Below are 56,714 nucleotides of genomic sequence, written 5' to 3'. Positions count from 1 at the left end.
CACCAGGTTCGCGGTGCGGATCACGCCGGGCGAAGCCACCTACGAGCGCATCGCGGGCGAGGACGTCGAGCTGACCCACCACGGCGAGCGGTTCGTGCTCGGCGCCGATCCGGTGCGGCTGCCGGTACCGCCCGTCGATCCCGGCCCGCCGCCGCGCCAGCCCGAAGGCAGGGCACCGGCGCGGCGGACCGGTTGGACCGGTTAGTCCGGTTAGTCCACAGTGGACATCAGTCCGGCGGCTCGCCACCGTCCGGCGGGCTGAACTCGACATCGTCCTTGTTCGGCAGCTCGTCGACGTCGTCGGTGTGCGAGCGGGCGAGATCGGGATGGTCCGGCAGCGGGAAACCCGGTGACACCGGCGGCTCGGGATTGCGCTCGGAAGGAGTGCTCATGTTCCCGGGATACACCGTTCACCGCCGCCGTCAAACCTGTCACGCCGCGTCGGCGCCGCCCTGCCTGCCGCTCTTCCCTGCCTCGACCCTGCCTTCGGCCAGCGCGATCAGCAGCCCGTCGCGCGTCGACCACGGGCAGATGGACACCGACCCGCCGGTCACCGTGAGCAGCGCCTCCGCGACGACCGCGCCCGCGAGCGCCTGGCCGGCGCGGCACCGGGAGATCCCCGGCAGTTTCGCGCGGCGCGAGGGCGGCAGCACCGCGAGCCGGGGAATCCAGTCGCGCAGCTGGTCGAGGCGCAGCTCCCGCTCGACGTAGGGGCCCTCGCGCTGCGGGCGCGCACCGGTCAGCCTTGCCAGCTGCTGGAAGACCTTGGAACAGCCCGCGACGTGCGCGTGCTCCAGCTCGGGCGCGGCCGACAGCGTCTTCCGCACGCGTTTGAGCGCGTAGGCCCGCAGCGCCTCGACCCGCTTCGCGTCACCGGCGCCCTGGGAGAGCCAGCCCCTGGTCAGTTCGCGCGCGCCGAGCCGCAACGAACGCGCGAACTCGGCCTCCTGGCCGGTGCCCGCCGCGATTTCGAGCGTGCCGCCGCCGATGTCCATCGCGAGCAGCGGCCCCGCCGCCGCGCCGTACCAGCGGCGAGCCGCCGCATAGGCCAGCTCAGCCTCGCGCTCGCCGGGCAGGAACCGCAGCCGGACCCCCGACGCGCGCGCGACCTCGGCGACGATCTCGGCCGAGTTCGCCGCGTCCCTGATCGAGGACGTCGCCAGCGGGAACACCCCGCCGACCCCGTGCGCCCGCGCCACCGCCGCCGCGTCGGCGACCGCGGCGGCGACCGCCTGGACGCCCCGTCCGCTCAGCCTGCCGTCCTCGTCGAGCTCGCGGTCCAGCCTCAGCCGCGTCTTGTGCTCCAGGCTCGGTTCGAGTGGTGTGCCCCCGCGCTCCAGTACCACCAAATGGGCGCTGAACGACCCGACGTCCAGGACCCCCACGGTTTCCGCCACGTTTCCGCCTAACGCCATCCCCAGCCGACCTCCACACCTTTTGCTGCCGGGTTTACCCCGTTCCATCCGATCTCACACGCGCGCCACGCGGCGTGTCGACCCCCGACGGTGTATCTCGACGGCTTCCTGACGCGGGCATTAACCCGCCGAAACCGATTCAAGAACTGCAATCCTAACCCATTAGGGTGAGGAATACCGCACTCTATCTCAAGACGGTAACGCCAGATCCCCGAGCGAACGATCCCCAGGCAACGGCCGACGATGGGAACGGCCACTGCTGCGACAGGGTGACCGTGACCGACAGATCCGATCGTCGTACCGAAGCCGGGATTCTCGCCGCGGCCGTGGCGGCCGTGGTGGTCGCGCTGGCCGGCGCCCTGCTCGGCACCAGCCTGCTGACCTCGGCGGTGGCCGAGCGCACCGTGGCCGGGCTCCCGAGCGGGCCGGCGGAGAGCGCCGTCACCCCGGTGGTGACCGCGCCGCTCGCCGAGGGCGGCGCGCCGTTCCCGTCGTCCGCCCCGACCGCGCTGGACATCCCGGCGCTGGGCATCGGCTCGGCGACGGTGGTGGACCTCGGCCGCACCCCGACCGGCACGATGGAGGTCCCCGGCAGCGCGGGCGTTCTCGGCTGGTACGCCACCAACCCGGCACCGGGCGAGCCGGGGGCCGCGGTCATCGCGGGGCACACGCTGTTCGCGCACTCCTACGGCGTGTTCCACCGGTTGCGCGACCTGGTGCCCGGCGACGAGGTCCGCGTCTCGCGCGCCGACGGCAAGACCGCGGAGTTCACCGTCGAACGGGTCGAAACGCGGCAGGGCCCGCTCACCCCTGGCGACGTCGCGCCGGACCGCACCAGCCGCGCCGAACTGCGCCTGGTCACCTGCGGCGGCCTCTACGACGACGCACCGGACGACGCCGTCACCGTCGTCACCGCCGCACTGGCCCCGGACCGCCTCGCCAAGTAACCGGCGGGGCCCGCGATGCCCTGAAGGTGCCCTTGAGGGAGTCCGGCGCCGCGAAGGCGTCCTTCGGGGCATCAGCACCACCATGCCGCGCGCCGCGAGGGGCGAGATCGCGGCCTCAGAGTCCCCAAAGGCGACTTTCAGGGACCACGGCACCCGCGAAAGCCCTCCAGGCGTCAGGCGGTGAGTTCCTTCAGTTCGCGCACCACGGCCGGGCGCCGCGCCGGGTCCGGCTCGATCACGTTGACCTGCAACGTGGTCGCCCCCGCCTCGCGGAACGCGGCGAGCCGCTCCTTGACATGGCCGACCGGGCCGACCAGCGACATCGCCTCCAGCAGCTCCCGCGGCAGCGCGGCGGCGGCTTCGTCCTTCTTCCCGTCCAGGTACAGGTCCTGCACCTGCTTCGCCTCGGCCTCGTAGCCGTAGCGGCACACCAGGTCGTTGTAGAAGTTCTTGCCGCGCGCGCCCATGCCGCCGACGTAGAGCGCGACGTAGTGCCGGATGTTGTCGAGCAGGTGCGCCACGTCGTCGCCGATGGCCACCGGGAGGCCGACCACGACGTCCAGCTCGCCCAGCTCGGGGTCGCGCTTCGCCTTGCCCTCGGCGAGCGGGGCGCCCCACACGTCGTTCGCCTTCTCCGGGTGGAAGAAGATCGGCTCCCAGCCCTCGGCGATCTCGGCCGTCATCGCGACGTTCTTGGGGCCGAGCGAGGCGAGCATGATCGGGATGCGGGAGCGCACCGGGTGGTTGATCAGCTTGAGCGGCTTGCCGAGCCCGGTGCCCTGGTCGGCTGGCAGCGGGATCTGGTAGTGCCTGCCGTCGTGGACCACGCGCTCGCGGCGCCACACCTGGCGGCAGATGTCGACGACCTCGCGCGTGCGGGCGACCGGCGCGTCGTACCGCACGCCGTGGAAGCCCTCGATCACCTGCGGCCCGGAGGCGCCCATGCCGAGCGTGAACCGGCCGTCGGAGACGAAGTCGAGGCCCGCCGCCGTCATCGCGGTCAGGGTCGGGGTGCGCGTGTAGATCTGCACGATCCCCGAGGCGATCTCCACCCGTTCGGTCTTGGCCGCGAGGAAGCCGAGCTGGCTCACCGCGTCGAACGAGTAGGCCTCGGGGATGAAGACGATGTCCAGCCCCGCGTGTTCCAGCTCGACGACCTCGGCGACCGACTCGGCGAAACCGCCCGCATAGCTGATCTGCGTCCCGATGCGCATACTGCCCGCCTTCCGTGCTGAGCGCCCGCTTAGTTGCGGTCACCCTACTTCATCGGGGCGGGGGCACCACCCGGCCTGTGACGAGGCCTAAACCGATCGGCGCGCGATCCAGCGCCGGATCACCCCGTCCAGCACCCGCAGCGGCAGCACGCCGTGCCCGAGCACCTCGTCGTGGAACGCGCGGATGTCGAACCGCTCCCCCAGCGCGCGCTCCGCCTCGGCGCGCACGCGCTGGATCTCCAGCCTGCCCACCATGTAGGACAGCGCCTGGCCGGGGCAGCCCGCGTACCGGTCGATCTCGGCCTCGATCGCGACCGGCGGCATCGGTGTGTGCTCGCGCAGGAACCCGGCGGCGCGCTCGCGGCTCCAGCCCAGCGCGTGCATTCCGGTGTCGACGACGAGCCTGCCCGCCCGCAGCGAATCCTGCGCCAGCAGGCCGAAGCGGCTCACGTCGTCGGTGTACAGGCCCATCTCGTCCGCGAGCCGCTCGGCGTAGAGCGCCCACCCTTCGAGGTAGGCGTTCACTTCGGCGACCCGGCGCAGCAGCGGCAGCTCGCTCAGCGCCATCGACAGCGAGTTCTGCAGGTGGTGCCCCGGCACGCCCTCGTGGAACGCGACCGCGTCGGCCTCGTGCCGGAAGCGCTCCTCGGCGCGGAAGGTGTTGACGTAGTACGTGCCCGGCCGCGAGCCGTCCAGCGCGGGCTCGAAGTAGTAGGCGATGGATCCGCCGTCAGCTTCGTGTTCGGGCATCGCCGTGATCGCGCACGACGCGGACGGCAGCTTCCCGAACCAGCGCGGCGCCGCCGCTTCGGCACGGCCGATGCTCGTCCGCGCCGCTTCGAGCATTTCGCCCGCGCTACCCCAGCGCAGCGCGGGATCGGTGCGCAGGCGGGCGAACAGCGCACCGAGATCGGTGACGCCGAAGACCCGCGCGCCGAGTTCGCGGTACTCGTCGCCGAGCCGTTCGACGAGGGCGAGCCCGGTGTCGTGCAGGTCCCGCGCGGACCGCTCGGTGGTGGTGTGCGCGCGGATCAGCGCGGCGTACCTCGCGTCACCGCCGGGAAGCCAGCACAGCCCCGGTTTCTCCTCCGGCAGCCCGTTCGGCGCCACCTCGTCGCGCAGGAAGTTCCGGTAGGCGGAGTACGCCGGGCGGACGGCCTCGGTCAGCAGCCGCTCCTGCCGGTCGGCGAACCCGGCGGCCTTCGCGTCGAGGCGGAGCGGGTCGGTCAGCGGGTTGCCGAGGTACCGCTCGACGGCCGCGATCCCTTCCCGCACCAGGAATGCCGCAGGCACCAGCCCCTCGGCCGCGCCGGCGCGCTGGCGTCCGCGCACGGCGTCCAAATAGGACGGAAAGGCGGCGAGCCTGCCCAGGTGGGCTTCCGCCTTCTCCCCGGTGTCCGGCGTGACGTTCGGCATCAGCACCAGCGGGATCAGGGCGGGGGCGGCGAAGGAATCGTTCACCGCGAAGTCGCCGAGCCCGGCGTCGACGAGGTCGATCGCCGCCTTCGCCTGCTGCCGCACCACTTCAAGGGTCACGATGTCCACTTCGGACTCGGGAACGGGCGCGGCTTCGGCGCGCGCGGAGATCCCGGCGAACCGCTCGCGGTTCCGCGAGGCGGCGGCCCGGCTCGGATCGGGCAGGCCGGACGGCCCCGGCAGCCCGAGCAGCATGGGGCGCAACGGATCCGCTTCGAACAGCGCTTCAGCCAGCTCGTCGGCGAGCGCGGCAGGACTGCCGGTCACCAGGTCGCCCCGTTCCCGGCCGCCCAGTCCCGCACGACGTCCTCCAGCGCGGGCAGCGGCAGCGCGCCCCCGCCGAGCACGAGGTCGTGGAACGCCTTGATGTCGAACCGCTCGCCAAGCACCCTTTCGGCGTGCGCGCGGATGCGCTGGATCTCCAGGCGCCCCACCATGTACGCCAGTGCCTGGCCGGGGTAGGCGAGGTAGCGGTCCACTTCGGACTCGATCTCCACGCGCGACATCGGCGTGTGCTCGGTGAGGTAGTCGACGGCCTGCTGCCTGCTCCACCCCTTCGCGTGCAGGCCGGTGTCGACCACCAGCCGCCCGGCCCGCATCGAGTCGAGGGTGAGCATGCCGAGCAGCGCGACGTCGTCGGAGTACAGGCCCATCTCGAACGCGAGCCGCTCGCTGTAGAGCCCCCAGCCTTCGATGTAGGCGTTGAAGTCGCCGAGCCTGCGCAGCAGCGGCAGCTCGTCGAGCCCGAGCGCGGTGCTGATCTGGAAGTGGTGGCCGGGAATGGCTTCGTGGAACGCGGTCGCCTCCGCCGCGTGCCGGAACCGCTCGGTCACCTCGTGTGTGTTGGCGTAGTAGGTGCCCGGGCGCGCGCCGTCGGCGGAGGGCTGGATGTAGTAGGCGGCGGGCGCGCCAGGTGCCTCGGCCTCGGGCACCGCCGAGACGACCCACCCCGCGGACGGGATGCGCCCGAACCACTCCGGCGCGGCGGCCTCGGCCCTGCCGATCGCGCCGCGCGCGGTCTCCAGCAGGTCGTCGGCGTCGCGCCAGCGCAGCTCCGGGTCGGTGCGCAGGTGCGCGAACACCTCGCGCACGTCGGTCGTGCCGAACACCCTGCCGCCGATCTCGGCGTACTCCTGCGCCAGCTCGCCGATGATCCGCAGGCCGGTCTCGTGCAGTTCGTCGGGGGTGCGGCCGGTGGTGGTGTGCACGCGAGCGAGCGCGGAGTAGATGCCGTCGCCGCCGGGCAGCCAGCACAGCCCGGCGCGGTCGGCCTTCCTGCCGTGCGGCTCGACGTCGGCGATCAGCCCGTCGCGGTAGGCGGCGAACCCGGGGCGCACCACGTCCCGCAGCAACTCGGCCCGCCGCTCGGTGAGGTTCTCGTCCGGCAGCGCGTGGCGGGCGAGCGGGTCGTTCGCGGGATCGGCGTCCAGGTAGCGGCCGAGGTGGTCGATCGCCGCGCGCACGAGGTGGGCGACCGGCAGCAGACCGGCTTCGATCCCGGCGCGGTGCCGGTCGAGCGCCTGGCCGAGGTACCCGGGGATCGCGGCGAGCCGCCCGAGGTGCACCTCGGCCTGCTCCGCCGTCGCGACCGTCACCATCGGCAGCGTGGTCAGCATCGACACCGCGGGCGCGATGAAGATGTCGGTGACGGTGAACTCGACGAGCTTGCTCTCCGCGCGGTCGACCTGCCCCCTGAGCTGGCTGAGCAGCACCTCGCGGGTGACCCTGTCCTCCGCCGAGAGCGAGGCCGGGTCGATCGCGGTGGCCCGCTCGCCGAGCGCCTTCAGCTTCGCGACGACGGCCCGCTCCGCCTCCGCGGACAGGTCGCCGATCCCGGCGCGTTCGAGATCGAGGCCGAGCACGGCGGGCCAGAGCGGTTCGGCCTCGAACATCACCTCGAGGTACTCGTCGGCGAGCTGGGTCACGGTCATCGGCTGTCCCCCGTTGGTCTGCGTTTTCGAGCCGGTGGCGCACAACGGTTCCCAGCGGCTCCCGGTGTTCTCCCCGTCACCCTATGCCCGCGATTCCGGCCGCCTCCGGCGTGGCAGCCTGCACCCGAGCCGCGACCAGGCGGTAGCGTTCGAACCGTGGCCGTGACCGATCCCGTTGACTCCCGCCTGCTCGCCGCGCTGGCCGAGCTGGGCAAGGCGGCGGTGCACGAGCTGGCGGCGAAGGTGGGCATGGACCCGCGCGAGGTCGCCTACCGCCTGGTCTCCCTGTCCGGGAGCGGATTGCCGCTGCTCGTCGGCGTGGAGAGCGATCCGAACGGGCTGCGCGCCGCGCTCGCCGGCGCGCCCCAGCAGCCGCCGAGCCAGCAGGTCCCGCAACCGAACCCGCAGCAACGGCCACCGCAACCACCGCCGTCACCCGTGCACGGCGCGCCTTCGGGTGCCTACGCGGTGCACGGCACCCCGTCGGCCGCGTACCCGGTGCACGGCACCCCCTCCGCGCCCTACCCGGTGCAGGGCGTGCCCTCCGGTGCGTACCAGGTGCAGCGGCAGGGGCCGCCACCGATGGGACGGCCGCCGCAGGGCCCACCGCCACTGGGCCCGCCGCCGCGACCGCCGATGCGCCAGCCTCCGCCGCCGGTGGACCCGGTGATGAGCACCTGGGGCCCGCCGCAGAGCGCTTCGTGGGCGCGCGGCGACGAGCAGATGCCCGGCGCGCAGGCGCCGAAGGGACCGGTGCCCAACCGCACCGGCCGCACCGGTGACGTGCTGCCGAGCGAAGGTCTCGAAGGCGAGCAGCTCACCGTGCAGCTCCTGGAGGTGCAGGACCCGGCGGACTTCCTGTTCAGCGCGGCGGGGTACCGCCTGGAGGAGAACGAGCGGTCGGTCGTGGTGCACACCGAGGTGGTCAACCGCGGGCCCATCCCGTTCGCCTCGCTGCCGGACAACTTCCTGGAGCTGATCGCCGCCGACGGCAAGGCGATCGGCAAGGCACCGGTCTCGCTGACCTCGCGGCCGCCGCACAAGATCGGTGTGCAGCCGGGCGAGACCGCGGGCGGGCACACCGTCTACGTGCTGCCGGAGTCGACGCGCGTGGTGTCGGTGCGCTGGAGCCCGCGGCCCGAACCGGACGAACGCACCATCACCTGGGCGATCGAGGACTGATCCACCGGCCGGGTACCGAGCCGCGCCGCGATCGCGAGAGCCCCGCCGCCACCCTTGGTTCGCCGTGTTGGGTTGCCGTTCAGGGATGGCTTTGGACGGTAGGGAGGTGTGCAGCTCTTGTTGTCCGGGCTGCGGTGGGGTTGTGGTCCGGATAGCTGATTTTGCTGGCTTAGCAAGCTTTTGATATATGTCCATTGTGGACCGTGCAACTTAGTTCACCTGCTCAGGCGATCGAACCCCTGTGCGAAAGCAGCCTCGGCGCCGCGGTCAGGGCCGCCGCGCCGTTGACGCTCGGGCTCTACGGCACCTGGATGTTCTCCATCGTCCTGGTCTGGGATGTGTTCGTCGCCGTCGTCCTCGGCTCAAGGCGCGCTCTCGCCCGCATGGACCGCATCCTTGCGTGGCTCACGAGGCTCTCGGGTGGCTTCCTCGTTCTCTTCGGATAGCCGCGAAGAAGCGGCCGTCCACACCGAACGATGTGGACGCCAAACGACACCGAGCGGACCGCGTTGGCCCGGTATCGATGCCTGCCGGCGGCCGCGATGTGCTGGTACGGCGCCGGTCCCGTGCTCGTCCGCGCGCCGATCTACCGGATCGTCACCCACGACCTTGCCGCGCGCCGGGAGGAAACGCAGCTCGGCGCGAACCGGTCGGCGATCGGCGTCGTGCTGGCCTAGTTTTCGTCGCGGAGGATCTTCAGCGCGTTCGCGAGATCGTCCGGGTACTCGGACTCGAACTGGACCCAGCGGCCGTCCGCGGGGTGTGCGAAGCCGAGCGTCCGCGCGTGCAGCCATTGCCGTGACAGGCCCAGTTTCCTGGCCAGCACCGGGTCCGCGCCGTAGGTCAGGTCACCGGCGCACGGGTGCTTCAGCGCCGAGAAGTGCACGCGGATCTGGTGCGTGCGCCCGGTTTCGAGCTTGATTTCGGTGAGCGAGGCCGCGCGGAACGCTTCCACCACTTCGTAGTGCGTGACGCTGGGACGCCCGCCCGCGACGACGGCGAACTTGTAGTCGTGCCGGGGGTGCCGGTCGATCGGGGCGTCGATGGTGCCGCGCGTCGGGTCCGGGTGGCCCTGCACGACGGCGTGGTAGCCCTTGTCGACGGTGCGCTCCTTGAACGCGCGCTTGAGCACGGTGTACGCGTGCTCGCTCTTCGCCACCACCATCACGCCGGTGGTGCCCGCGTCGAGCCGGTGCACCACGCCCTGGCGTTCGGCCGCGCCCGAGGTCGAGATCCGCAGGCCCGCCGCGACGAGGCCGCCCACGACGGTCGGGCCGGTCCATCCTGGACTCGGGTGCACGGCGACCCCGACGGGTTTCGAGACCACCACGATGTCGTCGTCATCGTGCACGATCCGCATGCCCTCGACCGGTTCGGCGACGACTTCGACCCTGTTCTCCGGCTCGGGCATGGTCACTTCGAGCAGCCCACCCGCGGTGAGCCGGTCGGACTTGCCGACCGGGCGGCCGTCGAGCAGCACTTCCCCGGTCTCGGCCAGTTCGGCGACCACGGTCCTGGACAACCCCAGCATCTTGGCCAGCCCGGCGTCGACGCGCATGCCGTCGAGTCCGTCCGGTACCGGGAGCATCCGCGCGCTCACGCCTTCGCCGCCTTCCCGCTCCGCGACGACGAGCCGTCGTAATCCTTGCCCAGCACCGAAAGCACCACGATGAGCGCCGCGCCGACGCAGATGCACGAGTCGGCGACGTTGAAGACCGGCCACGCCTCGCCGTTGGGCGAGAAGAGCGAGATGAAGTCGATGACGTGGCCCCGCAACAGTCCCGGCGCGCGGAAGATCCGGTCGGTGAGATTGCCGAGCGCGCCTGCGAGGACCAGGCCGAGCCCGACCGCCCAGCCGGCGGACCGCAGCCGCCGCGAGAGCCAGATGATCGCGCCGGCGACCACCACGGCCCCGATCGCGAGGATCCAGGTCATCCCGGTGGCCAGCGAGAACGCGGCACCGGGGTTGCGCACGATCTGGAAGTACACCAGCCCGCCCAGCGCCCGTACCGGCTCCCTGCCCTCCCACTCCGACAGCGCGAGCACCTTGGTCAGCACGTCGGCGGCGAGCGCCACGACGGCGACCCCGGCCACCAGCGCGACGCGCCGCTTCGGCTGGACGGCGGGGGTGTCCGGCCCGGCGTCGGCCGTGTCCGGAGTGGAGGTCTGTTCGGTGCTCACCCGGTCCATTGTCCACGCACGTGCCCGCGCCGGTTCAGTCGCCACCAGTGACGGGCCCGCGCGGGCGGCCCCCGGCGACCAGCGCCACCATCGCGGCCGCCAGCAGCGCGGCGCCGGTCAGTCGCGCAGGAACGACGGCAGGGCGCGCGGATCCGGCGTCGGCGCCCAGCGGCCGTCGACGACCGCGTAGGACCAGCGCGCACCCCTCGCCACGATCTGGCGCAGTGCGAGCAGAAGCCGGTCGACGTGCTCCTCGGTGGTGCCGAGACCGATGCTCACCCGCACCGCCTGCTTGGCTTCGACGCCGGTGCGCCCGATGAGCCTGCGCGTGGCGATGTGAGCGCAGAAAGCGCCGTCCCGCACGCCGATGCCGTACTCCGCGGAGAGCACCGCGGCGAGCCGGCCGGGTTCGAACCCGTCGAGCACGAAGCTCACCGTGCCGACCCGGTCGCCCGCATCCTCGAACAACTTCAGCTCCGCCAAGCCGGGCACCGACTCGAACCCGCGCCGCAGCTTCTCCAGCAGCGCGTGCTCGTGCGCTTCGAGTGCGGCGCGGTTCGCGGCGAGCTGTTCGCACGCGACGCCGAGCGCGTACACGCCGACAGTGTTGGGCGAACCGGCCTCGTGCCGCTCCGGGCCGTGGTTCCACACCACGGAGACGTCGCCGGCGTCCGCGCTGGACACCACCTTGCTGGCACCGCCGCCCGCGAGGTACGGCTGCGCTGCCCGCAGCCAGTCCGCGCGCCCGACGAGCACACCCGCCCCGAACGGCGCGTAGAGCTTGTGCCCGGAGAAGGCCACGTAGTCCACATCGGACTCGCGGAGGGAAACCCCGCGGTGCGGGGAAAGCTGGGCCGCGTCGAGCGCGATCCGGGCACCGCGGCGACGTGCCACGGCGGCGATCTCGGCGACCGGCAGCACCTCGCCGGTCACGTTCGACGCACCGGTGAGCACGACCAGCCTCGGCCCCTCCGCGCACGCGGCTAGCGCACTGTCCACAGCGGACACCGCGGCGAGCCTGGTGCCGGGCAACGGGATCCGGTGCACGTTCGGGCCGCGCCACGGCAGGAGCGCCGCGTGGTGCTCGGTGTCGAACACGACCACCGAGGTGTTCTTCGGGACCGCGCGGGCGAGCAGGTTGAACGAATCGGTGGTGTTCCTGGTGAAGATCACCGTGTCACCGGCGCGCGCGTCGACGAACCGGCGGATGGTGTCCCGCGTGCGCTCGTACAGCTTCGTCGAAACCTGCGAAGCGAACCCGGCGCCGCGGTGCACGCTGGCATACCAGGGAAGGAACTCGTCGACGGCGTCGCGGACGGCGTCGAGACACGGCGCGCTCGCCGCGTGGTCGAGGTTCGCGTAGCCGATGTCGTCACCGCTGACCAGCGGGACCCGCAGCCGCGCACCGGCGACGGCGGGAAGTTCGGGCAGCGCGGCGGTTTCGGCGGAAACGGCGGTTCGGTCGAGTGCGAGAGTCATCGGGGGCCTCCTCGGGTCAGGGACCCGCTGGAGGGCCCGCGCTTGCCCGTCGCACTTCGCGACGAGCCAGGTCCTCACCCGGGGCACCCCACCGCGGTTGGAGGGTTGCCGGCCAGCAAGCCGGGGCTTCGCGCTGGCACTCGTGACCTGCCGGAGACGATAGCGGAACCGGCCGGGCCCGCGCGAGCGATCTTCGGAGGTTTGAGATCGCGCTCACACCGACCCGGCCGGGCCCGCCGCTGGATCAGCCGTCGTAGCGGAAGTAACCGGGCAGCTTCACGACCTCTTTGGTCTTCGCGTTGGTCGCGGTGCCCTTGTACTGCTCCGCCTCGGCGTTGAAGAGCCAGCCACCGAAGGTGTGGCCGTCCACCGCGACGCCGACATCGTTGGCCACCTCGGTGGAAAGGCGGTCGTAGGAGACGTTGTCCCAGTTACCGCCCGGGATCGAGTCCACCGCGTTCGACAGCACCGAAGCGGCGTTGAGCGTCCACAGCGTGAAGTGCACATGCGCGCCGGTGGTGTGGCCGCCGCACGGCAGCGCGTTGCCGATCGAGCCGAGCACGGCGCCCGGCTCCACCTCCTGGCCGTCGGCGACCTTGATGCCTTCCATGTGGTAGTAGCCGGTGCGCCAGCCGTTCTCGTGGTCGATCGTCACCCAGTCGCCGCCGGAGCAGTGCTGGAGGCGCACGGTGCCGCCGAGCGGGGCGCGGACGGTCGAGTCGTCGGGGTTGAAGTCGATCGCGTTCTTGACACCACTGCCGCCGTCGTCCGAGTGGATGCCGGCGGATCCGGTCTTCTGCCCGGCCGCGAAGGGCAGGCCGAACACCGGGAAGCCGTCGTCGGCGCTGGCCGTGCTGATCGCGGTCGGCGAGACGAGCAGGACACCGGCCAGCACGGCGGCACCGGCGTACCCAAGACGAGACGAGGTTTTCGTCACTCTCTGTTCTCCCTCAAGGCCCGGACTTCACCCCAGAGAGGTCCGTGAAGTCATCGGAGTCAGCAAAAGTCGGCGAACATTAACCCGAACAGGCCAACAAGGGAATACAGAAGGGTGAAATTGTCTACCGCTCCGGGGACTTCTGGCTTATTTGCCGGATTCCCCGCGCCAGCGGGCCAGCCTGCCCGCCCTGTCGACGGCCCTGATCCGCCGTTCCGCCGCTTCGCGCGCCTTTTCCGTCGTCACCACGAGCAACTGATCGCGCTCCTGCAACCGGCTCGTGCCCTGCGGCGTGAACCCGGCGCCGTCCCGGACCACCAGGCTCACCGTGGCCCCGGCCGGGAGCCTCAGCTCCGACAGGTACACGCCGTGCATCCGCGATCCCGGCTGGATCCGCACCTGCAACAGCTCGGCGCCCAGCTCGTCCAGCGGCGCGGCATCGACCTCCAGCTCGGTCGGGCCGCCCTTCTCGCTCAGGCCCAGCAGCCTCGCCAGCGGCGCGAGCGTGGTGCCCTGCAGCACGGTCAGCACGATGACGAGCACGAACACGGCGTCCACCAGCCGTTGCGCGCCGGGCACCCCCTCGGCCATCGGGATCAGCGCGAGCACGATCGGCACCGCGCCCCGCAGGCCCGCCCAGGACAGGAAGACCTGGTCGCGCCACGGGACCCGGAACGGCAGCGCCGAGCAGAGCACCGACAGCGGTCTCGCGAGCAGGAGCAGCACTCCCCCGGCGACGAGGCCGGGCACGAGCGCCGCCAGCAGCCGTTCCGGCGACGAGTACAGCCCCAGCAGCACGAACAGGCCGATCTGCGCGAGCCAGCCGAGCCCCTCGGCGAAGGAGAGCGTGTCCGAGCGGTGCGGCAGCCGCGAGTTGCCCAGCACCACCCCGGCGACGTAGGTCGCCAGCAGTCCCGACGCGTGCGCGAACTGTCCCGAGGAGTAGGCGAGGACGCACACCGCGACCGTGGCGAGCGGGTACAGGCCGGTGGCGGGCAGCGCGGCCTTGCGCAGCGCGAACGCGCCGAGCCAGCCGAATCCGAGCCCGATCGCGAGGCCGACGCCCAGCTCGTAGACCACCAGCAGCGGCAGCGTCCAGTCCACTGTGGTCCCCTCGGCGAGCACCACCACCGCGATGTAGACCGGGGCGTCGTTCATCCCGGACTCGAGTTCGAGCGCGCCGACGAGCCGTTTGCCGATGCCCGCGGTGCGCAGCACCGAGAACACCGCGGCCGCGTCCGTCGAAGCGAGCACGGAACCCCACAGCAGCGCCATCCGCCAGTCCAGCCCCAGCAGCCAGTGCAGTGCCGCGCCGGTGACCGCGACACTCACCACCACGGCCACTGTGGACAGTGCGATCCCGATGCCCAGCGCGGGTTTCACCGCCGTCCACCGGGTCGTCAGGCCGCCCTCGGTGAGGATCATCACGAGCGCGGCGAGCCCGAGCGACTGCGTCAGCGTCGGGTCGTCGAACCGGACGCCGAACCCGGCTTCCCCGATCAGGACGCCGATTCCCAGGTAGAGCAGCAGTGACGGCAGGCCGAGCCGGATCGACACCCTGACCGCGATCACCGAAGCGAGCAGCACCGCCGCGCCGGTGCCGAGAATGACCGGAAGCTGGTCCATCCCGCCTCCTTCCGCCGCACCCGTGGGTCTCCACAATAGATGTGCGGCGACATGCTCCTCACCGGCGCACCCGGAAAACGGCGAAAACTGTTGGGAGAGAACAAAAGTACGGATGCTTCCAGTTACCGTGCCGCAGCGGGCGCCCTGATGGGGCGGTGACGAGAGGTGACGTCGAGTCGATCCTGGCGCGGCCGGTGGCGGATGAGCGGGCCCAAGAAGGGGTGGATTCCTTGCGCGTAGCCCCCGAAGACCCCTTCAGGGAATCCGACACCGCATACTCGGCCCTCACCGCGCGCGGCATCGCGATGCCCACGCCCTGAAGAGAGCCTTCACTGCGTCAGATTCCCTCAATGCTCCCTTCGGGGCGCCTGCGGACTGCCCTCGCCTTCACGTCGCTTCACGGTCGAAGGGGCCACGGCGCCGATCGGCAGCACGGCCTTGCGCGCACCAGGTTTCACCGCTGTCCCCCGCCTTCGTCCCGCTCAGCTTGCCCATCGCGGGGCGGGGAGGGGTGTTACCGCCGGGAGCCGATCCCGGCTCCCGGCGGTGGGTCAGGCCTTCACGACCAGGACCGTGACCTTGACCCCGTCGCCAACGGTACCCGCCGAGCCTTCGGCCACCGTGCCGTAGGTCACATCGACGGCGAGCGTCTCGTCGGCGAGGAACTTCTCGTGCTTCTTCGCGGCCGCGACGACGTCGTCCGGTGCGTCGACGGTGAGGCGGATCCGGTCGGCGACCTCGAACCCCGCGTCGCGCCGGGCCTGCTGGACCACGCGGACCAGGTCGCGCACCAGGCCCTCGCCGGCGAGTTCGGCGGTGACGTCGGTGTCGAGCAGCACCAGTCCCGAGCTGTTCGGCAGCTCGGCCGCCGCGCCCGAGTCCTTGGCCACGAGCTTGCGCTCGTACTCGCCGTCGACGAGTTCGATCCCGGCCGCGACAACGGCACCACTGTCCGATGTGGACCAGTCGCCCGCCTTGACGGCCTTGATCACCTTCTGCACGTCCTTGCCGAGCCTCGGCCCCGCGGCGCGCGCGTTGACCGCGACCTCGAACCCGCCGTGCGCGGCCACGTCCGTGGTCAGCTCGACGGACTTGACGTTCACCTCGTCGCGGACGATGTCGGTGAACTCGCGCAACGTCTCGGCGTCCTCGGCCGCGACGAGCAGGCGTGCGAGCGGCAACCGCACGCGCAGCTTGTTCGCCTTGCGCAGCGACAGCGCCGACGACGCCACCTGCCGCACCCGGTCCATCGCGGTCACCAGCGCCGCGTCGGCTGGCAGGCCGAGCGCGCCCGGCCAGTCCGCGAGGTGCACCGAACGGCCGCCGGTGAGCCCGCGCCACACCGTTTCGGTGGTCAGCGGCAGCAGCGGCGCCATCACGCGCGTGGTCACCTCGAGCACGGTGTGCAGGGTGTCGATCGCGTCGGCGTCGCCCGCCCAGAACCGGTCGCGCGAGCGCCGCACGTACCAGTTCGTCAGCACCTCGAGGAAGTCGCGGACGAGCTGGCAGGCACCGGCGATGTCGTAGTTGTCGAGCGCGTACTCGGCGTCGGTCACCAGTTCGTGCGTCTTCGCCAGCACGTACCGGTCCAGCACGTGCGGGGAATCGGTGCGCCACTTGCCTTCCAGGCCTTCGGCGTTCGCGTAGAGGGCGAGGAAGTAGTAGGAGTTCCACAGCGGCAGCACGGCCTGGCGCACCGCGTCGCGGATGCCCCGCTCGGTGACGACCAGGTTGCCGCCGCCCAGGATCGGGCTCGCCATCAGGTACCAGCGCATCGCGTCCGAGCCGTCGCGGTCGAACACCTCGGTGACGTCCGGGTAGTTCCGCAGCGACTTGGACATCTTCTGCCCGTCCGAGCCGAGCACGATGCCGTGCGAGATGCACGTCCGGAACGCGGGCCGGTCGAACAGCGCGGTGGCCAGCACGTGCAGCAGGTAGAACCAGCCGCGGGTCTGGCCGATGTACTCGACGATGAAGTCGCTCGGGTAGTGGTGCTCGAACCACTCGGCGTTCTCGAACGGGTAGTGCACCTGGGCGTAGGGCATCGAACCCGAGTCGAACCAGACGTCGAACACGTCCTCGATGCGCCGCATGGTCGACTTCCCGGTCGGGTCGTCGGGGTTCGGCCGCGTCAGCTCGTCGATGAACGGCCGGTGCAGGTTGTCCAGCCGCACGCCGAAGTCGCGCTCCAGCTCGTCGAGCGAGCCGTAGACGTCGGTGCGCGGGTACGCCGGGTCGTCGGACTGCCACACCGGGATCGGCGTGCCCCAGTAGCGGTTGCGGGAGACCGACCAGTCGCGCGCGTTCTCCAGCCACTTGCCGAACTGGCCGTCCTTGACGTTCTCCGGGTACCAGGTGATCTGCTGGTTCAGCTCGACCATCCGGTCCTTGAACTCGGTGACCGCGACGAACCACGACGACACCGCGCGGTAGATCAGCGGGTTGCGGCAGCGCCAGCAGTGCGGGTACGGGTGCTCGTAGGTCTCGTGGCGCAGCAGCAGCGCACCCTGGCGCGCCGCGGATCCGGTGCCGTTCTTGAGGTCCTTGATGATGTTCGGGTTCGCGTCGAAGACGAGCTGGCCCGCGTAGTCCGGCACCGTGGAGTCGAACTTGCCGCCCGCGTCGACCGGGGTGACCGGGGTGATCCCGGCCGCGTCGGTGACGACTTTGTCCTCTTCACCGTAGGCGGGCGCGATGTGCACGACCCCGGTGCCGTCCTCGGTGGTGACGTACTCCGCGGCCAGCACGCGGTGCGCGTTCTCGGTGCCGACGAAGTACGGGAACGGCGGGGTGTAGCGGGTGCCGAGGAGATCGGCCCCGCGGTAGCGCGCGACGACCTCGGGCTCCTCGCCGAGTTCCCGCGCGTACGCCGCGACGCGCGCCTCGGCGAGCAGGAACCGCTTGTCCCCCTGCGCTTCCGAGCGCACGACCACGTAGTCGACCTCGGGGTGCACCGCGGTCGCGAGGTTCGACGGCAGCGTCCACGGGGTCGTGGTCCAGATCAGCAGGTAGGTGCCGTCGAGCTCGTTCTCGTTGCCCTCCATGCGGTACCCGACCGTGACGGCCGGGTCCTGGCGGCTCGCGTAGACGTCGTCGTCCATCCGCAGCTCGTGGTTGGACAGCGGCGTCTGGTCGCGCCAGCAGTACGGCAGGACCCGGTAGCCCTCGTACACGAGTCCCTTGTCCCACAGGCGTTTGAACGCCCACAGCACCGATTCCATGAAGGTGACGTCGAGCGTCTTGTAGTCGTTGTCGAAGTCGACCCAGCGCGCCTGCCTGGTGACGTAGGCCCGCCACTCGCCGGTGTAGCGCAGCACGGATTCGCGGCAGGCGTCGTTGAACTTGTCGATGCCCATCGACTCGATCTCGTCCTTCTCGGTGATCCCGAGCTGGCGCATCGCTTCCAGCTCGGCGGGCAGCCCGTGCGTGTCCCAGCCGAAGCGGCGCTCGACGTGCTTGCCCTTCATCGTCTGGTACCGCGGGACGATGTCCTTCACGTAGCCGGTGAGCAGGTGCCCGTAGTGCGGCAGGCCGTTGGCGAAGGGCGGGCCGTCGTAGAACACGTACTCGCCCTCCCGTCGCCCACCGCCTCCCTCAACGGAGTCGCTGCGCGACGCTGCCCTGTCGCCGTCCGTGCCCGCCACGCGGGCGTCGATGGTGGCCTGGAACGTGCGGTCGGACTCCCAGTACGCCAGCACGTCCTTCTCCAGGTCCGGGAAGGACGGCTGCGACGGGACCTGGCCGTCGTGGGACTTGGGGTACATCCTGCGCGCTCCTCGCGTGTTCGTCGCTCTCGTACGGCCTGCCGGCACTGGACCGGCGACCACACGGGGACGAAGACGCTCGCGCGTTCCGCGGTACCACCCCGCTTGCCCGCGCACGCGCGGGCCACTTCCTTGGACGGCTGTCACGGGCCGCACCCGGCCGGGTCTACTGGGGACTCCGCGTCCCGTTCTTCCGGCGGCTCCCCGGTGATGGCCGGATCAGCGCCTGTGCACATCCAGATTAACGCGCCGGTCGAGGCGTTTTCCACGCGGCCCGCCTGTCACCGGGTGGCACGGCGCACCCGGCTCTAAGGTGACGCCCATGAAGGGCCCGGGAATGCTGGTGGTGCTGCTCGTCATCGTCGGGGGCACGGCGGGGCTCGGCACGGTCGCGGGGCTCGGCAACGCCGCCGTGCTGGCCGCGCTCACGGCCCTGTTCTGCCTCATCGCGGCGCTCGGCGGGCCGCTGCGGGCCGATCTGCGGCTGCTGGCGGTGTTCGCGCCGGCGCTGATCGTCGCGGTGGGCGTGCCGAGGCTGCTCGGCGCGGTGTCGCACGCCGCGGCGATCGCGCTGGTGACCGTGGTGGTGTTCGTCGCGGGACTGCTGCCCGCGCTCGGCTCCCGGTACGTCACGGTCGGGCTCGGGCTCGGCATGGCGTCGCTGTTCGGCTACGGGTTCCAGATCACCGGCGGCGCGAGCGCGGGCCAGCTCATCGGCGCGCCCGCGCTCGCCGTCGCGGTGGTGTTCGTGCTGCGGGTCCTGATCGGGCTGGCCGATCCGGGGAAGGCGACCAGGGGCGCCCTCGCGGACACGCTCACCGCCGCCGACAGCGTCGAAACCCCCGAGAAGGCGGCCAGGCTGTGGCTCGCCGACCGCCCGGAACGGTGGACCGCGCAGGTCCTCGGCGCTTCGATGCGGTACCGCACGGCGCGGGCGATCCTCACGGTGCGGCTCCGCACACTCGACGGCGCGGCCGCGGAGACGGTCACCGCCGAACTGGAGAAAGCGGGCGAGCACGCCGAAGAGCTCGCCGCCGCCGTGCGCGCGAAGAAACCGTCCTCAGTGGACGAAGCGGGCGGCGGCACCGGTCTCACCGGCGCCGCGGGCGCGCTCACCGAAGCGATGTGGTCCGCGCTCGGCGCGGTCCGCGACGCGGAAGCCACCCGTGACCGGTCGCGTGTGGACGTTCCGAAGACGCTGCGGCGCCAGGTGCTCGGCAGTGAACTGCGCGGCGCGCTTTCGTGGCGCTCCGCCCAGCTGCGGCACGCGGTGCGGTGCGCGCTGGGCATGCTGCTCGCGCTCGTGCTGGCCGGGTTCCGGCCGGGCGACCCGCTCACGGTCGCGTTCCTGATGGGCACGTTCGCGGTGATGCAGCCGGAATGGCGTGACAGCGTGGAAAAGGCGAAGCAGCGGATCGCGGGCGCGATGGCGGGCGCCGTGGTCGTGGTGCTCGTGATCTGGCTGCTGCCACCCGCGGCGCTGCTGCCGATCGCCGTCGTCGCGGTGCTCGGCGGGTTCACCGTGATGCGGAGCGAACCCGTGGTGTTCAACGGGTGCATGGTGCTGATGAGCGTCGGCGTCAACGCGGGCACGCGGCACCTCGACCCCGGCGAAGTGCTCGTGGAGTACGTGCTGCTGATCCTGCTGGCCGCGGTGATCGGGTTGCTGTTCGGGTTCGCCGCGATCCCCGGCGTGCGCAAGCCGTCGATCGCCGACCGGTACGAGCGCGCCGTCACCGCGGCACGCGAACTGCTCGCGACGACCGTCTCGGTGCTGCGCGGCGAGGACGTCGGACGGCACGACCTCGCGCGGCGCTTCGCCGAAGCCGCCAGGGCGAGGCAGGAGCTGATCACCGCCGAACCGGGCAGCGCGGAGCCGGAACCGGACCAGCGGCGGGCGGTCGAGGACGCCGACGAGAGCCTGCGCGGTCTCTCCGGGGTCGCGGGCGCGCTCGTGCTGGGCCGTGAACAGGCCGCTCCGATGGCCGAGCCGGTCAGCGAGATCGTCCGCGCGCTCGCTGAGGGCACCGAACCCGATCTCGACCGGCTCACCGCCCGCGATCCGGAGTCCCTCGGGGACGAGCGGCGGCTCCTGCTCGACACGCTCGCCTCGGACGCGCTGCGCCTGCACGAAACGGGCGCGGTGCTGGCGGCCGGATCGTCGCCACCGTGACGGCGATCGCGGCCAGCCACAGCGCCGCGGCGGTCACCCCGATCACGTGCAGGCCGCCGGTGAACGCGGCGGCGTCGCCCGGTTCACCGGCCAGCGCGCCGAAGAGCGCGACACCGACCGCGCCCGCGGCCTGCCGCGCCGTGTTGTTCACACCGCTGGCCACCCCGCCGTAACCCGCCGGAGCGCCGCTCACCGCGGCCGAGACGACCGCGGCGGTCAGCAGGCCCATTCCGCCGCCGAGCGCCGCCAGCGTCGGCAGGACCGTCGGATAGCCGCTGCCGGGTCCCACCCGCAGCAGGTTCAGCATGCCGAACGCCCCGAGCGCCAGCCCGGCGACGATCGGCGCCCTCGGCCCGTAGCGCGCGGTCAGCCTCCCGGTGACCGGCGCCAGCAGTGCCAGTGGCGCGAACAGCGGCAGCATGCGCACCGCCGAGCCGAGCGGGCCCGCGCGGAGCACCCCCTGCAGGTACAGGGTGGCGACCAGGATCGTGCCCAGCCCGACCAGGTTCATCGCGCCCGCGACCAGGTTCGCGCCGAGGAACGAGGCGGAACCGCGCAGTTCCACCGGAACCATCGGGTGCGTGCCGCGCCGCTGGGAGAGCACGAACCCGATCCCGGCGACCACCGCGAGAACCCCGGCGCCGATCCCGTTCCCGCCGCCGTCGATGACGGCGTAGACGAGGGCGGCCAGGCACACCGCCCCCGTCGAAGCGCCCACCCAGTCGACGGGCCTGCTTTCCCGGACGCCCGCGGGCACGAGCCGCAGCGACAGTACGATCGCGACGGCCACCAGCGGCACGTTCAGCCAGAAGAGCCACTGCCACCCCGCCGCGGCCACGACCGCGCCGCCGAGCAACGGGCCACCCGCCACCGCCAGCGCGGACACCCCGGCCCAGATCCCCAGCGCCCGAGCCTGTTCCCGGCGTTCGGGGTAGACCCCGGTGATCACCGCGAGCGTGCCCGGCAGCAGCAACGCGGCCCCGATCCCTTGCAGCACCCGGAATCCGACCAGCGGCGCGACAGCCGTGGCGAGCGCGCAGCCCGCCGACGCGGCACCGAACACGGCGAAGCCCGCGATCACCACCCGCCGATGGCCGAAGGAATCACCGAGCGCGCCGCCGGTGAGCAGCAGCGCCGCCAGCACCACGGCGTAGGCGTCCACGATCCACTGCAGCTGCGCCACACCCGCCCCCAGCCGCGCGCCGATCGTCGGCAGCGCGACGTTCACCACCGTCACGTCGAGCTGGACCAGGAACATGCCGGCGCACATCGTCAGCAGGACGGCGCCCCGCCCGGTCTTCGTCCTCGTCTCCATGGGGCGAGCCAACCGCCGGAACACTTCCGTCGCGGTGGAAGTGTGCGTGCGGCACCCTGGTGCCATGGCCTCGAAGCGCACCGGCGGGGATGGCGGGGATGTCGACGTCGCGCGGACCGCGTCGCTGTTCGCCGATCCCGCGCGCGTCCGCGTGCTGATGGCGCTGACCGACGGGCGCGCGCTCGCCGCGTCGGTGCTCGCGATGGAGGCGGGCCTGAGCGCGCAGGGCGTCAGCTCGCACCTGGCGAAGCTGCGCGACGCCGGGCTGGTCACCGCCGAGCGGTCCGGGCGGCACCGGTTCTACCGGCTCTCCGGCCCGCGGGTGGCGGAGCTGATCGAATCGCTCGCGAGCTTCTCCCCCGTGACCGAGCCGGTGCGCTCCCTGAAAGCGGGCACGCGGGCGGAAGCGCTCCGGCGTGCGCGCACCTGCTACGACCACCTCGCCGGGCGTCTCGGGGTCGCCGTCACCGCCGCGCTCCTCGACCGCGGCGCGCTGGTTTCGCTCGACGGCGTCCCGGCCACGACGCGGCGCGACGGCGACCGGATTTCCTCGCCCCTGACCGGGCATCCGTACGCGCTCGGCCCCGAAGCCCGCCCCGTGTTCGAGAAGCTCGGCGTCGACGTGGACGAGGTCGCCGCCGCGCGACGGCCGCTGCTGAAGTTCTGCCTCGACTGGTCCGAGCAGCGCCACCACCTGGCCGGCGGGCTCGGTGCCGCGCTCGCGGACGCCGCCCGGCACGCGGGCTGGGTCCGGCGCAGGCAGGAGGGTCACCGGGCGCTGCGGGTCACCGAGGACGGCGCGCGCCGGTTCAAGGACCTCCTCGGCGTCGAGCTGAGCTGACCGGCACCGTGCGTGCCCGCCGACGGCCACCCGATCGCGGGCAGGGCGACAACCCTCCCGCACTTCCGTAGGCAGTCAGTTACGCTCCGCAATCGAGCGATCTACTCGACCCGGTTGACCTGGGCTTGTCCCCTGCCGCGCGGCGAGGCGTGCTCCTAAGTTCGGATCCGGAGCGCATTCCGACCCACCCGACGGAGGACAACATGCCCGGCCCGGATCGCAGGAACTTCCTCAAGGGCGCCGCCGCCACCGCGGCACTCGGCGTCACCGGAGTCGCCGCGGGCGCGCTGTTCGGGGGCTCGGAGGCGATGGCCGCCCCGCAGACGGGGCTCCCGCCGATCGGCAGCGATATCGCGATGGGCTACATCGCGCTCAACACACCCCTCAGGATCAGGACCGCACTGGTGCCGGTGGACTTCAAGGGCCAGATCAGGACCAGGGTCGAGCTCGACCCCGGCGACCCGGTGCGATCGGTGCGGCTGAAGGTGGTCGGGCACTGGGCGACCGGTAAGTTGCCGGCCGGGCGTGACGCGCGGCAGGGCGGCGGCACCATCACGATCGAGCAGAACGACGTCGATGTGGACACGAAGAGCCTGCTGAAGCTGACTCAGCGCTTTCCGCCCCGGTACGAGCAGATCATGGTGCTGAGCTTCACCATGACCATCGACCAGCCGGAAACCCTTCGCGCCGCCGGGGTGCCCTCGAACCGGCTCGACGAGCCGCTGGTGCTGACCACGAAGGACCCGGCGCAGCTGGTCGGGAAGCTCACCCAGTTCCCGCCGAGGGGCGATCTCTACCAGTTGCAGAACCCGGTCGACCTGATCCTCCCCGACGAGCCGGACACCACGATCGCGACGATCGAGAAGTTCCCGGTCAAGGTGGGCGGGCTCTAGCTCTCGGACTTCAGCGTCTTCGCGGTCTTCGCGGTCTTCGCGGCCTTGCGGTGCTCGGCCGCGAGCTTCGAGTCGGGGGTGCAGCGGGAGCACGGCGTGAACCCGAGGTCCCGCGCTTCCTTGACCGCGATCGGAATGGTGTCGCGGTCGGCGAGCCAGCGGCAGTCGGTCAGGTGGTACCGCGGGAACTCGTCGACCACCACGACCTCGGTGTCCAGTTCCGACACCACGAGCAGATCCGCGGCGTCGGTCTGCTCCTCCGACGGGTCGCCACTCTCCGTGACCTCGGTCGCGCCGCCGGTTCCGGGCGCGGGGTCGTCCTCCCCGCCGTTGTTTTTCGCCGATTCGAGTTCACCCGCAGCGGGGAGGAGCGCGGTCTGCTCGGCGCCATCGGATTCGTCGCCGTCCGGCAGCTCACCGCTGACGCTCTCGGCACCGTCCGGTTTTTCGCCTTCGGAATCGCCGTCCTCAGCGGCGTCCCCGGCCGGGGCCTGCTTCGCGCGGGCGCGTCGGCGGACGCGGTCCACACCGAGGAGCGCGAACGCGAGGACCGACAGGCCGACCGAGATCCAGGCCCACAGGGACGTCGCCGTGATCAGCGCCGCCACCAGCAGTCCGAGCGCGGCCAGGATGAGGAGGAGGACGATGTAGAGCACGCTGAATTACAACACGGACCGGACGCGAAAACGGCTCCGACCCTCCAACTCGGAGTGTCGGAACCGTTTCCGTGCGTATCAGGAAGCCAGTGTCAGCCCGCCGGTCAGCCCGCTTCCGCGCGCGGGCCGAACGAGTAGCCCTGGTTTCCGGACGAACCGCTGCCCCCGGACTTGCCGGACCCGGCCGAGGCCGAGGTGGGTGCCGCGGAACCCCGGTTGTCGAGCTCGCGCAGCTGGGACTCGAGGAACCCGCGCAAGCGCGTGCGGTACTCGCGCTCTATCGTGCGCAGAGTCTCCAGCTCCTTGTCCAGCCCGCTCTTCTCGTTGTTGAGGTTGTTCATCGTCTCGGTGTACTTGCGCTGCGCCTCGCGATCCATCGTGGTCGCCTTTTCGCGCGCCTGGCGCTCCAAGGTGTCCGCCCTGGTCCGCGCGTCGTTGAGCATCGTCTCGGCACGGGTGCGAGCTTCGTTCACCATCGAGTCCGACTTCGACCGCGCGTCCGAGAGCAGCTGCTCGGACTTCGTCCGCGCCTCGGCGAGCATGCCGTCGGACTCGGTCTTCGCCTCGGCGGTCAGCCGGTCGGCCATCTCCTGGGCCAGGCCGAGCACCTTCGCCGCCTGCACGTTGGGCTCGCCGTTGGCGTCGGTCATGCCGCCGTGCGCCTGGGTCTGCTCCATCGCACTCGGCGGTGGCACCGGCGCGAGCCTTCTCGGCTCCTCGCGCACCGGCGGAGGCGGCGCGCTGACGGAACCAGCGCTCGCCTTCGCCGTGTCGAGCTCGCCGCGGGTGGACTCCAGCTCGGAGTCGAGCTGCTCTACCTGCTGACGAAGCTCGTTGTTGTCTTCGATCAGCCGGGCAAGCTCGGTTTCCACCAGGTCGAGGAACGCGTCCACCTCGTCCTCGTTGTAGCCCCTCTTGCCAATAGGCGGCTTGCTGAACGCGACGTTGTGCACGTCAGCGGGGGTCAACGACATCAGATCACCTCACGCACTCCATGGCCTGCAGGTCACCCGGGTTCCCCGATCACCCGGGCTGTGCCAGTCGCATCAGTATGAACACGACCAACAGCAGCACCATAATCGATAAGTCCAGTCCGACGCCGCCAATCCGCACCATCGGGATGATCCGCCGGAGTAATCGGACCGGCGGGTCGGTCACTGTGTAGATGGTCTCCAGCGTCACCGCAACCCCTCCGGCGGGACGCCACTCCCGTGCGAATGCTCGCACGAGTTCGACCACGACACGCGCTGTGAGCAGCAGCCAGAACGCGAACAGCACATACCAGACGACAGTCCAGACCACTTCCACAACACCACTCTGCCACACGGCCGTTTGAAGACGGACATCGACGGACCTCCCGGGCCGCCTCGGCGTTCACCCGGTTGGGAATCTCACTTTTTCCGCGCTGTTCCGTCCATCGAAACCTGGTCGTCGCATCCCGGTTCGGTCACCGGGTGCGCATCGATGGTCACCACAGAGTCATTGGCGTAGGAACAGTCCCCCTTCGGCGATCCGCCTGCGGTCCTCGGCGGTCACGTCGACATCGGGCGGTGAGAGCAAGAACACCTTGTTCGTGACCTTGTCCATCGACCCGCGCACCGCGAAGGCGAGCCCGGCCGCGAAGTCCACGATCCGCTTGGCGTCCGCGTTCTCCATCTCGGTCAGGTTGATGATCACCGGCACCCCGTCCCGGTAGTGCTCGCCGATGGCGCGCGCCTCGAGGTAGCTCGTGGGGTGCAACGTGGTGATCCGGCTCAGCGGGTCGCGCACGGGCGCCGACCTCGGCGCCTCCGGCACCGGGCGCAGCCGCGCGATCGGCTCCGGCTGGCGGTCGACCGCGAGCGCGCCGTGCACGGCGGGCTCCGGTGCGGAGAACCCGGAGCGTGCGCGTGTCCGCACGCCGGTGTCCTCGAAATCGTCCGAACGGTATCGTCCGCGCGACCTGACCGGTTGCTGTTCGTAGTCGTCGAACTCGTCCGCAGCGTAACCGCGGCGCCGGTAGTCGTCGTCGAACTCGTCGTAACCGACGCCGTCTTCCTCGTCGGCCGGGACCATACCGAAGTAGGCCTTCAGCTTCTGCAGCGCGCTCATGCCTCTCCCTAGCCCTAGCCGCTCCTCGCCACCTGCTACCCGCCGGTACCCGAGATCAAACAGGCGATCCTGGCCGGGTGCAACTCCCTTAGAGCGAGGCTAAACCGCGGCCACCGAGCAACGCGGTTCCGACACGCACACACGTGGAGCCGTGGTGGATGGCCACATCGAGGTCACCGCTCATCCCGGCGGACACTTCGGTCGCTCCGGGGTGCTCCCGCCGCGTCCGTTCCGCCGCCGCGGCGAGCCTGGCGAACGCGGGCGCCGGGTCCGCGCCCAGCGGAGCGACCGCCATCAGCCCACGGAGCCGGAGTTCACTCGAACGAGCTACGACTTCCGTCAGTGCGTCCAGCTCGTCCAGCGGACAGCCTCCGCGGCCCTCAGCGTCGTCCAGGGAGGCTTGGACGAGGACGTCCAGTGGTTGCGCACGGTCACCGTCGTCGAGTGCGGCACGGACGGCCTTGGCGAGCGCCTCGGCCAGCCTCGGCGAGTCGACCGACTGCACCTCGGCCGCCCACCTGGCGACGGACCGCGCCTTGTTGCGCTGCATCCTGCCCACCATGTGCCAGCGGATGGACAGCCCGGACAGCTCGCGCGCCTTCGCGGCGGCCTCCTGGTCCCGGTTCTCCGCGAGATCGGTGATCCCCAGCTCGGCGAGCAGCGCGGCGTCGGCGGCGGGAAAGGTCTTGGTCACCGCGAGCAGGCGCACCTCACCGGGGTCGCGCCCGGCGTCCGCGCACGCGGCGCCGATCCGGGCGCGCACCTCCGCGAGCGACTCGGCGAGCTCGGCCCGCCGCTGCTCGCTCACGGCTCGATCCAGGTCAGCGCCGCGAGCCTGCCGGTGGTGCCGGTGCGGCGGTAGCTGAACAGGGTGTCCTCCTCGGCGGTGCACCGGGGATCGGCGCCGAGCTTGCCGATCCCGGCGTCGGCGAGCTGGCGCCACAGGCCCGCGCGCAGGTCGAGGCCCGGCGTGCCCTTGCGCGTCGTGCAGGTGCTGCCGGGAAGGTGCGCCTCGACGTCGTCGGCCATCTGCCGCGGCACCTCGTAGCACTCGCCGCAGATCGCCGGGCCGAGCAGCGCTTCGATCCGGCCCGTCTCCGCTCCCGCGGCGCGCATCGCCTCGAGGGTCGCGGGAACGACGCCGACCCTGGCGCCGACCCGTCCCGCGTGGACCGCCGCCACGACACCCGCTTCGGCGTCGGCGAGCAGCACCGGGACGCAGTCGGCGACGAGCACCACCACGGCCACCCCCGGTGTCGCGGTGACCAGCGCGTCGGTCGCCTCGGCCGCCGCGGTCTCGGTGCCGTCGACCGTGGTGACCGTGCGGCCGTGGATCTGTTCCATCCAGGCCAGGCTGTCCTCGCACAGGCCTAGTTCGGAGGCGAGGCGCTTGCGGTTGGCGAACACCGCGCCTTCGTCGTCGCCGACGTGGTCCGCGAGGTTGAAGGAGTCGTACGGCGGCCGTGACGACCCGCCCGCCCTCGTGGTGACCACTCGCCGAACTCGCACAAGCCCTCCCGGAAGCCCGAAACCCTTCAGCACCAACCCAACCACATGGGTGGCGGAAGCGCGGAGCCGCCGGGGGATGCGCCCCGGAGCCGGGCAGGCCGGCGAAGGCCGCATCCTCGGCATACACACCCCTGCAGGGCGCCTTCAGGACGTCCAACGCCGCGTTCCCGGCCGCCACAGCACAGCGCATGGCCCCGCTGACGCCCTGAAGGTCACCTTCGCGGCGTCAGCTTCCCCGAAGGCTCCCTTCGGGGAATGCGCAGTGAACCCCGCCTTGACCTCTACCGAAGCAGCCTTCAGGGCATGCGGGCCCCACCGGAGCTCGTGCCGGGTCAGCGGCGCATGAAGGGCGGCACGTCGACGTCGTCGTCCGAGGGGTCGTCGGTGACCGGGACGGCGCGGCCGGGCAGGCTGCCGTGGGTGCTGCCCTGCGTGCTCCGCGGCGGCGGGTAGCCGCCACGGGAAGCGCCCGGCTGCGGAAGCCCGCCGGGCGGCGTGTTCCCGGCCGGGGTGCGCGGCGGGGTCACCGGGAAGCCGTTGCCCGCGGGCGGCACCGGGGTGGCCCCGGTCGGCGCCGGGTTGTGCGGCTGCTGGTGCGGTGCCGACCCGTTCCCGCCGACGCGGCCCGCCTCGGCGGACGCGGTGTTCGACGAGGAGCCGTTCCCGCGCAGGCCGACCGACTCGGGCTCGAGCTTCTTGTGCGTCGGGGCACCGGCGTCGAACCCGGCGGCGATCACGGTGACCCGCACCTCGTCGCCGAGCGAGTCGTCGATGATCGTCCCGAAGATGATGTTGGCCTCGGGGTGCGCGGACTCCTGCACCAGCGACGCGGCCTCGTTGATCTCGAACAGGCCGAGATCGGAACCGCCCGCGATGGACAGCAGCGCACCGTGGGCACCGTCCATGGAGGCCTCGAGCAGCGGCGAGTTGATCGCCTTCTCGGCCGCCTGCACGGCACGGCCCTCGCCACGTGCCGAGCCGATGCCCATCAGTGCGCTGCCCGCGCCGGACATCACGCTCTTGACGTCGGCGAAGTCCAGGTTGATCAGACCGGGGGTGGTGATCAGGTCGGTGATGCCCTGGACACCGGAGAGCAGCACCTCGTCCGCCGAGCGGAACGCGTCCATCAGCGAGACGCCGATGTCACCGAGCTGCAGCAGCCGGTCGTTCGGGATCACGATGAGGGTGTCGCACTCGTTGCGCAGCTGCTGGATGCCCTCTTCGGCCTGCTTGCTGCGCCGCTTGCCCTCGAAGGTGAACGGGCGCGTGACCACACCGATGGTGAGCGCGCCGAGCTTGCGGGCGATCTGCGCGACGACGGGCGCGCCGCCGGTGCCGGTGCCGCCGCCCTCCCCCGCGGTCACGAACACCATGTCCGCGCCCTTGATCACTTCTTCGATCTCTTCGCGGTGGTCCTCGGCGGCGCGCTGCCCCACCTCGGGGGCGGCGCCGGCACCGAGGCCGCGGGTCAGTTCGCGGCCGATGTCGAGCTTGACGTCGGCATCGGACATGAGCAGTGCTTGCGCGTCGGTGTTCACCGCGATGAACTCGACACCCTTGAGGCCGACCTCGATCATGCGGTTGACGGCGTTCACGCCGCCTCCGCCGATGCCGACGACCTTGATCACCGCAAGGTAGTTGTGCGGGGGCGTCATCGGGTCCGCCTTCCTGATCGTGACTTCTCGTACTGCCCGCCGGGGCGCTGGCAGGTCCGGGGCCGGACCCCGAGCCAAACTCTCAACCTCAACTTTATGGTTAGAGTTATGTCAACTACCGGCGTTGCTGGAGAACCGTAGGGACAGGGAGGTCGCGAATCCAGCAGCCACGCCGCGTGTCGCGAAAGGTGTTTCGCCACAAGGATTTTTCTCGTGCACGGCGAAAGGCCCCGGGACAACGGTGTTTCGCGTCCCGGGGCGTCCCGCTTCACGCCGTATAAACGCTCAGCACGGGATTCGAAGTCGGTGCGGGAGAACCGCCGCTCGGCTCCAGTGTCAGCGCCACCTGCGTGGTTCCGTCCACCCCGGACGCGAGCACGAGCTGGCCACCCTCCGCCCCGGCAGGCAGCACGCCGGCCGAGCGCGGCGCGGAGCCCGGGGTCATCAGCCACACCTGGTAGTCCCTGCCCTCGCCGTGCGGGGGCAGCCGCGACGCCATGAACATCATCTTGTTCAGCGACGCCGACATCACGACCGTGCCACCGCCGCCGATCGACGCCGCGCCGTGCACGGTCTTGGCGTCCGGTGCGGCGAGCAGCTCGGCGACCGGGGCGTAGCGCTCCTTCGCCTGGGCGATCTGCTGCTGCGCGGTGGTCAGCTCGCCCTGCGACCGCAAGGCGATGCCGCCGAACACCCCGGCGAGCGCGAGCCCGGCGATGGCGGCCGCCGCGACGACGCCGACGACCCACCGCGGGACACGGGAACTCCGCCGCGACCGCTCCTGCGGCGGCTCGACGCTGGGTGGCTGCTGGACCGTCTCGCGCACCGCGGCGAGCACGGCTGCCTTCAGCCCCGGCGGTGGCTCCGCGGCCTCCGCCGCGCCGAGCCGTGCCGCCGTCGCCCGCAGCTCGCGCACCTCCTGCGCGCACGACTCGCACTCCTCCAGGTGGCGCTGGAACCGCGCCCTTTCGTGTTCGCTCAACGCGTCGACCGCGAATGCGCCCGCCAGCGTGTGCATCTCCGGCGTGGTCACGCCATCACCCCCAAGCAGTCCCGCAGCCTGATCAGGCCGTCCCGCAGGCGGGTCTTCACGGTGCCCTGCGGCGCCGACAGCACGTCGGCGACTTCCCGATAGGTATAGCCCTGGTAGTACGCCAGTACGACGGACTCGCGCTGCAACTCGGTGAGGTGCGACAGGCACTTGCGCACCTGCTGGCGCTCCCACCGCGCGTTCACCGATTCCGCCACCTCGTCGAAGGGCCGGTTCCGGCTGGCTTCGAAGGTGGCCTTCTCTTCGCGTTCGGTGCTCGCCCGCGCCGACCGCACCCGGTCGACGGCCCTGCGGTGCGCCAGCGTCATCGCCCAGTTCATCGCGCTCCCCCGCGACGGCGAATACCGCGTCGCGGTGCGCCACAGCTCGACGAGCACTTCCTGCGCGACCTCTTCGGACTGCGCCGGGTCGCGCAGGATCCGCCGCACCAGGCCGAAAATCGGCCCGGAGAGCCGGTCGTAAAGCTGCTCGAACGCGCGCTCGTCGCCCTTGGCGACCTCGACCAGCAACTCCTCCGGCGTCGGCCCTTCGACCGGCTGGGGCGGGGTGCCGACGGCGCGGATGGCACGGGGCCGGTCCTGCCTCGCGGACTCATCCATGGAACTCCCCTCCCGCCGTCGCGGCGGTACGGCGGCTGATCCGCGCGCCCTTGGCCCACAACGCTATGCCGTGCTTCCGGATGAGACCCGATACCCGCTGGGGCACCAGCGGGCGCGCGAGCGTCATGCGGACCACCTCCCGAACGGTCGCACGGCGGCGCACCCCGCGCAGGGTGGCCACCAGCGGGGTCTGCCCGCCCTGGTGCAGCGTCACCGTCACGGCGAGCAGGCCGTCCGGCTCGGGCAGGCTCATCCGGTACTCCCCGTCCATGCTCTGGAACGGGGACACGTAGAACTCCTTGTCCGCGCGGGCCAGACCGTCCGCGTCGGTGTGCAGCAGGTAGGCGTGCCTGCCGCGGTAGGTGTTGTGCACCTCGGCGACGACGCAGGCCAGTGTGCCGTCCGCGCGGTGGCACCAGTAGAGGCTGATCGGGTTGAACACGTGCCCGAGCACCCTGGCCGAGGCGAGCATGACGACCCGGCCGCCGCCGAGGTCGACGCCCCGCCCGGCCAGCCACGCGTCCACTTTGGACCGGATCGGGCGCGGGTCGTCCGCGCGGAAGTGGTCACGGGTGTCGAAGCGCGCGAACGGGCGCAGCCACCGCGGCAGGCGCGGCAGTTCGTCGACGTCGACGAACCACAGGAAGATCCGGTGTGCGAACGACTTCGGCGGGCTCCCCCGCCGCACGTGCGCCACCGTGGCGTCGTACAGGGACGGCTTCACCAGCTCACCCCCAGCGATTCCGCGGCACGCACGCCGGAGGCGCACCCGTCCTCGTGGAAGCCCCAGCCGTGGTAGGCGCCCGCGTAGGCGGTCACCGGGGTGTTCAGCTCCGGCAGCCTGCGCTGGGCCGCGACCGATTCCGGCGTGTAGACGGGATGGTCGTAGGTCATCCGCGCGACGACCGAGTCCGGCGACGGCGGCACCGCCGGGTTGAGCGTGACGACGTACCGGGTCGGCTCCTCCAGCCGCATCAGCCGGTTCATGTCGTAGCTGACCTGGACCGCGCCGCCGTCGGCGCCGCAGTGCTCGCTCGCGTAGTTCCAGCCCGCCCGCGCGGCCTCGGCGGCGGGCAGGATCGACGAGTCGGTGTGCAGCCACGCGTCGTTCTTCGAGTACCGGAACGCGCCGAGCACCTCGCGCTCGGCGTCCGTGGGGTTCGTCAGCACCCGCAGCGCCTGGTCGGGGTGCGTGGCCAGCACGACGCGGTCGACCGTGTGCACGGAATCGCCGTCGTCGCGGATTTCCACGCGCCCGCCGGTCCTGGTCAGCGCGCGGACCGAAGTGGACAGATGGACCGCGGTCAGCTGTTTCGCGGCGCGTTCCACGTATTCGCGGGATCCGCCCGCCACCGTCCGCCACGTCGGCGAGCCGCTGACCGACAGCATGCCGTGGTTGCCGAGGAAGGCGAACAGGTGGCGCGCCGGGTAGCGCAGCGTGTCACCGCGGTCGGCCGACCACACCGTGGACACCAGCGGCAGCATGAAGTGGTCGAGGAAGTACCTGCTGTACCCGCCGATCGCGAGGAACGCGCCGAGGGTGACGTCACCGGCCTCCGGTGCGTCGAGCACGCGCCGCGCGTGCCGGTGGAACCGCTTCACCTCCGCCAGCATGCGCACGTAGGAGGCGCGGGCGAAGTTGCGCGGCCGCGCGAACAGGCCTCGCGCGCCCTTCGCCCCCGCGTATTCGAGACCGCAGCCGCCGCACCGGATGCTCATCGACATCTCGGTTTCCTTCGTCGCCACGTTCAGCTCGCGGAACAGCCGGATCAGGTTCGGGTAGGTGCGCTCGTTGTGCACGATGAACCCGGAGTCGACCCCGATCGTGCCGCCGTGCGCGCTCGGCACGTCGTGGGTGTGCGCGTGCCCGCCCAGCCTGCCGTCGGCCTCGAACAGCAGCACGTCGTACCGCCGCTGCAGGAGGTAGGCGGCGGTGAGCCCGGCGATCCCGCTGCCCACGACCCCGATTCGCTCTCTCGTCGTCTCCACGCCGGGTATTCGCCGCCGGCCCCGTCCCGGATTGGCCGCGTGACGCGCACCACAGCCCGCCAATCCGCGCGGGCGCGCGTGCCGAATCCCCGGCATGCCTACGACTGCCGCGGATCTTCTCGCGAACTACACCGGATCCCTGCTCGGCGGCGCGCTGCCGGTGGGCCTGCGCACCTGGGACGGCGGCCGCGCCGGGCCGCGCGACGGGCCGGTGGTGGTGCTGAAGAACCGGCGCGCGCTGCGCAGGCTGCTCTACGCGCCGGGCGAGCTCGGCCTGGCCCGTGCGTACGTCTCCGGTGACCTCGACGTCGACGGCGACCTCACCGAGGGGTTCCGGCGCGTTTGGGCGCTGACCCGCTCCGGCGCGCTCTCCTCCGTCCACCTGGGACTGAAGGAGTGGGCGCGGGCGGCCGGGCTGGCCGCCCGCCTCGGCGTGCTCGGTCCGCCACCGGCGCCGCCGTCGGAGGAGGCGCGCCTGAGCGGGAAGCTGCATAGCCTGCTGCGCGACCGGTCGGCCATCGCGCACCACTACGACCTGAGCAACGCGTTCTACCAGCTCCTGATGGACGAGTCGATGGCGTATTCGAGCGGGTACTGGACTTCCGAAGACGCGGATTACGGCGTCGCGCAGGCGCAGTGGGACAAGCTCGAAATGGTGTGCCACAAGCTCGGGCTGAAGCCGGGGATGCGCCTGCTCGACGTCGGCTGCGGCTGGGGTTCGCTGCTGGTGCACGCCGCCAAGCACCACGGGGTCGACGCCGTGGGGGTGACGCTGTCGGCCCAGCAGTTGCAGCACGTGCGCGCCAGGGTTTCGGCGCTCGATCTCGAAGACCGCGTCGAGGTGCGGCGCCAGGACTACCGCGAGCTGATCGACCCGCCGTTCGACGCGGTGGCCTCGATCGAGATGGGCGAGCACGTCGGCGAGGAGAACTACCCGGCGTACGCGGGCACGCTGCACCGCATGCTCCGGCCGGGCGGGCGGTTGGTGCTGCAGCAGATGTCGCGGGGCGCGGTCGCGCCGGGCGGCGGCGCGTTCATCGAGCGGTACATCGCGCCTGATATGACCATGCGCCCCCTCAGCGCGACGCTCGGCCACCTCGAAGGGGCCGGGTTCGAGATCAGGGACGTGCACGCGATGCGCGAGCACTACCCGCGCACGGTGCGGGCCTGGGCCGATACGCTCGAAGCGCGCTGGGGCGACGCCGTCGCCCTCATCGGCGAGTCCGGAGCCAGGGTGTGGCGGCTCTACCTCGCCGGCGGTGCGCTGGCCTTCGAGGAGAACCGGATGGGCGTCGACCAGGTCCTGGCCGCGAAACCCACCGCGTCCGGTTCGAGCGGGATGCCCGCGACGAGGGACTGGCCGTGATCGGCGCGACGCTCGCGTGGACCGCGGGCGCGACGCTGGCCGCCATCTCGGTCACGTTCGGGATCGCGCGTGCGCGGCGCCGGTACGACACCGTCGACACGTTCTGGGGCCTCGGGTTCGCACTCGTCGCCATCGTCGCGTTCGGACTGTCCGATGGGGACTTCGCGGTCCGGCTCACCGTCACCGCGCTGACCGTGGTGTGGGGCGTCCGGCTCTCGGCGCACCTGCACCTGCGCAACCGCGGGCTGCCGGAGGATCCGCGGTACGCGCGCATCGCCGAGCGCGGGGGGCCGGGCCGGATCTTCGTGCGGACCTACCTGATGCAGGCCGTGGTGCTCTGGTTCGTGTCGCTGCCGGTGCAGTTCGCGCAGTACGGGCACGGGTTCACGGTCACCGCGTGGCTCGGCGTCGCGGTGTGGCTGATCGGGTTCGCCTTCGAGACGATCGGCGACGAGCAGCTCCGCCGGTTCAAGGCCGATTCCGCGAACCGGGGAAAGGTGCTCGACACCGGGCTGTGGCGCTACACCCGGCACCCGAACTACTTCGGCGACGCGTGCGCGTGGTGGGGCCTGTACCTGCTCGCGTGCACCTGGTGGCCGGGCGCGGCGACGATCCTCTCGCCGCTGGCGATGACCTTCACGCTCGCACGCGGCACCGGGAAACCCATGCTGGAGAAGGGAATGCGGCAAACGCGCCCGGCGTACGCGCACTACGTCGAGCGCACCAGCGGGTTCTTCCCGCTGCCCCCGAAAAAGAGCTGACCCGATTACCTTGCACACGATGTAATCGCGGGCTATGTTGTTGTCATGCCGTCTTCCGACCGCGCCTTGCTCCTCGAAGAACAGGCCTGTTTCGCCCTCTACGCGGCGTCGCGGGCCGTCACCGACGTGTACCGGCCGCTGCTGGCCGAATTCGGGCTCACCTATCCCCAGTACCTGGTCATGCTGGTGCTGTGGGAACGGGACGCCCGGCCGGTGAAGGAGATCGGCGCGGCGCTCCACCTGGACTACGGCACGGTGTCCCCGCTGCTCAAGCGGCTCGAATCGAACGGGCTGGTGGCGCGTCACCGGCTCGCCACCGACGAGCGCAGCGTCACCATCAACCTCACCGGGAAAGGTGAGGCACTGCGCGAGCGCGCGCTCGAAGTGCCGCCCGCGATCGGCTGTGCGCTCGGCCTCGACGACGAAGAGCGGCGGGCACTGATCACCATCCTGCGACGGGTCACCGAATCGGCCGTCGCGAACACCCACGATTCAGCACTGGATTCAGGAGGAAGCCATGCCAAGCCGTGACGCCACCACCCACTGGGTCGGCGGTCTGCAGAAGGGCACGGGCGAGGTCACGCTCGACTCGTCCAACGCGGGCACGTTCGCCGTCTCGTTCCCGACCCGGTCGGGCAATCCGGACGGGCAGACCAGCCCCGAGGAGCTCATCGCCGCCGCGCACTCGTCGTGCCTGGCGATGAACCTCTCCGGCGTGCTCGAATCGCAGCAGCTCGTCGCGGATTCGATCGACGTCAGCGCCGAAGTGACGCTCGGACCGGCTCAGGGCGGCGGCTTCGAGATCAGCGGCATCGCGATCACGCTGCGCGCCAAGATCGACGGCGTGGACGCGGACAAGTTCGCCGAGCTCGCCAAGACCGCCGAGCAGACCTGCCCGGTGAGCAAGGCCCTGTCCGGCACCACGATCACCCTCGACGCCGCACTCGCCTGACCCTCGCGAGCGATCCGGCGGTGGATGCCCCGAAGGTCACCTTCGGGGCATCCGCCGCCGCGATCTCCGCCCTCGCGACAACTCGCGGTCCCCGGGATCAAGGCTCCAGTGCGACGACCGGGATGCGGCGCGTGGTCTTCTTTTCGTAGTCGGCGAAACCGGGCATCTTCTCCACCATGCGCGCGTAGAGCGCGTCGCGCTCGGCGTCGTCTTCCACCTGGCGCGCGGTCGCGGTGAGCTTCTCGGTGCCCACCTCGACCGTGACCGCCGGGTTCGCCTTGACGTTGTGGTACCAAGCGGGGTTTTCCGGAGCGCCCGCCTTCGACGCGATGATCACGTACCGGTCGCCGTCCTTGACGTAGGCGAGCGGCGACACCCTCGGCTTCCCCGATTTCGCACCGGTGTGGGTGAGCAGCAGCAGATCGCCGCCCTCGAACGGGCCGCCGACCTTTCCCCCGTTGGCGCGGAACTCTTCGATGATCTTGGCGTTGAAGTCGTCGGGCACGGTTCGCCGTTCCTTTCCTCGTCCCCAGCGGTGACAAGATCGAAACTACCGCTGTGGCACCGGGTCCGCCCGTCCCAGCCGCCACAGCGAGGTCGTCTCCGCGGCGCGGGCGTGGTGCAGCGGATCGTCGCGGTCGGCGGCCTTCGGGTGCCGCGGCGCGATGTCCGCGCGATCCAGCACGACGAGCCCGGCGGCGTCGATCCATCCGAGCAGCTCGTCGCGGGTGCGGAGCCCGAGGTGCTCGGCGAAGTCCGACAGCACGAGCCAGCCTTCGCCGCCATCGGCGAGGTGCGCCGGGAGCCCGCCGAGGAAACCCCGCAGCATCCGGCTGCCGGGGTCGTACACCGCGTGTTCCAGCGGTGACGACGGTTTCGCGGGCACCCACGGCGGGTTGCACACCACCAGCGGCGCGCGGCCGGGCGGGAACAGGTCCGCCCGCACGACCTCGACGGTGTCCGCGCAGCCCAGCCGTCCGATGTTGTCGCGCGCGCAGGCCAGCGCCCGGTCGTCGGCGTCGGTGGCCACCACCTTCGCCACCCCGCGCCGGGCGAGCAGCGCGGCGAGCACACCCGAGCCCGTGCCGATGTCGAAGGCCAGTTCGGCCGACGGCAGCGCCGCCCCGGCCACCAGGTCCACGTACTCGCCCCGGACCGGGGAGAACACGCCGTAGTGCGGGTGGATCTTCGCCCCGAGCGCGGGCACGTCCACTCCCTTGCGCCGCCACTCGTGCGCGCCGACCACGCCGAGCAGCTCGCGCAGAGCGACCACCGAAGGCCCGTCGCTCTCCCCGTAGGCCTCCCGGCAGGCGTCGCGGACATCCGGAGCGCGCCGCAACGGAACCTCGTAGCCGTCTTCGAGCGGTACCAGGAGCATCCCGAGAATGCGGGCCCGTCGCGCCCGCGCCTGCCGATGGCGGCGGAATTCGTCCACTGTGGACGCGAGCGGGACGCGGCGGCGCGACCGTTCGACGCGCCTTCCCATGGCGCTCAGCAGCTGCCGCGCGTTCACGAAGTCACCGCGCCACACCAGTGCCGTGCCGCCGGAGGCCAGCCGGAACGCGACGTCGGCGGTCATCCGGTCGTCGGCGATCTCGACGCGATCCGGGCGCGGCGCGCCGCTTTCCGACCGCCAGCGCGCACCGGCGAGCACGTCGTTCACGAAATCGTCGGCAGCTCGGGCGCCGACACGTCGTAGGTCTTGCCGTCCCTGGTGAGCAGCGCCGCGAGCACCTTCGCCTTGCGGTCGCCCTGCGAGGCGTCGCCCCAGCGCACCGTCTTGCCCGTGGCCAGCGTCAGCTCCACGCTGCCCGGCGTGGCCGCGCCGACGGCGACCACCTGAGTGCGCAACTGCAGCGGCACCGCGGCGAGCACGCCGGTGACCGCGCGCGTCAACGGGTCTTCCGGGCCCACCCTCGGCAGCTTGATCTCGGGCAACCCGGCCGGCTTGTCCTTGACCACCTTGAACACGACCCCGCCGCCGTCCACGAGGTGCAGCGCGTCACCGCTGTTGAAGTAGGCGACCGGGGTCCGCTCGGTCACCGTGACCTCGACGGTGTTCGGCCACGACCGCGACACCTCCGCCGTCGCCACCCCCGGCATCGCGAGCACGCGCTCGCGGACGCCGTCGGTGTCGAGCCGGATCAGCGGGATGCGATCGGGCACGGCCGCCGCGGCGCGGACGCCGTCCGCGGTGACCGACCCGCTGGCACCGGACACCTCGACCGACTTGACGCCGAGCAGCGAGGTGAAGAACACGACGTAGCCGATCCCGGCGAGCGCCAGCACCGTCAGGAGCGCCACCCACCGGCGCCGCAGCGCCTTGCGGCGCGAGGGGCGGGTGCCGGTGCGCTGGCGCGCGACCGAAGAGCGGCGGCCGCGGCGCTGCACCGGCTCGCGCTCCTGGCGGGCGCGGCCCGCCCGCCGCCGGTCCGCGCGCTGCTTCGCCGCCGTCCTGGTCGTGGTCCTGGTCGAGGTCACCGCGGCCTACCCGTGCCCGCCCCGGCGGTCGAGCTCCGCGATGATCTCGGGGCCGAGCTGGGTCACGTCGCCCGCGCCCATGGTCACCACCAGGTCACCCGGTTTCACCAGATCCGCGGCGAGTACCGCGGCGCGGTCGAACGCGGGCTCGTAGCGCACCGACGCGCCGGTGACCTGGTCGGCGATGAGCGCGCCGGTCACCCCCGGCTCGGGTTCCTCGCGCGCGCCGAACACGTCGAGCACGACGACCTCGTCGGCGAGCCCGAGCGCCTCGGCGAACTCGGCGGAGAACGTCTTGGTCCGCGAGTACAGGTGCGGCTGGAACAGCACCACCACGCGGCCGGACCCGGCGGCGTGGCGGACCGCGCGCAGCTGCGCCTCGACCTCGGTCGGGTGATGCGCGTAGTCGTCGTAGACCCTGACTCCGACGCCGTCGCCGGAGCGGCCCTTGAACTCGAACCGCCTGCGGACGCCGCCGAACGCGGCCAGCCCGTCGACGAGCCCGTCCAGCGGCGCGCCGAGTTCGAGGCCCGCCAGCAGCGCGGCCACCGCGTTGAGCGCCATGTGCTCACCGGGCACCGCGACGCGCACGTCGGTTTCGGTGCCCCGCAAGGAAATCCGGACCACTCCCCCGTCCGGGGCCGGGGTGTAGGAGAGCACCTTGGCGTCGCCGGGGCCGGTCACCTCGTGCCCGTACCGCTGCACGCGCACGCCGTCGGCCTCGGCACGCGTGGCCAGTTCGTCCGCGGGCCCGTCGTCGGCGCACACCACGAGCACGCCACCCGGCTCGATGCGGCGCACGAACTCGGTGAACACGGCGACGTAGGCCTCGGCGGTGCCGTGGTGGTCGAGGTGGTCCGGCTCGACGTTGGTGACCACCGCGACCGACGGCGAGTAGGTCAGGAACGAGCCGTCGCTCTCGTCTGCCTCGGCGACGAACAGGCCGCCCTCGCCGTGGTGCGCGTTCGCGCCGGACTCGTTGAGGTCGCCGCCGATCGCGAACGACGGGTCGAGGCGGCAGTGCTGCAGCGCGACGGTGAGCATCGAGGTGGTCGACGTCTTGCCGTGGGTGCCCGCGATGCAGGCGACCCGGTGCCCCGCCATCAGCCCGGCGAGCGCCTGCGCGCGGTGCAGCACGGTGATGCCGCGCTCGCGCGCCGCCACCAGCTCCGGGTTCGTCTCCTTGATCGCGGTGGACACCACGACCGCCGACGGGCCGTCCGGGAAGGCGTCGAGGTTCTCCGCGCGCTGGCCGATCGCGATCTCGGCGCCCTGTGCGCGCAGCGTGAGGAACGCGCGCGACTCCTTCGCGTCCGAACCGGACACCCGCGCGCCCCTGGCGAGCAGGATCCGCGCGATGCCGCTCATCCCGGCGCCGCCGATGCCGATCAGGTGCGCCTGCCGCAGCGCTTCCGGCAGCTCGGGCTCAGTCATCGCTGGTCACCTTCGCCCCGGCCGCCGCCAGCACGATCCGCGCGAGCACCTCGTCGGCCTCGCGGTGGCCGAGCCCGACGGCGGCGGCGCTCATCTTCGCCACGCGCGCGGCGTCGGTCACCAGCGGCACCACCAGTTCGGCGACCTTCGACGGCGTCAGGTCCGCGTCGTCGACGATCAGCGCGGCACCGGCGTCGACCGCGGGCTTCGCGTTGACGGCCTGCTCGCCGTTGCCGATCGGCAGCGGCACGAACACCGCGGGCAGTCCCACCGCGGACACCTCGGCCGCGGTCATCGCGCCGGAGCGGCACACCACCACGTCCGCGGCGGCGTAGGCGAGGTCCATCCGCTCCAGGTAGGGCACCGGGACGTAGGCGGGCCTGCCGGGGAACTCCTGCACGGCGAGGGTGTTCTTCGGCCCGTGCGCGTGCAGGACGCCGACGCCCGCGTCCGCGAGCTCCTTGGCGGCACCGGAAAGCGCGGTGTTGATCGTCCGCGCGCCCTGCGAGCCGCCGAAGACCAGCAGCGTCGGCGCGTCCGGGTCGAGGCCGAAGTGCTCACGCGCCTTCGCGCGCAGTTCGGCGCGGTCCAGCGTGGTGATGGAGCGCCGCAACGGGATGCCGACGACCTCGGCGCCGGGCAGCGGGGTGCCGGGCACGGCCACCGCGACCCGCTTCGCGAACCGCGCGCCGACCTTGTTCGCCAGCCCCGGTTGCTTGTTGGCCTCGTGCACGACGATCGGCGTCCGCCCGCGCGCGGCGAGGTAGGCGGGCAGCGCGACGTACCCGCCGAAGCCGACGACCACGTCCGCGTGCACCTTCGCCAGCACCGCGCGGGTTTGCTTGACCGAGTCGCGCACCTTCATCGGCAGCCGCAGCAGCTCCGGGGTCGGCTTGCGCGGCATCGGCACCGGCGGGATCAGCTCCAGCGGGTAGCCCCGCTCGGGGACGAGCTTGGTCTCGAGCCCCCGCTCGGTGCCCAGCGCCACGACCGACGCGTCGGGCCGCAGCCGCATGACCGCGTCCGCGAGCGCGAGCGCGGGCTCGATGTGCCCTGCCGTCCCGCCTCCCGCGACCACGATCGTCGGGGCGCTCGTTCGCGCCGCCTTCTCGGATCCCTTGACGGGCTCGCTCACCGATGACCTCTCCATGTCGAACTTCCGCGTGGCGCCGCGACCCTGGACCCCGTCCGGCGCGCCGGGGCGGGCGCCCTGCGGCGCTCCGCCTGCTGTGCCTGCCTGCCACCGCGCCCGGTCGGCCTGCCCTTCGCCGAGCCGGGCCTGCCGCCGCCCCCGCCGCGCTTCTTCGCGGGCGGGCGGTACGGATCCGGTGCCGGCAGCCGCATCAGGCGCCCGAACTTACCTGGCCCCTGCGTGCGCAGTGCGGCCACCGCCTCCGGTTCGTGCCGGGCACAGTTCGCCAGTATGCCGAACAGCAGCATCGTCACGACCAGCGACGTGCCGCCGTAGGAGATGAGGGGCAGCGTCACACCGGTGACGGGCAGGACGCCCACCACGTACCCGATGTTGATGGCCGCCTGCAGCACGAGCCACACGGTCAGCGTGCCTGCCACGATCCGGATCCACGGGTCGAGGTTGCGCGCGGCGATCCGCAGGCCCACGACGGCGAGCAGGCCGAACAGCCCCATCACGCCGATGCAGCCGACGAAGCCGAGCTCCTCGCCGATCAGCGCGAAGATGAAGTCGTGCTGCACGTTCGGCAGGTATCCCCAGTTGGACTGGCCCTGCGCGAGCCCCTTGCCGAACAGGCCACCGTCGGCGAGCGCGTACTTCGCCTGGTTCGCCTGCATGCCCTTGCCCGTCGGGTCGCTTTCGGGGTTCAGGAAGGACATCACGCGGTCGAGCCGGTACTTCGAGATCAACGCCAGCACCACGACACCGGCGAGGCCGGCGGCCGCGATGACCCCGAAGAGCCGTTTCGGCGCGCCGGCGAACCACAGCAAGGACACCAGCACGATGCCGAGGGTGACCGTGCCGCCGAGGTCGGGCTGCGCCATCACGAGCGCGAACATCAGCAGCGCGGCGGGCACCACCGGGACGAGCAGGTGCCGCCACTGGTGCAGCACCGAGTACTTGGTGACGAGGATGTGCGCGCCCCACAGGGCGAGCGCCACCTTCGCCAGTTCCACCGGCTGCAGCGAGAGCCCGGCGAGGTCGAACCAGCCCTTCGAGCCGAAGTGCTCGGTGCCGAGCGGGGTCAGCACGAGCATCAGCAGCACGAGCCCGACCACCATCGCGGTGGAGGAAAGCTGCCGGATCTTGCGCAGCGGCACCCGCAGGCCGAGCCAGAACACGATCGCGCCGAGGCCGACGAACATCAGGTGCTTCCGGAACTGGGCGTAGACGCCGCTGCCGGTCTTCGGGTCGTAGGAGGACACCGAGGACGCCGACAGCACCATGATCACGCCGAGCACGGTGAGCAGGCCGCAGATCGCCAGCACGAGGTGGAAAGACGCGAGCGGGCGGGAGAGCCAGGCGGTGAGCGCGGTGCGCGCCGCCGCCAAACCGCGCTCCGGCCGATCGCGCTTGCGGCGCGGGGCTCGTTTCCCGCCGGTCTTCCTGCCTTCGTCAACCGCCGTCATGCTGGGTCTCCGCCTTCAGAGCGTCGACCGCCTGCGCGAACGCGTCACCACGATGCGCGTAGTTCCGGAACATGTCCAGCGAGGCGGCCGCGGGCGCGAGCAGCACGACATCACCAGGGCGCGCCATCGCCCTGGCCGCACTCACCGCCGCAGTCATGGCCTCATCGTCACCCGAAGACACCTGCCGGACCGGGACATCCGGCGCGTGTCGCGCAACCGCGGCGCCGATCACCGGCGAATCCACGCCGAGTAGCACGACTCCGCGCAGCCTGCCACCGGCCGCGGCGACGAGTTCGTCCACCGAGGCGCCCTTGAGCTGCCCGCCCGCGATCCACACCAGGTGCTCGTGCGCGAGCAGGGATCCCGCGGCCGCGTGCGGGTTGGTGGCCTTGGAGTCGTTGACGTAGCGGACGCCGCCGATCTCGGCCACCTCGACCGCGCGGTGCGCGCCGGGGGTGAAGTCGTGCAGCCCCTTGCGGACCGCGTCGGCCGGCACGCCGAAGGCGCGGGCGAGCGCGGCGGCGGCCAGCGCGTTGGCGACGTTGTGCGGGCCGGGAGGGCGGACGTCGGCGAGCGCGCACAGTTCCTCGGCGTGCGCCGGGTCTGCCACGAAAGCGCGGTCCACCAGCAGGTCCTCGACCAGGCCCAGCTCACCGGCCCGGGGTGTGCCGAGGCCGAAGGAGACCCGGTTCGCCGACGGCGCGCCGTGTTCGGCGGCGAGCCGCACGCTCATCTCGTCGTCGGCGTTGGCGATCACGGTGGCCGAGCGCGCGTGGATCGTGCCCTTCGCGGCGGCGTACTCGGCGAGCGAGCCGTGCCAGTCGATGTGGTCCTCGGCCAGGTTGAGCACCACGGAGGCGTGCGGCGCGAGCGTGTTCGACCAGTGCAGCTGGAAGCTCGACAGCTCGACCGCGAGCACCTCGTGCCCGCCGCGCACCGCGTCGAGCACCGCGTAGCCGACGTTCCCGCAGGCGACCGCGTCGGCGCCGCCCGTGCGCAGGATCGCTTCGAGCATGCCCACCGTGGTGGTCTTGCCGTTGGTGCCGGTGACCGCGAGCCACTTCGGCGGGTTCGCCAGGCCCTGCCCGATCCGCCAGGCGAGCTCGACGTCGCCGATCACCTCGACGCCCGCCGCGCGCGCGGCCACCAGCAGTGGCGCGGACGGCCGCCAGCCGGGGCTGGTCACCACCAGGTCGGTGCCATCGGGCGGCTCGGCCAGTCCCGGCACCAGCTCCGCGCCGAGACCGTCCAGTTCGGACAACCGTCCCGCGTCGCCGTCGGTGACCGTGATCCGGGCGTCCAGAGTGGACAGTGCGGCGACGACCGACTTCCCGGTGACCCCGGCGCCCGCGACCAGAACGCGCTTACCGGCCAGTTCCATCGGCTCAGCCGCCCGCACCGAGCTGCTCGCTGTAGAACAGGCCGAGGCCGAACATGCAGCAGATCGCCGACAGCAGCCAGAACCGGATGATCACCGTGGTTTCCGCCCACCCGGCCAGCTCGAAGTGGTGGTGGAACGGGGCCATCCGGAACAGCCGTCTGCGCGTGGTCCTGAACACCGCGATCTGGGCCACCACCGAGATCATCTCGACCATGAACAGGCCGCCGATCACGATCGCGAGCAGTTCCGTGCGGGTGGTCATGGACAGCCCGGCGACGAGCCCGCCGAGCGCGAGCGAACCGGTGTCGCCCATGAAGATCTTCGCCGGCGCGGCGTTCCACCACAGGAAGCCGACGCACGCGCCCGCCGCGGCGGCGGCCACCACGGCGAGGTCGAACGGGTCGCGCACGTGGTAGCAGGCGGCCTGCACCAGGCTGGTGCAGCTCACCCTGCCCTGCCAGAACGAGATCACCACGTAGGTCGCGAGCACCATCGCGGCCGCGCCGCCCGCGAGGCCGTCGAGCCCGTCGGTGAAGTTCACCGCGTTCGACCAGCCGGAGATCACGATGAAGCAGAACGGGATGAACACGATCACCGGCAGCGTGATGAGCGCGATGTCGCGGACGTAGGACAGGCTCTGCGACGCCGGGGTGAGTCCGTTGGAGTCCGGGAACTGCAGCACCAGAATCGCGAAGACCACGGCCACCACGAGCTGCCCGACCGTCTTCGCGGTCTTGTTCAGGCCGAGGTTGCGCTGGCGGCGGATCTTGATGAAGTCGTCGAGGAAGCCGACCACGCCGAGCGCGACGGACAGGAACAGCACCAGCAGGCCGGACGCCGACGGCGCCCCCGAGCCGGACCCGGTCAGCCAGGTGATCAGGTGCGCGACGAAGTAGCCCGCGACCATCGCGATGATGATCGCCACGCCGCCCATGGTCGGCGTGCCGCGCTTGGACTTGTGCCCCTGCGGGCCCTCCTCGCGGATCTCCTGCCCGAAGCCCTGCCGCGAGAACACCCTGATCAGGTAGGGCGTCAGCAGGATCGAGACCAGCAGCCCGACGGAGGCCGCGATCAGGATGTTGATCACGCGTCACCGCCCTCGGCCAGCAGCGCGTCCGCAACCCGCCACAGGCGCTGCGAGTTCGCGGCCTTCACCAGGACCACGTCACCCTCGCGCAGCTCGTCGCGCAGCAGCGCGACCGCGGCGTCCACATCGGGCACCAGGACCGACTCCTCTCCCCAAGAACCTTCCATGCTCGCGCCTTGGTGCATCGGCCGTGCCGCCGCACCCACCACGACCAAGCGGTTGACATCTAAGCGCACGGCCAGCCGGCCGATTTCATCGTGTACCCGGGTGTGGTTCTCGCCGAGTTCGGCCATCGGGCCCAGCACGGCCCACGAGCGCCGGTGGGCACCTGCCGACCTGCTGATGGTCATCAGCGATTTGAGCGCCTCACGCACGGCCTCGGGGCTCGCGTTGTACGAGTCGTCGATGACGGTGACGCCGTCGGCGCGGGTGGTCACGGCCATCCGCTTGCCCGAAACCGGTTTCGCGTGGGTGAGCCCGGCGGCGGCCTCCTCGACGGTGGCACCCGCCGCCAGCGCGACCGCGGCCGCGGCCAGCGCGTTCGACACCTGGTGCGCGCCGTGCAGCCCGAGCCGCACCGGCGCCTCACCCGCCTCGGTGACCAGCCGGAACCCCGGCCGCGCCTGCTCGTCGAGCACGACGTCGGTGGCCCGCACGTCGGCCGCGGCGCTGGTGCCGAAGGTGAGCACGCGCGCCTTCGTCCGCTCCGCCATGGCCGCGACGCGGTGGTCGTCGGCGTTGAGCACCGCGACCCCGCCGTCCCCGGCCGGCGGCAGCGCCTCGACCAGTTCGCCCTTCGCCTGCGCGATGACGTCCTGCGAGCCGAACTCCGACATGTGCTGGGTGCCGACGTTGAGCACCACGCCGATCTTCGGCGGCGCGACCTCGCACAGCGCGGCGACGTGGCCGATCCCGCGCGCGGACAGCTCCAGCACGAGGTGCCCGGTCTCCTCGTCGGCGCGCAGCGCCGTCCACGGGAGGCCGACCTCGTTGTTGAACGAGCCGGGCGGCGCGACCGTCGCACCGCGCTCGGACAGCAGCGCCGCGATCAGGTCCTTCGTCGAGGTCTTGCCCGCGGACCCGGTCACGCCGACCACCAGCAGCCCGCCCGCGACCAGCCGGTCGGTCACCGCCCTGGCCAGCTTCGCCAGCGCCGCGAGCACCGCGGCGCCGCTGCCGTCGGTGTCGCCCGCCAGCGCGTAGACGCGGGACGGCCCGTCCACGGCCACCGGCGGCACGACGACCGCCGGCGCGCCGACCGGGCGCGCGGCCAGCACGCCCGCCGCGCCGGCCTCGACAGCGCGCGCGGCGAAGTCGTGGCCGTCGACGCGTTCGCCCGGCAGCGCGAGGAACAGCCCGCCCTCGGTCAGCTTGCGCGAGTCGAATTCGACGGTGCCGGTCACCTTCGGCGACCCGTCGGTGCCGTGCAGGGTGCCGCCGACGATCTCGGCGATCTCGGCGAGGCTCAGCTCGATCATGCGTGTGCTCCCAGCCGATGGCGGATGGCCGCCTCCAGTTCGTCACGGTCGGAGAAGGGGTGCACGACGCCGCCGAAGTCCTGGCCGGTCTCGTGCCCCTTCCCCGCGATCAGCACGACGTCACCGGGCAGGGCCAGTTCGATCGCGTGCGCGATGGCTTCCCTGCGATCGGCGATCTCGGCGATCTCGGCCGCCTGCCCGCCGGCGGACCGCGCCCCGGCCAGCATGGCGGCCCTGATCAGTGCCGGGTCCTCGCTGCGCGGGTTGTCGTCGGTGACGATCAGGAAGTCGCTCCGCTTCGCCGCGGCCTCCCCCATCAGCGGGCGCTTGCCGGTGTCGCGGTCGCCGCCGCAGCCCAGCACGGTGATGACCCTGCCGTCGGCGCGGGCGCGCAGCGCGTCGAGCGCCTGCGCGACCGCCGCGGGCTTGTGCGCGTAGTCGACCACCGCGGTGAACTGCTGGCCGAGGTAGACCCGCTCCATCCGGCCGGGCACCTCCACCGAGGCGAGCCCGTCGGCGATCTCCTGGCCGCTCACGCCCGCGGTGTCGAGGATCGCGGCGGCGAGCGTCGCGTTGGCGATGTTGAACGCGCCGGGCAGCGGCAGCGTCGACGGGATCGCCAGCCCGCCGGGACCGTGCAGCACGAACGACTGCTCGCCGGTCCCGGTGATGGCGAAATCGCTCGCCGTCCACGTAGCGGACGTGCCGGGTTCGGTGGACACCGTCACGGTGTGCTCGGTGACCAGCGCCTGGCCCCACGCGCCGTCGATCACCACGACCTCGGTGGTGGACCGGCCGTCGAACAGCAGCGACTTCGCCGCGAAGTACTCCTCCATGTCGCGGTGGAAGTCGAGGTGGTCCTGCGAGAGGTTGGTGAAGGCGCCCACCGCGAACCGGGTGCCGTTGGCCCGCCCGAGCGCCAGCGCGTGGCTCGACACCTCCATCGGCACGTGCGTGACGCCCTGCTCCACCATCACCGCGAGCAGCGCCTGCAGATCCGGTGCCTCGGGCGTGGTGAACGCGCTCGCCAGCCGCTCCCCCGCGATGCGGGTCTCGACCGTGCCGATGAGCCCGGTCGTGCGTCCGGCGGCGCGCAGGCCCGACTCGATCAGGTAGGCGGTCGTGGTCTTGCCCGAGGTGCCGGTGACGCCCAGCACGGACAGCTCCAGCGACGGCTCGCCGTAGATCCAGGCCGCGACCGCGCCCAGTACGCCACGCGGGTCGGGGTGGACGAGCACCGGGATGCCCGCGTCGGCCAGCGCCGGCCGGTGCGCGCCCGCCTCGTCGGTGAGCACGGCGGCGGCGCCGGAGGCGATCGCGTCGGCCGCGAAGTCGGCGCCGTGCGCCCTGGCGCCGGGCAGGGCGGCGAAGAGGTCCCCTGGCAGCACCTGCTGGGCGCGCAGCGTCGCACCGGTCACCGCGACGTCCGCGGCGGCGCCTCGCACGCCACGGTCGTCGGCGATGAGCCTGGCGTCCGCGCGGGCGACCAGGGTCGTCAGCGGAACCGGTTCGATCCGGGCGGGGCGCGGGGGCGCGGCGGTCACCTTCACCGGGCTGTCCGGGACCCGGCCGGTCCCGGCCCGAGGCCCATCGTTGTTGACAGACACGGCCGGAAGGTTACCGGCGGCGTGTCGGCGCGACCGCACGCGGTAGGCCTAGGGCGTGTTTCTCCCCCGTGGCGGGGGTTTCCGGCCCCCGTTGCGTGTGGACGCTTGCGTTTTCCGGGCGCCCGAAGACAGCCGAAGGCCCCGCGCGGACGGTGCTCGCACGCGGGGCCTTCGGGAGGAAGGAAAACGGTCAGTTCACAAGCGGCGAAGCCGCTTGCTGTGGGCCATCAGCTTGCACCGCCACGCAGGACGCTCTTACCGATCACTGGTTCACGACGAGCGGGACCACGGGAGAAGGCGCGTCGGACAGTGGAATGTTGTAGCGCTGCGCCAAGTACGACGCGATGTCGTGGAACAGCGGACCGGCGGAGTGCCCGAGCGGCAGCGTGGTGTCCGGCGCGTCGAGCCGGATGCCGACCACGAACCGGGGGTTGTCCGCGGGCAGGATCCCGGCGAACGTGATGTTCTCCAGGTGATCGCTGTAGGCGTTGGTCTTCGGGTCGACCTGCTGGCCGGTGCCGGTCTTGCCGGAGATCTGGTACCCCTCCAGCGCCGCGGTGGGCGCGGTGCCGCTGTTCTGGCCCTTACCCTTCTGCGCCACCGCGCGCATCATGTCCTTGACCGTGTTCGCGACCTGCGGGCTGACCACCTGGGCGCTCTTCGGGGCCGGTTCGGGCAGGCGCGTGCCGTCCGGGGCGACCTTCGCCTCCACGATCCTCGGCTCCACGCGCAGGCCGTTGTTCGCGATGGCCTGGTACATCCCGGCCATCTGCACCACGGTCATCGAAAGGCCCTGGCCGATCGGCAGGTTCCCGAACGTGGTGCCGTACCACTGGCTGCGCGGCGGCACGTACCCCGGGCTCTCGCCGGGCAGGCCGATCCCGGTGCGCTGGCCGATGCCGAACTGCTTGAGCAGCGCGGAGAACCGGTCCGGGCCGACCCGTTGCGCGAGCAGCAGCGTCCCGACGTTCGACGACTTCGCGAAGATGCCGGTCGTGCTGAACGTCTGCAGCCCGTGGGACCACGCGTCGTGCACGGTGTGGTCGGCGACCTGCAGCGAACCGGGCACCTGGACCGTGGAGTCCGGGGTGGCGGCGCCCGAGTCGATCGCCGCGGTGGCGGTGACGATCTTGTTCACCGAACCCGGCTCGTAGGCGTTCGAGACCGCCGGGTTGCCCATCAGCTCCGGCTTGCGGGTGCTGGGGTCGTTGGGGTCGAACGTCTTGTCGTTCGCCAGCGCGTAGACCTTGCTGGTCTTCGCGTCCATGATGACCGCGCTGCCGCCCTTGGCGTGCGTCTTGGCCACGTAGTCCGACAACCGCTGCTGCAGGTCGTACTGGACGTCCGAGTCGATGGTGAGCTGGAGGTCCGAACCGGCGACCGCGGGCTGCAGGTCCCGTTCGGTGCCGGGGATGATGACCTTGTTGTCCCCGTTGGCGGTGTCCACCATGCGGCGCCCCGGCGTGCCCGCGAGGTCGTTGTCCCGCGAGTTCTCCAGCCCGGTCAGCCCGTGCAGGTTGTGCTTGGAGATCTCCTGGTCGTCGGTGCGCCAGTTCGCGTAGCCGATCAGGTTCGACGCGAGTGTGCCGCCGGGGTACTCGCGCGCCGCGCGCTTCTCCTCGGCGATCTCCGGGAAGTGCTTCGAATTCGTGATGTCGTCGGCGATCGAGGGCTCCACCCCGTCGACAAGGTAGGTGAAATCGGAGTTCTTGTGGAACAGCTCCAGCAGCTTCTCCTCGGTGACCTTGCCCGGCACCGCGTTCGCGATGTACTTGCTCGCCTCGGCGGCGCGCGTCTCGAAGTTCTTGCCCTCCGCGGGATGCTGCTGCGCGTACTCGGTCCACTGCTTGCGCATCAGGCGCAGGTTGACCGTCAGCATCCTGGTTTCCACGCTGAACGCGAGCTGCGCGCCGTTGCGGTCCACAATGGACCCGCGCTTGGCCGGGATGTCGATCGTCTCGGTCCGCTGCCGCTCCGCCTTCGCGGACAGCGCGGAGGCCTCGAAACCCTGCACCCTGACCAGTTGCAGGCCCGCGACGGTGAGCACCGCGATCAGGATGATCTTGACCGCGGTGAACCGGCTCGCGCCGCCGCCCGCCTTCGGACGGCCCGCCACCCGGCGCATGCGCGTCGGCTGTGCGGTGCGCCGGTATGCGGTGGCCGGCCGGGGCCGCATGGCGCGGCTCCCGCCGCGTGGCGTCGGTGCGCCCGGCATCACTGTCCTCCGTTCGCCTGCTGGCCCTGCTGCGGCGGTTGCGGCTGTTGCTGTTGCTGCGGTGGCGCGGACACCTCGTCCTGCGGTACCGCGGGCTGATCGCCTTCGTGCGGCACCGCGCCGCGCTGGGTGCCCGGCGCCGCGGCGGCCGGAGGCGGCGGCGCCGAAGCCGTGGCCGCCGCACCGGTCGCCTTCTTCGGCTCGCCGACGACGCGCGTGGAGCCGTCGGAGTTGACGACGATGCGCGCCGGGTCGCCACCGGGGACCATGCCGAGGTCGCGGGCGTGCTGCGACAGCGCCGACGCCGACTCGTCCTGCGCCACGGCCCGCTGCAGCTGCTGCTGGCGTTCGGTGAGCGCCGCGGTGTCCTTGCGCACCTGTTCCAGCCGGTACGAGTCCGCGATCGCCTGCGTGGACAGCCACAGTGTGGTCGCGACGCCCGCGGCGAGCAGGCACATCATCAGCACCACGAACGACGCGCGCGACCGCGGCCACCGCAGCTTGAGCCGGGTGCCCGTGGCGGCGCGCTGTTCCTGCGGCTTCGGGTGCGCAACTCGCTGCTGGAGCAGGTCCGCGCGCTGCGCGCGCCGCGCGTAGGCCCGCTCGGCCGCGGACGTCCGGCCGCGCTGGCCGCTGCGCTCGCCTTCCTTCTGGCGGCGCCGCGGCCGCTCGACCTCCGGCGCCAGCGCGGCCTCGGAGGCCTCCCGTCCGGCACGCCCGCGGGTCGCGGCCGCCGGCGACTGCGCCGAACGCCTGCGAGGTCGCGTGGGGGCTGTCATGGCGCCACTCCGATCCGCTCCGCCCCGCGCAGGCGCACCGACGCCGCGCGGGGGTTGTGCTCGACTTCTTCCGGTGCCGCCTTCTCCGCGCCGCGGGTCAGCAGCTTCACCCGCGGCCCGTGCCCGGGCAGCTCCACCGGGAGACCCGGCGGGGTACGGGACTTCGCCAGCTCCGCGATGGCCTGCTTGACCACGCGGTCTTCCAGCGACTGGTAGGACTCCACGACGATCCGGCCGCCGACGGGCAGCGCGTCGAGGGCGGCCGGGATAGCCCGCCGCAGCACGTCCAGCTCGCCGTTGACCTCGATGCGCAGTGCCTGGAACGTGCGCTTCGCCGGATGTCCGCCGGTGCGCCTGCTCGCGGCGGGCACCACCCGGTAGAGCAGCTCGACGAGCCTGCCACTGCGATCGAAGGGTTCGTCGTCGCGGTCGGCCACCACGGCCTTCGCGATCTTGAAGGCGAACTTCTCCTCGCCGTAGTCGCGCAGGATCCGGCTGAGGTCGCCGACGGAGTAGGTGTTCAGCACGTCGGCCGCGGTCTGCCCGGTGGTCGGGTCCATCCGCATGTCCAGCGGCGCGTCCTTCGAGTAGGCGAAGCCGCGCTCGGCGAGGTCGAGCTGCATCGAGGAGACCCCGAGGTCGAACAGCACTCCGTCCACATGCGACAGTCCAAAGCGGTCCAGCACCTCGGGCAGCTCGTCGTAGACGGCGTGCACGAACTCGACGCGGTCGCCGTGGCGCGCGAGCCGCCGCGCGGAGCGCTCCAGCGCGTTGGGGTCGCGGTCGAGCGCGATGAGGCGGAGCGCGGGGTGCGCGCTCAGCAGCGCGTCCGCGTGCCCGCCGAGCCCGACGGTGGCGTCGACCAGCACCGCGGGTTTCCCGTCCAGCGCCGGTGCGAACAGTTCGAGGATGCGGTCGAGCAGGACCGGCACGTGCGTCGCGTCGTCGGTCACTTCCCCACCCCCTCTCGCTCCCGAATGGACTCCCCGCTCCTGAATGGACAGAGGCGGATGCCGTCAGGTCCCCGCCCGCCCGCTGAGAACCTGGTGCCGGGGAAGGTGCACCAGGGCCTTTGAGCGGACAGAGGCCTCACGACATCCGCCGTCGGACGTCTCCCGCGTACCACGCCGCAAGTGGGACCCCCGCCCCCCGACGGCGTGGGTACACACCCACCGCGCGTCTAGAAAACGCCCGGTAGTACCTCTTCCTGAGCCTTCGCGTAACTGTCTTCGTGCTCGTCCAGGTAGACCTGCCACGCCTGGGCGTCCCAGATCTCCAGCCTGGTGATCGCGCCGATCACCACGCACTCCTTGTTGAGCCCGGCATAGCGCCGCAGCTCGGACGCGATCGCGACGCGCCCCTGGCCGTCCGGACGCTGCTCGTCGGTCCCGGCGAACAGGTAGCGCTGGTAGGCGCGCACCGCCTCGTTGGTGAACGGGGCTTCGGCGACCTTGCGTGCCATCTGCTCGAACTCGGCGCGCGGGAAGACGTAGAGGCAGTGGTCCTGCCCCTTGGTGACCATGAGCCCACCTGCCAGCGCGTCGCGGAACTTCGCGGGCAGCGTCAACCGCCCTTTGTCGTCCAGCTTCGGGGTGTGGGTGCCGAGGAACATCGGCCGCCACCTCCCTACCGGACCCGGTGGTTTCCCGCCGGAACCGGCCACGGGGCTCCCTTCCGCCCCACTGAGCACCACCGTACCCCACTTTTCACCACAGTCAACGCGGATGCACGCTCTGATGAGCTGAACTTCACAGCGTTTTTGCAGGTGAGCGACGTGGAGTGTGGTGGGGGGAGGGTGGGGGGCGGCGGCCAAGATCCCCCGACACGGGGGCCTCGAACGGGTCGCGACCGCGGCAAAACGCCCGTTTCACCAGCGGGGACGGCCGTCTTGGACGGCAGGGGGAGGAAAGTGGGGACTCCGGTGGAGCGGGGTGGGGAACCCGGGTGGGGCGCGGTGGGCGGGTGCTCAGGCCTCGTCGAGGAGGTCCGCGATCTTGCCCGCGACGCGCGCGGCGTCGGCGGGGATCACGCTCACCCATGCCTGGCCGCCGCGCCGCTCCTCCAGCGAGCCGAGGTAGGCGCCGACGTCGGTGACGAACCAGCTCACGCCACCGACGCGCCGCGACGCGCCGCGCCCGGTCCGCACCCGGACCGAGAACTGGCCCGCGCCGAGCACCGGGCGCGCCTGGATCGCGAGCACCTCGCTGAGCTGGCGGTCACGCGCGTCGGACCGGCCGCCGCCCCCGCCCGCGAACACCGGGTCGGCGACCCGGCCCTCGAGCGCAGAGGCGGGCAGGCTGACCCCGAGGCCGGGACCCGGCTCGAACCAGGGAAGGACCTCCATGATCGCGGTGGCCAGCTCGGTCGGCCGGATCGCGGACAGCCCGATCGTCCTGCTCGGCTGCACGGCCAGCGTCGCGCGCCTGCCGTCACCGGCCGCGACCGCGCGGAACGGGACCTCGTCGTCGACGTCCACCAGCGCTTCGCATTCGACGGACGCGGTCGCGCCCGCCAGTGCCGCCAGCCGTTCGACGACCTCGGGGTCGGGATCGCGGCCGTCGTACAGCCCCCGCTCGGCGAGGTTGCCGTACACCTCCCGCCGGATGTCCGCCCGTTCGTCGCCGGTGTAGCCGACGCTGTGCACGTCGAGCGGCTCGGGCACGGCACCGAGCCCGAGGTCGTGCCACAGGATGTCGAAGGCCGAAGCCGACACCCTGATCATCCGGCGCCCGGCCCGGACGGGGGCCGGAACGCCGCGTCGGGCACGGCGGTGCGCAACCCGGTGTCCCGCGTCGTGACGACGTCGACCGCCTTCGCCTTCGCGGCCGCCGCCGCGGCTCTGCGCTCCTCCAGCGCGTCGGACAGGCCGGCGATCTCCAGCAGGCTCCCGCTTCGCATCGCGCCGGTGATCATCGACACCGGGTCGTAGCCGACGGGATCGGGCATGTCCGCCCGTGCGCGGGCGGCGACCTCGGCCTGCCTGCCGATCGAGCCAGCCACCGACGCCGTCACGCCGCCCGCCTCCTCGGACCACGCCGCCGCGGACCGCAGGCTCGCGCGCAGCGCCTCCCCCGCCGTGCCGTGCCAGTGCTCGTCGCTGGCGTTCGCGATCGCGGTCAGCGCGTCGCGCGCGTCGCGGAGCCGGTCGCCGAGCCCGGTCCACTCGCCGGCGAGCCCGCCGGCCGCCTCGGGATCGTTGCCCTCGGCCACCTCGGCGACGAGCGCTTCGTGGGAATACGCCTCGTAGCGCCGGTCCGAGGCCGGCATGACCGGGTTCGACGGCTCGAATTCCATAGCGGCGTGCTCCTGTCCGGTCACGGCAGTTTCGGGGCGATGAGACCGGCGACCGTCTTCGCGCGTTCGCAGGCCAGGTCGGTGTCGCGGAAGTTCGCGTTGCTGACGTCGACGGACGCGCTGCCGCCCTTGCCCGCGTTCACCAGTACCGCGCAGACGCCGTTCGCGGCTTCGCGGTCGGCGACCTCGTAGGCGGTCCGGTCCCCCGCCTTGGTCTTGCGGCGGGTTCCTTTGTCTGTGTTGTTTTCGGACAGCTCGGCAGGCGCGTGCTCCGCGTCCACGGTGACCGTCACGCCGAACGTGCCCGGCTCGGTCCAGTCGCAGCCCTTCGCCTGCCCGATCGCCTTCGGCTTGCCGAGTACCGAGAGCCCCGCGGACGACCGGTCGGCCGAGGACAGCAGGCCGCACGGATCGAGCGAGCCGAGACCGGCGGGCGCTTCGGAGGACGGCGGAGTGGTGGCTCGCATGGAGGCCGCGGGCGGCACCGGCTCCGCGGTCTTGGCCTGCCCGCACCCGGCGAGCAGCGCCACGGCGGAGAGAACGGCGAGGACGCCGGGATGCACGGGAATCCGCATGCGCTCAGCCGCCGATGCAGTCGACGCCGTCCTTGGCGGCGTCGTCCGCGTCCTGGTAGCGGGTCAGCGCCTTGTCCACGTTCTTCTTCAGCCGTTCCAGCTCGCGGCCGAACGCGGTCAGCGAATCCACCGCCGACCCGGCGCCGCCGACGCCGCCGACGCCGCCGACGCCGTAGCGCGCCATGAACTCGCCGACCTCCTTGGCGTACCCGCCGCCGAGCGGCACCGCCCTGCCCAGCGCGCTGGCGTAGCGGACCATCTCGCCCACCACGTCCTGCAGATCGCTCAGCTGCTGGTAAGCGGTCCTCGCGAGATCGGGCGCGACCGCGAAGGCGCGCGCGTCGGCCTTCCCGAGCTTCAGGCCCGTGCCACTGTCGGTCATCGCCGCGTCGCACCTCTCCGTAACCGAACCGTTCCGGAACGCAGCATACGACGGGTGCCCGCCAGCGCGGAAGGACCCGTCACCGGCTGGAACCCGAGGGGAACGAAGACACCGTTACCGGGGTTCTCTCACCCAGTTCGCCCGAGTTTGACACACTTCGTGTCAGGCTGAGAGCCGCGCGAGCGGCTGCGAAGACGCAGCCGAACACCATGACCATCGAGAACATGCTCCGGTACCAGGAGGGCGAGTGACGTCCAGAACACAGTCTGCTACGGCCGGCGATCACACCGGCGAGCAGGCGACCGGGCAGACGCCGTACCACCAGTCCGGCTCGCCCGCCGCTGAACACGCCGCGCACGGTCACTCGGCGAGCCTCGAAGAACTGCACGACACGGCCCGCAGAATCGCCGCGAACGTGGAACGCGTGCTGGTCGGCAAGCCCGAGGTGGTGCGCACCGCGCTGGTGACGCTGCTCGCCGAAGGCCACCTGCTGGTGGAAGACGTCCCCGGGGTCGGGAAGACCTCGCTCGCGAAGGCGCTCGCCAGGTCGATCGACTGCACGGTGAGCCGCATCCAGTTCACCCCCGACCTGCTCCCGAGCGACGTCACCGGCGTGTCCATCTACAACCGGCAGACCGGCGCGTTCGAGTTCCGGCCCGGCCCGGTCTTCGCGAACATCGTGGTCGGCGACGAGATCAACCGCGCGTCGCCGAAGACCCAGTCCGCGCTGCTCGAATGCATGGAAGAGCACCAGGTCACGGTCGACACCAGCACCTACCACCTCGACGAGCCGTTCATGGTGATCGCCACCCAGAACCCGATCGAGATGGAAGGCACCTACGCGCTCCCCGAGGCGCAGCGCGACCGGTTCACCGCGCGCGTGTCGATCGGCTACCCGGACCCGCAGGCCGAGGTGGCCATGGTCGACGAGCACGCGGGCCACAACCCGCTCGACGACCTCCAGCCGGTGTCCGACGCGGACACGGTGCACCGCCTGATCCTCGCGGTGCGCGGCATCCACATGGCGCCGGAGATCCGCAAGTACGCCGTCGACCTGGTCGGCGCGACGCGCGGTGTGCCGGAGCTGCGGCTCGGCGCGTCCCCGCGCGCCACGCTCCAGCTCGTGCGCTCGGCCCGCGCGCAGGCGGCGCTGTCCGGTCGCGAGTTCGTGGTGCCGGACGACCTGCACGCGGTCGCGGTGCCGGTGCTCGCACACCGGCTGGTGCTCACCACCGAGGCGCACGCGGCCCGCCGCTCGGCCACCGACGTGGTGCGCGCCGTGCTGCACCGCGTCCCGGTGCCGCAGGGCGCGCAGGCAAACGGGCAGGGCCGCCGGTAACCCCCGATGCTGCGCTCGCTGTCCGGCCTCACCACCCGAGGCCGCTGCCTCCTCGCCG

Annotated in this window: 54 protein-coding genes, 1 pseudogene and 1 riboswitch (2 of these 56 running past the window's edge); of the genes and pseudogenes, 14 read left to right on the top strand and 41 right to left on the bottom strand. The window is 71.9% G+C overall.

Translation table 11 applies throughout. The features are described 5' to 3' along the window. A protein-coding gene (locus ABD256_RS04785) for a glycoside hydrolase family 65 protein (protein WP_344413822.1) crosses the window boundary here: on the top strand, positions 1-205 show its end. Its footprint begins 2,147 nt before the window's first position; 205 of the gene's 2,352 nt are visible here — the last part of the coding sequence; its start codon lies beyond the left edge, outside the window; its stop codon occupies positions 203-205. A 22-nt stretch (positions 206-227) separates the two neighbouring features. On the opposite strand, the gene ABD256_RS04780 is transcribed toward ABD256_RS04785, so the two are convergent. Together ABD256_RS04780 and ABD256_RS04775 are read right to left on the bottom strand one after the other, a co-directional pair. Next, positions 228-392: a hypothetical protein gene (locus tag ABD256_RS04780; RefSeq protein WP_344413820.1), complete on the bottom strand. Its 165-nt coding sequence runs from the start codon at positions 390-392 to the stop codon at positions 228-230. Between the two features lie 39 nt (positions 393-431). Continuing rightward, complete coding sequence (locus tag ABD256_RS04775; protein ID WP_344413818.1) at positions 432-1,415, bottom strand: Ppx/GppA phosphatase family protein; 984 nt, start codon at positions 1,413-1,415, stop codon at positions 432-434. Between the two features lie 275 nt (positions 1,416-1,690). Between ABD256_RS04775 and ABD256_RS04770 the strand changes: the two genes are divergently transcribed. Beyond that, entirely contained in the window at positions 1,691-2,362 is a 672-nt protein-coding gene (locus ABD256_RS04770) for a sortase domain-containing protein (RefSeq protein ID WP_344413816.1), read from the top strand. Between the two features lie 173 nt (positions 2,363-2,535). Here ABD256_RS04770 and ABD256_RS04765 read toward each other — a convergent pair whose 3' ends face one another. The 3 genes from ABD256_RS04765 to ABD256_RS04755 all read right to left on the bottom strand — a co-directional run bounded on the left by ABD256_RS04765 (position 2,536) and on the right by ABD256_RS04755 (position 6,983). Then, positions 2,536-3,576 (bottom strand): LLM class F420-dependent oxidoreductase, encoded by a 1,041-nt coding sequence (locus tag ABD256_RS04765; protein WP_344413814.1) that lies wholly within the window; start codon positions 3,574-3,576, stop codon positions 2,536-2,538. Positions 3,577-3,663: 87 nt separating this feature from the next. Next, positions 3,664-5,319, bottom strand: coding sequence for a DUF885 domain-containing protein (locus tag ABD256_RS04760; protein WP_344413812.1), 1,656 nt, complete (start codon positions 5,317-5,319; stop codon positions 3,664-3,666). Then, positions 5,316-6,983, bottom strand: a complete 1,668-nt coding sequence (locus tag ABD256_RS04755; protein ID WP_344413810.1) for a DUF885 domain-containing protein — start codon at positions 6,981-6,983, stop codon at positions 5,316-5,318. The genes ABD256_RS04760 and ABD256_RS04755 overlap by 4 nt, the downstream gene beginning before the upstream one ends. 156 nt (positions 6,984-7,139) lie before the next feature. Here ABD256_RS04755 and ABD256_RS04750 point away from each other — a divergent pair, with 156 nt between their 5' ends. The 3 genes from ABD256_RS04750 (at position 7,140) to ABD256_RS04740 (ending at position 8,842) form a co-directional block, all read left to right on the top strand. Next, positions 7,140-8,165, top strand: a complete 1,026-nt coding sequence (locus ABD256_RS04750; RefSeq protein ID WP_344413807.1) for an AsnC family protein — start codon at positions 7,140-7,142, stop codon at positions 8,163-8,165. A gap of 203 nt (positions 8,166-8,368) precedes the next feature. Continuing rightward, entirely contained in the window at positions 8,369-8,611 is a 243-nt protein-coding gene (locus ABD256_RS04745; RefSeq protein WP_344413805.1) for a hypothetical protein, read from the top strand. Between the two features lie 30 nt (positions 8,612-8,641). Next, positions 8,642-8,842 carry a hypothetical protein gene (locus tag ABD256_RS04740; RefSeq protein ID WP_344413802.1) on the top strand — a complete coding sequence of 67 codons (201 nt, stop codon included), beginning with the start codon at positions 8,642-8,644 and terminating at the stop codon, positions 8,840-8,842. On the opposite strand, the gene ABD256_RS04735 is transcribed toward ABD256_RS04740, so the two are convergent. The 6 genes from ABD256_RS04735 to ileS form a co-directional block, all read right to left on the bottom strand. Next, a complete protein-coding gene (locus tag ABD256_RS04735) occupies positions 8,839-9,765 on the bottom strand; it encodes an RluA family pseudouridine synthase (RefSeq protein WP_344413800.1) in 927 nt (308 codons plus the stop codon). The two genes, ABD256_RS04740 and ABD256_RS04735, sit on opposite strands and share 4 nt — an antisense overlap. Continuing rightward, entirely contained in the window at positions 9,762-10,355 is a 594-nt protein-coding gene (lspA, locus tag ABD256_RS04730; RefSeq protein WP_344413798.1) for a signal peptidase II, read from the bottom strand. The genes ABD256_RS04735 and lspA overlap by 4 nt, the downstream gene beginning before the upstream one ends. Positions 10,356-10,463: 108 nt before the next feature. Next, positions 10,464-11,825 carry an aminotransferase class V-fold PLP-dependent enzyme gene (locus tag ABD256_RS04725; protein ID WP_344413796.1) on the bottom strand — a complete coding sequence of 454 codons (1,362 nt, stop codon included), beginning with the start codon at positions 11,823-11,825 and terminating at the stop codon, positions 10,464-10,466. A gap of 33 nt (positions 11,826-11,858) precedes the next feature. After that, positions 11,859-11,973: riboswitch (SAM riboswitch) on the bottom strand. 96 nt (positions 11,974-12,069) lie between these two features. Continuing rightward, entirely contained in the window at positions 12,070-12,762 is a 693-nt protein-coding gene (locus ABD256_RS04720) for a M23 family metallopeptidase (RefSeq protein WP_344413794.1), read from the bottom strand. A 147-nt stretch (positions 12,763-12,909) separates the two neighbouring features. Beyond that, positions 12,910-14,388 (bottom strand): potassium/proton antiporter, encoded by a 1,479-nt coding sequence (locus ABD256_RS04715; RefSeq protein ID WP_344413792.1) that lies wholly within the window; start codon positions 14,386-14,388, stop codon positions 12,910-12,912. A gap of 551 nt (positions 14,389-14,939) precedes the next feature. Further along, the gene (gene ileS, locus ABD256_RS04710) at positions 14,940-18,152 is read right to left on the bottom strand and encodes an isoleucine--tRNA ligase (RefSeq protein ID WP_344413788.1); all 3,213 of its coding nucleotides are present in this window, start codon (positions 18,150-18,152) and stop codon (positions 14,940-14,942) included. 322 nt (positions 18,153-18,474) lie between these two features. On the opposite strand from ileS, the pseudogene ABD256_RS04705 reads away from it, so the two are divergent. Beyond that, positions 18,475-19,812: pseudogene (locus tag ABD256_RS04705) on the top strand (FUSC family protein); the annotation flags it as partial. A gap of 388 nt (positions 19,813-20,200) precedes the next feature. Here the strand turns inward: ABD256_RS04705 and ABD256_RS04700 are convergent. Beyond that, entirely contained in the window at positions 20,201-21,640 is a 1,440-nt protein-coding gene (locus ABD256_RS04700; RefSeq protein ID WP_344413786.1) for an MFS transporter, read from the bottom strand. Between the two features lie 64 nt (positions 21,641-21,704). Here ABD256_RS04700 and ABD256_RS04695 point away from each other — a divergent pair, with 64 nt between their 5' ends. Both ABD256_RS04695 and ABD256_RS04690 read left to right on the top strand, forming a co-directional pair. Further along, positions 21,705-22,481, top strand: coding sequence for an ArsR/SmtB family transcription factor (locus ABD256_RS04695; protein ID WP_344413783.1), 777 nt, complete (start codon positions 21,705-21,707; stop codon positions 22,479-22,481). Positions 22,482-22,684: 203 nt separating this feature from the next. Next, positions 22,685-23,374, top strand: a complete 690-nt coding sequence (locus tag ABD256_RS04690) for a twin-arginine translocation signal domain-containing protein (RefSeq protein ID WP_344413781.1) — start codon at positions 22,685-22,687, stop codon at positions 23,372-23,374. On the opposite strand, the gene ABD256_RS04685 is transcribed toward ABD256_RS04690, so the two are convergent. The 11 genes from ABD256_RS04685 to ABD256_RS04635 all read right to left on the bottom strand — a co-directional run bounded on the left by ABD256_RS04685 (position 23,371) and on the right by ABD256_RS04635 (position 32,924). Then, the gene (locus ABD256_RS04685) at positions 23,371-24,030 is read right to left on the bottom strand and encodes a hypothetical protein (RefSeq protein WP_344413779.1); all 660 of its coding nucleotides are present in this window, start codon (positions 24,028-24,030) and stop codon (positions 23,371-23,373) included. The two genes, ABD256_RS04690 and ABD256_RS04685, sit on opposite strands and share 4 nt — an antisense overlap. Positions 24,031-24,134: 104 nt before the next feature. Then, positions 24,135-25,004 (bottom strand): DivIVA-like cell division protein Wag31, encoded by an 870-nt coding sequence (gene wag31, locus ABD256_RS04680; RefSeq protein ID WP_344413777.1) that lies wholly within the window; start codon positions 25,002-25,004, stop codon positions 24,135-24,137. A 49-nt stretch (positions 25,005-25,053) separates the two neighbouring features. After that, on the bottom strand, positions 25,054-25,338 hold the full coding sequence (locus ABD256_RS04675; protein WP_215545614.1) for a YggT family protein: 285 nt from the start codon (positions 25,336-25,338) through the stop codon (positions 25,054-25,056). A 171-nt stretch (positions 25,339-25,509) separates the two neighbouring features. Further along, positions 25,510-26,121 (bottom strand): cell division protein SepF, encoded by a 612-nt coding sequence (locus ABD256_RS04670; protein WP_344413774.1) that lies wholly within the window; start codon positions 26,119-26,121, stop codon positions 25,510-25,512. Positions 26,122-26,209: 88 nt separating this feature from the next. After that, a complete protein-coding gene (locus tag ABD256_RS04665) occupies positions 26,210-26,929 on the bottom strand; it encodes a YggS family pyridoxal phosphate-dependent enzyme (RefSeq protein ID WP_344413772.1) in 720 nt (239 codons plus the stop codon). Beyond that, on the bottom strand, positions 26,926-27,630 hold the full coding sequence (gene pgeF, locus ABD256_RS04660) for a peptidoglycan editing factor PgeF (protein ID WP_344413770.1): 705 nt from the start codon (positions 27,628-27,630) through the stop codon (positions 26,926-26,928). The genes ABD256_RS04665 and pgeF overlap by 4 nt, the downstream gene beginning before the upstream one ends. Positions 27,631-27,962: 332 nt before the next feature. Next, positions 27,963-29,285 (bottom strand): cell division protein FtsZ, encoded by a 1,323-nt coding sequence (gene ftsZ, locus ABD256_RS04655; RefSeq protein WP_344413768.1) that lies wholly within the window; start codon positions 29,283-29,285, stop codon positions 27,963-27,965. A 268-nt stretch (positions 29,286-29,553) separates the two neighbouring features. Then, on the bottom strand, positions 29,554-30,318 hold the full coding sequence (locus ABD256_RS04650) for an anti-sigma factor (RefSeq protein ID WP_344413766.1): 765 nt from the start codon (positions 30,316-30,318) through the stop codon (positions 29,554-29,556). Continuing rightward, a complete protein-coding gene (locus tag ABD256_RS04645; RefSeq protein WP_344413764.1) occupies positions 30,315-30,935 on the bottom strand; it encodes a sigma-70 family RNA polymerase sigma factor in 621 nt (206 codons plus the stop codon). The genes ABD256_RS04650 and ABD256_RS04645 overlap by 4 nt, the downstream gene beginning before the upstream one ends. Continuing rightward, positions 30,928-31,662, bottom strand: a complete 735-nt coding sequence (locus ABD256_RS04640) for a DUF1365 domain-containing protein (protein WP_344414203.1) — start codon at positions 31,660-31,662, stop codon at positions 30,928-30,930. The genes ABD256_RS04645 and ABD256_RS04640 overlap by 8 nt, the downstream gene beginning before the upstream one ends. Continuing rightward, positions 31,656-32,924 carry an NAD(P)/FAD-dependent oxidoreductase gene (locus ABD256_RS04635; RefSeq protein ID WP_344413762.1) on the bottom strand — a complete coding sequence of 423 codons (1,269 nt, stop codon included), beginning with the start codon at positions 32,922-32,924 and terminating at the stop codon, positions 31,656-31,658. Before ABD256_RS04635 ends, ABD256_RS04640 begins: the two co-directional genes overlap by 7 nt. A 94-nt stretch (positions 32,925-33,018) precedes the next feature. Between ABD256_RS04635 and ABD256_RS04630 the strand changes: the two genes are divergently transcribed. From ABD256_RS04630 to ABD256_RS04615, 4 genes are read left to right on the top strand one after another with little or no spacing between them, the layout of a single operon-like run. After that, a complete protein-coding gene (locus tag ABD256_RS04630) occupies positions 33,019-34,290 on the top strand; it encodes a class I SAM-dependent methyltransferase (RefSeq protein WP_344413760.1) in 1,272 nt (423 codons plus the stop codon). Beyond that, complete coding sequence (locus ABD256_RS04625; protein ID WP_425546376.1) at positions 34,287-35,051, top strand: DUF1295 domain-containing protein; 765 nt, start codon at positions 34,287-34,289, stop codon at positions 35,049-35,051. The genes ABD256_RS04630 and ABD256_RS04625 overlap by 4 nt, the downstream gene beginning before the upstream one ends. Positions 35,052-35,096: 45 nt before the next feature. Then, the gene (locus tag ABD256_RS04620) at positions 35,097-35,582 is read left to right on the top strand and encodes a MarR family winged helix-turn-helix transcriptional regulator (protein WP_344413758.1); all 486 of its coding nucleotides are present in this window, start codon (positions 35,097-35,099) and stop codon (positions 35,580-35,582) included. Then, a complete protein-coding gene (locus tag ABD256_RS04615; protein ID WP_344413756.1) occupies positions 35,569-36,003 on the top strand; it encodes an OsmC family peroxiredoxin in 435 nt (144 codons plus the stop codon). The genes ABD256_RS04620 and ABD256_RS04615 overlap by 14 nt, the downstream gene beginning before the upstream one ends. Before the next feature lie 97 nt (positions 36,004-36,100). On the opposite strand, the gene ABD256_RS04610 is transcribed toward ABD256_RS04615, so the two are convergent. The 18 genes from ABD256_RS04610 to ABD256_RS04525 all read right to left on the bottom strand — a co-directional run bounded on the left by ABD256_RS04610 (position 36,101) and on the right by ABD256_RS04525 (position 55,317). Further along, complete coding sequence (locus tag ABD256_RS04610; protein ID WP_344413754.1) at positions 36,101-36,508, bottom strand: nitroreductase family deazaflavin-dependent oxidoreductase; 408 nt, start codon at positions 36,506-36,508, stop codon at positions 36,101-36,103. A gap of 45 nt (positions 36,509-36,553) precedes the next feature. Next, on the bottom strand, positions 36,554-37,657 hold the full coding sequence (locus tag ABD256_RS04605; protein WP_425546384.1) for a 50S ribosomal protein L11 methyltransferase: 1,104 nt from the start codon (positions 37,655-37,657) through the stop codon (positions 36,554-36,556). Between the two features lie 5 nt (positions 37,658-37,662). Beyond that, positions 37,663-38,484: a cell division protein FtsQ/DivIB gene (locus ABD256_RS04600; RefSeq protein WP_344413750.1), complete on the bottom strand. Its 822-nt coding sequence runs from the start codon at positions 38,482-38,484 to the stop codon at positions 37,663-37,665. Positions 38,485-38,490: 6 nt separating this feature from the next. After that, the gene (gene murC / locus ABD256_RS04595) at positions 38,491-39,918 is read right to left on the bottom strand and encodes a UDP-N-acetylmuramate--L-alanine ligase (RefSeq protein ID WP_344413748.1); all 1,428 of its coding nucleotides are present in this window, start codon (positions 39,916-39,918) and stop codon (positions 38,491-38,493) included. Continuing rightward, positions 39,911-41,053, bottom strand: a complete 1,143-nt coding sequence (gene murG / locus ABD256_RS04590) for an undecaprenyldiphospho-muramoylpentapeptide beta-N-acetylglucosaminyltransferase (RefSeq protein WP_344413746.1) — start codon at positions 41,051-41,053, stop codon at positions 39,911-39,913. The genes murC and murG overlap by 8 nt, the downstream gene beginning before the upstream one ends. Continuing rightward, positions 41,050-42,519, bottom strand: a complete 1,470-nt coding sequence (gene ftsW / locus ABD256_RS04585) for a putative lipid II flippase FtsW (RefSeq protein WP_344413744.1) — start codon at positions 42,517-42,519, stop codon at positions 41,050-41,052. Before ftsW ends, murG begins: the two co-directional genes overlap by 4 nt. After that, positions 42,506-43,900 carry a UDP-N-acetylmuramoyl-L-alanine--D-glutamate ligase gene (gene murD, locus ABD256_RS04580; protein ID WP_344414199.1) on the bottom strand — a complete coding sequence of 465 codons (1,395 nt, stop codon included), beginning with the start codon at positions 43,898-43,900 and terminating at the stop codon, positions 42,506-42,508. The genes ftsW and murD overlap by 14 nt, the downstream gene beginning before the upstream one ends. A 4-nt stretch (positions 43,901-43,904) precedes the next feature. Next, complete coding sequence (mraY, locus tag ABD256_RS04575; RefSeq protein ID WP_344413742.1) at positions 43,905-44,987, bottom strand: phospho-N-acetylmuramoyl-pentapeptide-transferase; 1,083 nt, start codon at positions 44,985-44,987, stop codon at positions 43,905-43,907. Further along, positions 44,984-46,465, bottom strand: coding sequence for a UDP-N-acetylmuramoyl-tripeptide--D-alanyl-D-alanine ligase (locus tag ABD256_RS04570; RefSeq protein WP_344413740.1), 1,482 nt, complete (start codon positions 46,463-46,465; stop codon positions 44,984-44,986). Before ABD256_RS04570 ends, mraY begins: the two co-directional genes overlap by 4 nt. After that, positions 46,462-48,015: a UDP-N-acetylmuramoyl-L-alanyl-D-glutamate--2,6-diaminopimelate ligase gene (locus tag ABD256_RS04565; protein ID WP_344414197.1), complete on the bottom strand. Its 1,554-nt coding sequence runs from the start codon at positions 48,013-48,015 to the stop codon at positions 46,462-46,464. Before ABD256_RS04565 ends, ABD256_RS04570 begins: the two co-directional genes overlap by 4 nt. A gap of 319 nt (positions 48,016-48,334) precedes the next feature. Next, positions 48,335-50,248, bottom strand: a complete 1,914-nt coding sequence (locus ABD256_RS04560; protein WP_425546375.1) for a peptidoglycan D,D-transpeptidase FtsI family protein — start codon at positions 50,246-50,248, stop codon at positions 48,335-48,337. Positions 50,249-50,286: 38 nt separating this feature from the next. Next, positions 50,287-51,066 (bottom strand): cell division protein FtsL, encoded by a 780-nt coding sequence (gene ftsL, locus ABD256_RS04555; RefSeq protein ID WP_344413738.1) that lies wholly within the window; start codon positions 51,064-51,066, stop codon positions 50,287-50,289. Further along, positions 51,063-52,019 carry a 16S rRNA (cytosine(1402)-N(4))-methyltransferase RsmH gene (gene rsmH / locus ABD256_RS04550; RefSeq protein WP_344413736.1) on the bottom strand — a complete coding sequence of 319 codons (957 nt, stop codon included), beginning with the start codon at positions 52,017-52,019 and terminating at the stop codon, positions 51,063-51,065. The genes ftsL and rsmH overlap by 4 nt, the downstream gene beginning before the upstream one ends. Positions 52,020-52,246: 227 nt before the next feature. After that, positions 52,247-52,678 carry a division/cell wall cluster transcriptional repressor MraZ gene (gene mraZ, locus ABD256_RS04545; RefSeq protein ID WP_344413734.1) on the bottom strand — a complete coding sequence of 144 codons (432 nt, stop codon included), beginning with the start codon at positions 52,676-52,678 and terminating at the stop codon, positions 52,247-52,249. Between the two features lie 354 nt (positions 52,679-53,032). Next, positions 53,033-53,788, bottom strand: a complete 756-nt coding sequence (locus ABD256_RS04540) for an ESX secretion-associated protein EspG (protein WP_344413732.1) — start codon at positions 53,786-53,788, stop codon at positions 53,033-53,035. Then, the gene (locus ABD256_RS04535; protein ID WP_344413730.1) at positions 53,785-54,360 is read right to left on the bottom strand and encodes a PE-PGRS family protein; all 576 of its coding nucleotides are present in this window, start codon (positions 54,358-54,360) and stop codon (positions 53,785-53,787) included. The genes ABD256_RS04540 and ABD256_RS04535 overlap by 4 nt, the downstream gene beginning before the upstream one ends. 20 nt (positions 54,361-54,380) lie before the next feature. After that, the gene (locus ABD256_RS04530; protein ID WP_344413728.1) at positions 54,381-54,935 is read right to left on the bottom strand and encodes a DUF3558 family protein; all 555 of its coding nucleotides are present in this window, start codon (positions 54,933-54,935) and stop codon (positions 54,381-54,383) included. Positions 54,936-54,939: 4 nt separating this feature from the next. Further along, positions 54,940-55,317 carry a hypothetical protein gene (locus tag ABD256_RS04525; protein ID WP_344413726.1) on the bottom strand — a complete coding sequence of 126 codons (378 nt, stop codon included), beginning with the start codon at positions 55,315-55,317 and terminating at the stop codon, positions 54,940-54,942. A gap of 247 nt (positions 55,318-55,564) precedes the next feature. On the opposite strand from ABD256_RS04525, the gene ABD256_RS04520 reads away from it, so the two are divergent. Together ABD256_RS04520 and ABD256_RS04515 are read left to right on the top strand one after the other, a co-directional pair. Further along, positions 55,565-56,656, top strand: a complete 1,092-nt coding sequence (locus tag ABD256_RS04520) for an AAA family ATPase (RefSeq protein ID WP_344413724.1) — start codon at positions 55,565-55,567, stop codon at positions 56,654-56,656. A 6-nt stretch (positions 56,657-56,662) separates the two neighbouring features. After that, positions 56,663-56,714 carry the start of a DUF58 domain-containing protein gene (locus ABD256_RS04515; protein ID WP_344413722.1) on the top strand. 1,223 nt of this gene lie beyond the right edge of the window, so 52 of the gene's 1,275 nt are visible here — the first part of the coding sequence; its start codon is at positions 56,663-56,665; the stop codon falls past the right edge of the window.

The organism is Amycolatopsis minnesotensis (genome assembly GCF_039529815.1).
Classification (GTDB): Bacteria; Actinomycetota; Actinomycetes; order Mycobacteriales; family Pseudonocardiaceae; genus Amycolatopsis; species Amycolatopsis minnesotensis.
This window is presented reverse-complemented; position numbering and strand designations above follow the sequence as displayed.

Coding starts and splice junctions, on each gene's coding strand:
- ABD256_RS04780 (WP_344413820.1), bottom strand. CDS start 392: ATGAGCACTCCTTCCGAGCGCAATCCCGAGCCGCCGGTGTCACCGGGT.
- ABD256_RS04775 (WP_344413818.1), bottom strand. CDS start 1,415: ATGGCGTTAGGCGGAAACGTGGCGGAAACCGTGGGGGTCCTGGACGTC.
- ABD256_RS04765 (WP_344413814.1), bottom strand. CDS start 3,576: ATGCGCATCGGGACGCAGATCAGCTATGCGGGCGGTTTCGCCGAGTCG.
- ABD256_RS04755 (WP_344413810.1), bottom strand. CDS start 6,983: ATGACCGTGACCCAGCTCGCCGACGAGTACCTCGAGGTGATGTTCGAG.
- ABD256_RS04740 (WP_344413802.1), top strand. CDS start 8,642: ATGTGGACGCCAAACGACACCGAGCGGACCGCGTTGGCCCGGTATCGA.
- lspA (WP_344413798.1), bottom strand. CDS start 10,355: ATGGACCGGGTGAGCACCGAACAGACCTCCACTCCGGACACGGCCGAC.
- ABD256_RS04725 (WP_344413796.1), bottom strand. CDS start 11,825: ATGACTCTCGCACTCGACCGAACCGCCGTTTCCGCCGAAACCGCCGCG.
- ABD256_RS04715 (WP_344413792.1), bottom strand. CDS start 14,388: ATGGACCAGCTTCCGGTCATTCTCGGCACCGGCGCGGCGGTGCTGCTC.
- ileS (WP_344413788.1), bottom strand. CDS start 18,152: ATGTACCCCAAGTCCCACGACGGCCAGGTCCCGTCGCAGCCGTCCTTC.
- ABD256_RS04700 (WP_344413786.1), bottom strand. CDS start 21,640: ATGGAGACGAGGACGAAGACCGGGCGGGGCGCCGTCCTGCTGACGATG.
- ABD256_RS04695 (WP_344413783.1), top strand. CDS start 21,705: ATGGCCTCGAAGCGCACCGGCGGGGATGGCGGGGATGTCGACGTCGCG.
- ABD256_RS04690 (WP_344413781.1), top strand. CDS start 22,685: ATGCCCGGCCCGGATCGCAGGAACTTCCTCAAGGGCGCCGCCGCCACC.
- wag31 (WP_344413777.1), bottom strand. CDS start 25,004: ATGTCGTTGACCCCCGCTGACGTGCACAACGTCGCGTTCAGCAAGCCG.
- ABD256_RS04670 (WP_344413774.1), bottom strand. CDS start 26,121: ATGAGCGCGCTGCAGAAGCTGAAGGCCTACTTCGGTATGGTCCCGGCC.
- ftsZ (WP_344413768.1), bottom strand. CDS start 29,285: ATGACGCCCCCGCACAACTACCTTGCGGTGATCAAGGTCGTCGGCATC.
- ABD256_RS04645 (WP_344413764.1), bottom strand. CDS start 30,935: ATGGATGAGTCCGCGAGGCAGGACCGGCCCCGTGCCATCCGCGCCGTC.
- ABD256_RS04630 (WP_344413760.1), top strand. CDS start 33,019: ATGCCTACGACTGCCGCGGATCTTCTCGCGAACTACACCGGATCCCTG.
- ABD256_RS04620 (WP_344413758.1), top strand. CDS start 35,097: ATGCCGTCTTCCGACCGCGCCTTGCTCCTCGAAGAACAGGCCTGTTTC.
- ABD256_RS04615 (WP_344413756.1), top strand. CDS start 35,569: ATGCCAAGCCGTGACGCCACCACCCACTGGGTCGGCGGTCTGCAGAAG.
- murC (WP_344413748.1), bottom strand. CDS start 39,918: ATGACTGAGCCCGAGCTGCCGGAAGCGCTGCGGCAGGCGCACCTGATC.
- ftsW (WP_344413744.1), bottom strand. CDS start 42,519: ATGACGGCGGTTGACGAAGGCAGGAAGACCGGCGGGAAACGAGCCCCG.
- murD (WP_344414199.1), bottom strand. CDS start 43,900: ATGGAACTGGCCGGTAAGCGCGTTCTGGTCGCGGGCGCCGGGGTCACC.
- ABD256_RS04570 (WP_344413740.1), bottom strand. CDS start 46,465: ATGATCGAGCTGAGCCTCGCCGAGATCGCCGAGATCGTCGGCGGCACC.
- ABD256_RS04560 (WP_425546375.1), bottom strand. CDS start 50,248: ATGCGGCCCCGGCCGGCCACCGCATACCGGCGCACCGCACAGCCGACG.
- ftsL (WP_344413738.1), bottom strand. CDS start 51,066: ATGACAGCCCCCACGCGACCTCGCAGGCGTTCGGCGCAGTCGCCGGCG.
- mraZ (WP_344413734.1), bottom strand. CDS start 52,678: ATGTTCCTCGGCACCCACACCCCGAAGCTGGACGACAAAGGGCGGTTG.
- ABD256_RS04540 (WP_344413732.1), bottom strand. CDS start 53,788: ATGATCAGGGTGTCGGCTTCGGCCTTCGACATCCTGTGGCACGACCTC.
- ABD256_RS04535 (WP_344413730.1), bottom strand. CDS start 54,360: ATGGAATTCGAGCCGTCGAACCCGGTCATGCCGGCCTCGGACCGGCGC.
- ABD256_RS04530 (WP_344413728.1), bottom strand. CDS start 54,935: ATGCGGATTCCCGTGCATCCCGGCGTCCTCGCCGTTCTCTCCGCCGTG.
- ABD256_RS04525 (WP_344413726.1), bottom strand. CDS start 55,317: ATGACCGACAGTGGCACGGGCCTGAAGCTCGGGAAGGCCGACGCGCGC.